Source organism: Streptomyces sp. NPDC025784 (genome assembly GCF_055558435.1).
Map to the genome: position 1 here is coordinate 57,672 of NZ_JBVHMN010000029.1, position 47,408 is coordinate 105,079.

The window sequence follows — 47,408 nt, forward strand, 5'->3', positions numbered from 1 at the left end:
GCGCGCAGGAGGAGCCGCCGCTGGTCCGCCTCTCCGGCAACGCCGAGGGCCACCTCACCGCCTGCCACTTCCCGGAGGAGCCCACCATCGAGGCGCGCGCCGAGGACATCGTGCTGGATCCGGCACTGGCGGCGCTGGAGGCCGAGGACGACTGAAGGGGTGCCGAACGGCACCCCCCGGCGCCCGTCCGCCGGACCGCCGCCCGGCCGTCCGGGCCCCGGCCGGAGCGGTCAGCGGAGTCCGGCCGGGCCGGCCATGGTGATGATCTCGGGGGAGGCGGGGGTCAGCGGCCCCCGCCCCCAGTCCCCGAACTGCTCGCGCACCACCAGCCCGGCCTCGTCCAGATAGCCGGACAGCGCCTCGGGGCCGAGAAAGCGCAGCGTGCTGCGGCTGGTCCGCGGCCGTTCCCACGCCGGATGCTCGAACGTCTGCGTGAACGTCACCCGCTCCCCGAGCACCGGCGTCTCCACCTCGTGCCACACGCGGACGACCGCTCCGTGCGCGTCGCTCACCTCGTGCACGTGCTCGGGGCTCCACGACTCCCAGGAGCGGGCGGCGGGATGGCGCGTCTCGAACACGAACTGCCCGCCGTCGCTCAGCGCTTCGCGCACGGTGCCGAGGGCGATCCGCAACTCCTCGTCACCGAGCAGGACCTGGAAGGCGTGCCCGGTCATCACCACGAGGTCGAACTCCCGCTCCCAGCGGGTGGAGGCGAGATCCCCGAGCACCCACTCGACCGCGTCCCACCGCCGCGCCTGCACCAGCATGGCCGCCGCCGGATCGAGCCCGCACAGTCTGCCGCGGTGCCCGGCCTCCCGGGCCCGGCCCAGCAACTGCCCCGTCCCGCACCCGACATCGAGCACCGACCGCGCGGACATCACCAGGCCCAGATAGAAGTCGTCGCTCGGGCCCCAGGGATTGAGCGCGTCGTACAGGGCGGCGAGGGTGACGTCACTGAACGAACGATCAGTCATCGCAGCAGTCTGTCAGCCCGCGAGGCCGCTCGAACCATGTTCGGAGAGTACCGGTGGTAAATCGCTCGACATCGAACGGCCGGGCCGGGGATGCTTCCCTTCGATGACGCGAACCGATACGCCGTCCTCCTGGGACGAGCGCACTCAGCTGGCCACCTTCCTCGACTATGCCCGGGCCACCGCCCGCGACAAGTGCGAGGGCGTCTCCGCGCAGGACGCCGTCAAGGCGCCGCTGCCGGGCTCCCCGCTGATGACCCTGTGCGGGCTGATCAGCCATCTGCGCTGGGTCGAGTACTTCTGGTTCCAGGTCGTCTTCCTCGGCGAGGAGGACGAGGGCCCCTGGACGGACGAGGACCCCGACCGCGAGATGCGCATCGCCGTCGACGTCCCGCTCGCCCAGCTCCTCGACGAGTACGAGGAGCAGAGCACCCGCTACCGGGAGCTGGTGGCCGGGCACGACCTGGACGCCGAGGCGAAGCGGGCCATCCGGGACGGCCGCCATGTGAACCTGCGCTGGATCATCCTGCATCTCGTCGAGGAGACGGCCCGCCACAACGGTCACCTCGACATCCTGCGCGAACTGGCCGACGGCCGCACCGGCTCCTAGGGAGAAGCCCTGTTGAACCCCACGATCCGCACCATCACCTTCGACTGCACCGGAGACCCGTACGATCTCGGGCTGTTCTGGAGCGAGTTGCTCGGACGGCCGCTCGCCGACGACGACAAGCCCGGTGACCCGGAGGCGGTGATCCAGGACCCGTCCGGGGGACCGGCCCTGCTGTTCGTGCGCGTTCCCGAAGGCAAGACGGCCAAGAACCGCATCCATCTGGACCTCCAGCCGCAGGACCGCACCCGGGGGGCGGAGGTCGAGCGCGCCGTCGGGCTCGGGGCCCGCCTGGTCGCGGACCACACCCGTCCCGACGGCCGGGGCTGGGTCACCCTCGCCGACCCGGAGGGCAACGAGTTCTGCATGGAGCGCGGCGAGGCGGGCTGAGCCCGGCACGCCGTGGGACGAACGCGCGAAGGCCCGCACCCAGCAGGGTGCGGGCCTTCTTCTTGCCCGGGAACCGGACGTTCGTGGGCTCGGGTCAATGGGCCGGCGAAGGTCGGTCCCGCAAGCCGCGGGCTGACGAAAAGGGGTGTGTCAGGCCGCGACGTCCTTGGAGAGGCGGGGCGCCGGGACGGTGTCGTGCGTCTCGGGGTAGTGGCAGGCCGTCAGGTGGCCTTCCTTGTTGCCCGCGACCTGGACCAGCGGCGGAGCCTCCGTCGCGCACTTCTCCGTCGCCTTCCAGCACCGGGTGCGGAAGCGGCAGCCCGACGGCGGGTTGAGCGGGGAGGGCACGTCACCCTTGAGGAGGATGCGCTCGCGGGCAGGCACCTCGTCCGCCGTGGCCTCGGGAACGGCGGACAGCAGCGCGCGCGTGTAGGGGTGGCGGGGGTTCTCGTACAGGTCCTCGCGGTTGGCGATCTCGACGATCTTGCCGAGGTACATGACCGCGACGCGCTCCGAGAAGTGGCGCACCACCGCGAGGTCGTGGGCGATGAAGACGAACGCGATGCCCAGGTCCCGCTGGAGGTCCTGGAGCAGGTTGACCACCTGCGCCTGGATGGAGACGTCGAGGGCGGAGACCGGCTCGTCCGCCACGATCAGCTTGGGCTCCAGCGCGAGCGCGCGGGCCACGCCGATGCGCTGGCGCTGGCCGCCGGAGAACTCGTGCGGGAAGCGGTTGTAGTGCTCGGGGTTGAGACCCACCGTCTCCAGCAGCTCACGCACGCGGTTCTCGTGGCCGCCGGGCGGGTTGATCCCGTTGATCTCCATGGGGCCGGAGATGATCTTGCCGACCGTCTGCCGCGGGTTCAGCGAGGCGTACGGGTCCTGGAAGATCATCTGGATCTCGGAGCGGACCGGGGCCAGCTGCTTGCGGCCCGCGTGCGTGATGTCCTGGCCGCGGTACTTGATGCTGCCGCCGGTGGGCTCCAGCAGACGCGTGATCAGCCGGCCGGTGGTCGACTTGCCGCAGCCGGACTCGCCGACCAGACCCAGGCTCTCGCCCTCGGCGACCTGGAAGTCCAGGCCGTCCACGGCCTGCACGGCGCCGATCTTCCGCTTGAAGGGGAAGCCGCCCATGACCGGGAAGTGCTTGGTCAGTCCGGTGACGTCCAGGAGGGGGTTCGTGTTGCTCATGATCGTGATTCCGTCTCGTGTCCGTCAGTGCGACCGGGTCGCGGCGTAGTCGGCGAAGAACTCACGGCGCTGGTCGTCCGTGAGGTGGCAGGCGGAGCCCCGCCCGTCCGTGATGTCCAGCAGCGGCTGCTCGGTGGAGCACAGGCCACCCTGGACCTTCTCCGCGAAGGTGCACCGCGGGTGGAAGCGGCAGCCCGACGGCGGGTTGAGCAGCGAGGGCGGCGATCCGGGGATGGGCGACAGCGGGACGTCGATCGGCCCGTCCAGGCTCGGCATCGAGCCGAGCAGACCCCAGGTGTACGGGTGCTGCGGGGCGCGCAGCACCTCCTTCTTGGTACCGCGCTCCACGCACCGGCCGCCGTACATCACCAGCACGTCGTCCGCGATGTCGGCGATGACACCGAGGTCGTGCGTGATGAAGATGATCGCCGTGCCGAACTCCTGCTGGAGGTCCTTCAGGAGGTCCATGATCTGGGCCTGCACGGTCACGTCGAGCGCGGTGGTCGGCTCGTCCGCGATCAGCAGCTCGGGGTCGCACACCAGGGCCATGGCGATCATCGCGCGCTGACGCATACCGCCGGAGAACTGGTGCGGGTAGTCGTCCACCCGGACGTCCGGCTGCGGGATGCCGACGCGCCTGAGCATCTCGATCGCCCGCTCCCGGGCCTCCTTCTTGGAGGCACCGGTGTGCTTGCGGTACGTCTCGCCGATCTGCTTGCCGATGGTGTGGTACGGCGAGAGCGAGGCCAGCGCGTCCTGGAAGATCATCGACATCTTGTTGCCGCGCAGCTGCTCCAGCTCACGCTCGCCGGCGGTCAGCAGCTCCTTGCCGTCGAGGAGGATCTCCCCGTCGATGGAGGTGCGGTCACGGTCGTGGAGCCCCAGGATCGTGAGGTTCGTGACGGACTTGCCCGAACCGGACTCGCCCACGATGCCGAGCGTCTTGCCCTTGGCCAGGTCGAAGGAGAGACCGTCGACGGCCTTGACGACGCCGTCTTCGGTGGAGAAGTGGACCTTCAGATCCCTGACGGACAGGAAGGGCTGCTGATCGGTGCTCGTCACGGGGACGCTCCTGAGGGGGTGATGCCGGGGTTGCTGTCGGGGGCGGGGTGCCCGAGGTCAGGCGAGCCGGATCCGCGGGTCGATGAGGGCGTAGACGGCGTCGACGATGATGTTGAAGAACACGATCGCGCCGGCCGACAGGACGGTGACGCCGAGCAGCATGGGCAGGTCGCTCTTGTTCACGGAGTCCACCGCGAGGCGGCCGATGCCCTGGATGCTGAAGGTCGATTCGGTGATGATCGCGCCACCGATCAGGGTGCCCAGGTCGATGCCGAAGACCGTGACGATGGGACCCATCGCACCGCGCCAGGCGAACCGGAAGAACACGTTCGTACGGGACAGGCCCTTGGCGCGGGCCGTGCGGACGTAGTCCTCACTGAGCTGCTCGACCAGCTGGGAGCGGGTCATGCGGGTGTAGTTGGCGGTGAAGATGATCGCCAGGGTCAGCCAGGGCAGCAGCAGTCCGGAGAACCAGGAGACCGGGTCCTCGCTGAGCGGCGTGTACGAGGGCTGAGCAAAGATGCCGAGCTTGGCGACGAAGAAGAACATCGCGATGTAGCCGACGAAGTAGATCTGCAGCGAGGAGCCGAAGAGCGAGGCCGAGCTGGCGAACTTGTCCAGGAACTTGCCCTGCTTGACGGCGGCCAGCATGCCGGCGCCGACACCGAAGACCAGGAAGACGGCGGCCGCGCCGAAGGCGAGCGAGAGGGTCGTCGGCAGACGGTCCAGGATGGTGCCGAGGACGGGCTCGCGGTTGGCGAAGGAGTAGCCGAGGCAGGGGGCGTTGCAGTTGCCGAAGCTGCCGTAGTCGCGCCCGACGAACACACCCTTGAGCCAGTCCCAGTACTGCACCGGGATCGGGTGGTCGATGCCCAGGTTGTGCCGGATCTGCGCGAGCATGTCGGGCGTGCAGTTCTTGCCGCAGGACATCATCGCCGGGTCACGCGGAATGGCGTAGAACAGGCCGAAGGTGATGGCACTGATGATCAGGAGGATGACCAGTGCGCCGAAGACTCGGCGGATGAGAAAGCGGGACATGGGGGCGTGACTTTCCGGACGGGGCGCCGTCGCCGGGGGCGTGGGTGTGGGAGGGCCGCAGGGTGGCGTTCAGGTGAACGACCGCCCTTGGGCCCTGTCGCCGGACCCGCTCTCTCCGCCTCACGGGCGGATCGGGCGGAGTCCGGCGACAGGACCCGGGTCGTACGGCTTACTTCATCGCGTACAGCTTGCAGAGCGCGACGCAGGTGTTGCCGCTGTCGTACGTGACGTTGCCGACCTTGGAACCGTGCATCCAGTTACGGATGGAGTGGTAGTCCGGGACCACCGCGGCGAGCTCCATGATCTGGCGGTCGACTTCGCCCCAGGCCTTGTTCGCGGCCTCGACGTCGGTGATCTTGGCGGCCGCGTCGATGGCCTTGTTGACGCTCGGGTCGTTCAGCTGGGCGTAGTTGCTGCGGCCGTCGCCGATGTTCTTGCCGCTCCAGCAGGGGAAGAAGACCGAGTAGCCGTTCGGCCAGTCCGGGCTCCAGCCGGCCGCGAACAGGTCGAAGTCGTTGTCGATCTTGCCGATCTGCGTGTAGAAGGTCGACTTGTCGACCTGCTTGTTGACGACCTGGAAGCCGGCGGCCTCCAGGGCGTTCTTGATCGCGACGGCCGACTTCACCGAGTTGTCCGAGGACTGGTAGGCGATGACCAGCTTCTGGCCGACCTTGCCGGCCTCCTTCAGCAGGGCCTTGGCCTTGGCCGCGTCGCCACCGGGCTTCTTGGTGACGCCGTAGAGGTCGAACTTCTGGTAACCCGGGGTCACCGGAGAGAGGATCGTGGTGGCGAGCTCGCTGGTGGAGGCGCCGCCGCGGATCGTCTGCAGCTGCTGGTGCGGCCAGGCCCAGTTGATGGCCTGACGGACCTTGACGTCCTTGATGCGGGTCATGTTGATCGGCCAGTAGTACGTGACCGTGTCGACCTCGGTGAGGACGCGCTGCTTGAGCTTCGCGTTGGTGAGGACCTGGGCGATGCGCTCCGGGGCGACCTCGTTGAAGATCGACATCGCGTACTGGTCGTTGCCCTTGTCCGCGATGTAGCGGTCGGTCGAGGCCAGCAGCTCGAAGCCGAACTGGAAGACGTACTTGTCCGGGTAGTTGTTGCGGATCGCGTCGGTCTTCGGGTCCCAGTGCTCGTTGCGCACGTAGGTGAGCGACTTGCCGATGCTGCGGGCGCCGATCTTGTACGGGCCGCAGGAGAAGGGCTTCTTGTCGTACTTCTCCTTGGTGTCGTGCTTCTTGTTCACCAGGGAGTAGCCGCGCATGGCGAGCGTGAAGTTGAAGTCCGTGCGGGCTTCGTTGAGGTGGAACGTGATGGTCTTGCCGTCGACCTCGATGGAGTCGAGCTTCTTGCCGCTGTAGGGGCCCTTGTACTTGTCGCCACCCTCCAGCCACTGCTGGACGTAGCGGGGACCCTCGGTGATGAAGGAGGCGAAGAGGCGCTCGAAGGTGTGGCGGAGGTCGTCGGAGGAGACGTCCGAGCCGTCCTCCCACTTGACGCCGTCCTTCAGGGTGAAGGTCCAGGTCTTGCCGCCGTCCTTCATGGTGCCGGCGTCGGTGGCCGCGTCGCCGACCAGCGTCGCGCCGCCCTTCTCGTCGATCTTGTAGCCGGTGAGACCACGCAGGATCGGGACGGTGATGGCGCCCTCGGTCGAGACGTAGATCTGCGCCGGGTCCATGTGGTCCATGTCGAACTGGTCGAGCGAGTAGATCGTGCCGCCCTTGACCGCTCCCTTGACCTCCGGCGCGGGGCCGACGGAGTCGGCCTTGGTGCCGACCGGGATCTCCTGGGTCTTGGAGCCGCTGACCGAGGGGACCTTGCTCTTCGACTTGCTGTCGCTTCCGCTGCCGCCACAGGCGGTCAGGACGGACGACGAGGCCGCGACCACGCCGGTGGCGATCAGGAAGTTTCTACGGGAGAAAGACATGGATGAGCCTGCCTTATAGGGACGATCGGGACGGGTGTTACCGGCCGCACGACACTGAACCGGCCGGGTGGATCTGGTGGCTACCGCTTGGACTTCGGGTCGAGCGCGTCGCGCACCGAATCGCCGAGCAGGTTGAAGGCGAGGACGAAGATCACCATCGACAGGCCCGGGAAGAGCATGAAGGTGAGGTCCTCGGTGTAGAACTGGGCGCCGCGCTGGATCATGACGCCCCAGTCCGGCGTGGGGTCGATGATGCCGACGCCGAGGAAGGCCAGACCGGCCTCCGCGGTCACGAACGCCGGGAGCATCAGCGTGGACTGGATGATGATCGGCGTCCACAGGTTGGGCAGCAGTTCCTTGAACACGATGCGCCGGGGCGACGCACCGGTGACCTTGGCCGCCTCGATGTACTCGCGCTCGCGCAGACCGAGGACCTGGCCGCGCAGCAGGCGGGCGATGGACGCCCAGCCGAAGGCGGAGAGGACCAGGATCAGGGAGATGGCCCGCAGCGAGGTGGGGATGTTCTCGTCGGGGGCGACGAAGAGGCCGTACACCACCGGCATGAAGGCGATGAAGAACAGCGTCGACGGGAACGACAGCAGGATGTCGATGATGCGGCCGACGAGGTAGTCGGTCTTGCCGCCCAGGTAGCCGGCCGTGACGCCGACGATCACACCGATGACGGTGGTCAGCAGCGTGGCGGCCACGGCGATGCCCAGGGAGGTGCGGATGCCGTACAGCAGGAAGGTGAAGACGTCACGGCCCAGCTGCGGCTCGATGCCGAACCAGAACTCCGAGCTGATACCGCCGTTGGGACCCGCGGGGTACGAGAAGGCGTCGAGGAGTTCCGGGCGCTGGCTGGCGTACGTGGTGTACGGGTCCTTGCCGTACAGCTTCGAGATCAGCGGCGCGAGGATCGCGATCGCAAAGAAGAAGATCACGATGTACGCGGATATGACGCCCGTGCGGTCACGCTTGAACCGCTTCCAGGCGAGTCGTCCCGGGGAGCGACTCTCCGAGCCCTTGGGGTTGGCGGACGAATCCGGGATCTGGCCGATCTCGTCGGTCACCTCAAGCGATGCGGCCGCGGAAGGAGTAGGGAGGGTCATGGTGCTCCAGGCCCGATGGGGTCAACGGCTCCGCAGGGCGCTCCCTACGGGCTACGCCGGACTTTTTCAACGCAATTCATTCAAGGTCAATAAATTCTCGGTCGCCTTGGGCTTCTCTTTACCTTCTTTGCCTTGGCTTGACCTCAGCGTAACTACGCGTGTAGCGCACCGTGGCCGTTCTGTGTCCGGAATCGGGCCAACTGCGCGAAACGGGCAAGAGGTTCGATAACCGGACGCCGGAGTCTCGGAATGCGTACATCTGGTGCACGTAAATCAACGGTTCTGCATCGAACGGCGAAGATCCATTGCATAGATCATCCGGAGCGACCGCTTCCGAAAGCATCCGGGTGACGGTGAGGTCCGGACGGGTGGGGTGAATATGCGATACGTCCTGTGTATGCCGATATTGGGCGCTACAGGCAGGGCGCACCGGGGCCGGACGCGAACACCCGGAGCCGGTGCCACAGCGCACTCTTGAGGAGGCACTCCATGCGTGGAGCCACGCACGCCAGATGGGCCGCTTGTGCGACGGCCGTCGCCCTCGCGACGGCCGGCTGCGGGGGCGGCGGCGGAGACAGTGGCGGTGGCGACGCCGGGGTCCTCAGTTCCTCCTGGGGCGACCCGCAGAACCCGCTGGAGCCGGCCAACACCAACGAGGTGCAGGGCGGCAAGGTCCTCGACATGATCTTCCGCGGGCTGAAGCGCTATGACGCCAAGACCGGAGCGGCCCAGGACATGCTCGCCGAGAAGATCGAGACCCCGGACTCGCAGAACTTCACGATCACCGTGAAGGACGGCTGGAAGTTCAGCAACGGCGAGGCCGTCACGGCGAAGTCCTTCGTCGACGCCTGGAACTACGGGGCGAGCCTGAAGAACAAGCAGAAGAACGCGTACTTCTTCGGCTACATCGAGGGCTACGACAAGGTCCACCCCTCCTCGGGCGCCCAGAGCGCCGACACGCTGTCCGGGCTCAAGGTGACCGGCACCGACACGTTCACCGTCAAGCTCAACCAGAAGTTCTCGACCTTCCCCGACACCCTCGGCTACGCGGCCTTCTCGCCGCTGCCCGGCGCGTTCTTCAGCGACCACGCGGCCTGGCTCCGGAAACCGGTCGGCAACGGGCCGTACACGGTGGACTCCTACACCAAGGGCTCGCAGCTGTCCCTGCGCAAGTGGGACGCCTACCCCGGGCAGGACAAGGCGCAGAACGGCGGAGTGGATCTCAAGGTCTACACCGACAACAACACCGCCTACACCGACCTGCTGGCCGGCAACCTCGACCTCGTCGACGACGTGCCCGCCGCCCAGCTCAAGAACGCGAAGAGCGACCTCGGCGGCCGGTACATCAACACGCCGGCCGGCATCATCCAGACGATCGCCTTCCCGTTCTACGACAAGAAGTGGGACTCCAGCGGAGCGCAGAAGGTCCGCCAGGGCCTGTCGATGGCGATCAACCGCAAGCAGATCACCGACACGATCTTCCAGAAGACCCGCACCCCGGCCACCGACTGGACCTCGCCGGTCCTCGGCAAGGACGGCGGCTTCCAGGACGGGCTGTGCGGTGCCTCCTGCGAGTACGACCCCGCCAAGGCCAAGCAGCTGGTGCAGGAGGGCGGCGGTCTGCCCGGCGGTCAGGTCAAGCTCACGTACAACGCGGACACCGGCTCCCACAAGGAGTGGATCGACGCCGTCTGCAACTCCATCAACAATGCGCTGGGCAACGACAAGGCCTGTGTCGGCAATCCGGTCGGCACCTTCGCGGACTTCCGCAAGCAGATCGACCAGCACCAGATGCCCGGTCCCTTCCGGGCCGGCTGGCAGATGGACTACCCGCTCATCCAGAACTTCCTCCAGCCGCTGTACTACACGAACGCCTCCTCCAACGACGGCAAGTGGTCGAACAAGGACTTCGACAAGCTCGTCGACCAGGCGAACGCCGAGACGGACCGTGCCAAGGCCGTCCAGCTCTTCCAGCAGGCCGAGGGGGTCGTGCGGGACAACATGGCCGCCATCCCGCTCTGGTACCAGAACGGCAGCGCCGGCTACTCGGAACGGCTCTCCGACGTGGCGCTCAACCAATTCAGCGTCCCCGTCTACAACGAGATCAAGGTCAGCTGAGCCGCCGGGACAGCCGGACCGTCCGCGGGCGGCCGGCTGTCCCACGACCCCCGGAGCCTCTCCATGGGACGGTATGTGATCCGGCGCCTGCTCCAGATGATCCCGGTCTTCATCGGCGCCACCCTGCTGATCTTCCTGATGGTCAACGTGATGGGCGACCCCATCGCCGGCCTGTGCGGCGACAAGCAGTGCGACCCCGCCACGGCCGCTCAGCTGCGCCAGGAGTACAACCTCGACAAGCCCGTATGGCAGCAATACCTGACATACATGGGCAAAGTCTTCACCGGTGACTTCGGGACGGCGTTCAACGGACAGCCGGTCACCGAGCTGATGGCCAGCTCCTTCCCGGTCACCATCCGGCTGACCATCGTCGCCATCCTCTTCGAGATCGTCATCGGCATCTCGCTCGGCGTCGTCACCGGCCTGCGCCGCGGCAGGCCCGTCGACACCGGCGTCCTGCTGCTCACCCTCGTCGTCATCTCGGTGCCGACCTTCGTGACCGGTCTGCTGCTCCAGCTGCTCCTCGGAGTCGAGTGGGGCTGGATCAGACCGTCCGTCTCCCCGGACGCCACGTTCGGCGAGCTGATCGTCCCCGGTCTGGTCCTCGCGTCCGTGTCACTCGCCTACGTGACCCGGCTGACCCGCACCTCCATCGCGGAGAACAGACGGTCCGACTACGTCCGCACCGCCGTCGCCAAGGGGCTGCCCCGGCGCAGGGTGATCACCCGGCACCTGCTGCGCAACTCGCTCATCCCCGTGATCACGTTCATCGGCACCGACATCGGCGCGCTGATGGGCGGGGCCATCGTCACCGAGCGGATCTTCAACATCCACGGCGTCGGCTTCCAGCTCTACCAGGGCATCGTCCGCCAGAACACCCAGACCGTGGTCGGCTTCGTGACCATCCTCGTCCTCGTCTTCCTGGTCGCCAACCTGCTCGTCGACCTCCTGTACGCCGTACTCGACCCGAGGATCCGCTATGCCTGAACCGCAGCGGCCGGAAGGCGCCATCGCCCCCACGGGAATGGGCGGCACCATGGACCTCGGCGCCGGCGAGGCCCTCACCCTGGAGAAGACGCCGGGCGGCCCGGAGGGCACCGGACCGCAGGAGAAGCCGCGCTCGCTGTGGTCCGACGCGTGGCGGGACCTGCGGCGCAACCCCGTCTTCATCGTCTCCGCGCTGGTCATCCTCTTCCTGGTCGTCATCTCCGTCTGGCCCTCGCTGATCACCTCCGGCAACCCGCTCCAGTGCGACCTCGCCAAGGCCCAGGAGGGTTCCCAGCCGGGACATCCCTTCGGCTTCGACGGCCAGGGCTGCGACGTCTACACACGCACCGTCTACGGGACCCGCATCTCGATCAGCGTCGGTGTCCTCGCCACCCTCGGTGTCGCCCTCCTCGGCTCACTGCTGGGCGGACTGGCCGGGTTCTACGGCGGGGTGTGGGACTCGATCCTGTCCCGCATCACCGACATCTTCTTCGCCATCCCCGTCGTGCTCGGCGGTCTGGTCCTGCTCTCCGTGGTGACCAGCAATACGGTCTGGCCGGTCATCGGGTTTATGGTGCTGCTCGGCTGGCCGCAGATCTCCCGCATCGCCCGCGGCTCCGTCATCACGACCCGGCAGAACGACTACGTGCAGGCCGCCCGCGCCCTCGGCGCCTCCGACTCCCGGCTGCTGCTGCGGCACATCACCCCGAACGCCGTCGCGCCGGTGATCGTCGTCGCCACCATCGCGCTCGGCACGTACATCGCCCTGGAGGCGACGCTCTCCTACCTCGGCGTCGGTCTGAAACCCCCGACCGTCTCCTGGGGCATCGACATCTCCTCCGCGTCGGCGTACATCCGCCAGGCCCCGCACATGCTGCTGTGGCCCGCCGGCGCGCTCGCGATCACCGTGCTCGCGTTCATCATGCTCGGCGACGCGGTGCGCGACGCCCTCGACCCGAAGCTGAGGTGACGGCCGTGCTGCTCGAAGTGCGTGATCTGCACGTGGAGTTCAGGACCAGGGACGGTGTCGCCAAAGCCGTCAACGGGGTCTCCTACGGCGTGGACGAGGGGGAGACCCTCGCCGTGCTCGGCGAGTCGGGCTCCGGCAAGTCGGTGACCGCGCAGGCCGTGATGGGCATTCTCGACACACCGCCCGCGCGCATCACGGGCGGCGAGATCCTCTTCCAGGGCAGGGACCTGCTCACGCTCAAGGAGGACGAGCGGCGCAAGGTCCGTGGCGCCGGGATGGCGATGATCTTCCAGGACGCGCTGTCCGCCCTGAACCCGGTGCTCAGCGTCGGCGAACAGCTCGGCGAGATGTTCGTGGTGCACCGCGGCATGTCCCGCAAGGACGCCCGCGCCAAGGCGGTCGAGCTGATGGACCGGGTCCGTATCCCGGCCGCCGCCGACCGGGTGCGCGACTATCCGCACCAGTTCTCCGGCGGCATGCGCCAGCGCATCATGATCGCCATGGCGCTGGCCCTGGAGCCCGCCCTGATCATCGCCGACGAGCCGACCACCGCGCTCGACGTCACCGTCCAGGCCCAGGTCATGGATCTGCTCGCCGAGTTGCGGCGCGAACTCGACATGGGGCTCATCCTCATCACCCACGACCTCGGCGTGGTCGCCGACGTCGCCGACCGGATCGCCGTGATGTACGCGGGACGGATCGTGGAGTCGGCACCCGTGCACGACATCTACAAGGCACCGGCCCACCCCTACACGAAGGGCCTCCTGGACTCGATCCCGCGGCTCGACCAGAAGGGCCACGAGCTCTACGCCATCAAGGGACTGCCGCCCAACCTCATGCGCATTCCGCCGGGTTGCGCCTTCCACCCGCGCTGCCCGATGGCCCGCGACGTCTGCCGGACCGACGTGCCGCCGCAGGCGGAGGTGGAGGGCAGCGGCGGGGCCCGCAGGAGCGCCTGCTTCTTCTGGAGGGAGTGCCTCGATGGCCGACACGACGGCTGAGACGATCCTGGAGGTCGACGGGCTGGTCAAGCACTACCCGCTCACCCGGGGGATCCTGTTCAAGAAGCAGATCGGCGAGGTCAAGGCCGTCGACGGGGTCGACTTCCGCCTCGGCCGCGGGGAGACCCTCGGCATCGTCGGCGAGTCCGGCTGCGGCAAGTCCACGGTGGCCAGGATGCTGGTCAACCTGGAGCGGCCCACGGCCGGGACCATCAAGTACAAGGGCGAGGACATCACCCGGCTGTCCGGCAGGGCGCTCAAGGCCGTGCGCCGCAACATCCAGATGGTCTTCCAGGACCCGTACACCTCGCTCAACCCGCGCATGACCGTCGGCGACATCATCGGGGAGCCGTACGAGATCCATCCCGAGGTCGCGCCGAAGGGCGACCGCCGCAGGAGGGTCCAGGATCTGCTCGACGTGGTCGGGCTCAACCCGGAGTACGTCAACCGCTATCCGCACCAGTTCTCCGGGGGCCAGCGCCAGCGCATCGGCATCGCGCGCGGGCTGGCGCTGCGGCCCGAGATCATCGTCGCCGACGAGCCGGTGTCCGCGCTCGACGTCTCCGTGCAGGCCCAGGTGGTCAACCTGCTGGAGCGACTGCAGGACGAGTTCGACCTGTCGTACGTCTTCATCGCGCACGACCTGTCGATCGTGCGGCACATCTCCGACCGGGTCGGGGTGATGTACCTCGGGCGGATCGTGGAGACCGGCAGGGACGCCGAGATCTACGACCATCCGACGCACCCCTACACCCAGGCCCTGCTGTCCGCCGTGCCGGTGCCCGACCCGGAGGCCCGGGAGCACCGGGAGCGGATCATCCTGACCGGCGACGTGCCGTCCCCGGCGAACGTGCCGTCCGGGTGCCGCTTCCGCACCCGCTGCTGGAAGGCACAGGAGCGGTGCGCGCTGGAAGTGCCGCTGCTCGCGGTGCCCGCGGAATTCCGGTTCACCGAGGGGCCGGCCGCGCACGACTCGGCATGTCACTTCGCGGAGGAGAAGCAGGTCGTTCCGCCGGAGGAGCCGGGTGATGAACCTCCGACGGAGGAACCGGAGTCGGCACCATAAGTGTGCACATCAGGATGAACTTCGTTAACACGCAGGCAACTTGGCGGAAGCGGTACCGATATACGGACGGGTCAAGGTGGACACCGTACGGCCGTGCGGGTGCCGTGAACGAGCCGGGGTGCGCCATGCACCCCGGCTCGTTGCCGTGCCGGCGCCTCGTGGCCCGCGGCCGGTAAAGATCTGTTGAAGTGATGGGTGCGCTGATAGGTTCCCGTGTGTCTCGTGGGGAACCGGCAACTGACCAGGCCGGGCACCCCTGTTGACGCCGACATCTGGGGGATGTTCACATGCGCGCGAGGACCGCGTTCCGCTCTGCCATGACCGTCGCCGCTCTGGCGCTGCTCGGCACGACCGTGCCGGGCCAGGCTCTGGCCGCCACCGACACACCGCCGCACCGCGCCTCGGCCGTCGACGCCGGCGGCCTCACCTTCGCGCCCCGGGCGTCGAAGGAGACCCGCTCCGTCGTGGCCGCGAACCCGTCCGTCGCCGCCCGGGCCGGGACGGTCTGCGGGGCCAATTACACGAAGGTCATCACCGCGGAGCGGCTGCCGAGCGACTCCGCCCGCTACGCGACCGTCTACGTGTACACCGACGGCACCACCACCGGGGACCGCATCTACGACGTGCCGACCTGCGGTGTGCTGTTCAACGAGACCGGCTCGGCCCAGTCGATGGGCATCCGGCTGAAGGACAACTACACCGCCACGCCGGACGACGAGGACTTCGGCACGTTCAGCACCTACGCCGGACCCGTGCGCCAGAAGAAGGGCTACTGCGGGAAGGTGTACTCGTACATGAAGATGGGCGGCAGGGTCGTCATCGACACCTACTCCGGCGTCGGCTCCTGCAACTGACGGCGCTCGCCGTCCCGCCCCGCACGCCGGACCTCTCCGGCGTGCGGGACCGCTTCCGCGTACCCCTCCGGCGCGCCGCGACCCTGCGCACCTGCAACCGCGGGCCCGGGCGTCAGGCGAGTCCGAGGGCGCGCTTGAGGAAGTCCACCTGGAGCAGGAGCAGGTTCTCGGCGACCTGCTCCTGCGGGGTCATGTGCGTGACCCCCGACAGGGGCAGCACCTCGTGCGGGCGTCCGGCGGCCAGCAGCGCGGAGGACAGCCGCAGGGCGTGCGCCACCACCACGTTGTCGTCGGCGAGGCCGTGGACGATCATCATCGGGGCGTGCCGGGCGGCGGGCTCGGAGAGCCCCTCATCGGTGATCAGCGAGCTGTGCGCGTACGTGTGAGGGTCCGCCGCGGGGTCACCGAGGTACCGCTCGGTGTAGTGGGTGTCGTAGAGCCGCCAGTCCGTGACGGGGGCGCCGGCGATGCCCGCGTGGAAGACGTCGGGCCGGCGCAGCACGGCGAGCCCCGCGAGCCACCCCCCGTACGACCAGCCGCGGATCGCCACCCGGGACAGGTCGAGCGGGAAGGTCTCCGCGAGGCCCTGGAGGGCGTCGATCTGGTCGTCGAGAGAGAGCGTGAAGTCGTCGCGGACCGCCTTCTCCCAGGCGGGGGAACGGCCGGGGGTGCCCCGCCCGTCGGCGACGATCACGGCGAATCCCTGGTCGGCGAACCACTGCGAGGTGAGGTGGGCGTTGTGCGCGGCGAGCACCCGGGGGCCGTGCGGACCGCCGTAGGGGTCCATGAGGACGGGGAGGGGAGTGACACCGTCGTAGTCAGTAGGCATAAGCACGGCGCATGGGATTTTCCGTGCGCCCCCCTGTGTGAGAGTCACGCGCGGGGACAGACCGGGACTTTCCGCAAGGGACGGTACGGTCGCGATCGTCTTCCCCTCGCGCAGGACATGGACCTGGACGCCCGGCTGGTCGAGCACCGAGGAAGCCAGCACGGTCACGCCGCCGGCGCGCACGGCCGAGTGCACGCCGGGTTCCTGCGAGACGCGCTCCACCCCGAGCTCGTTCACGCGGTACACATGCACTTCGCCGGTCTCCGGGGCGGGCGCCGCCTCGCCCGCGGACGCCGAGACCAGCACGTCGTCGTCCGACACGTCGAGCACCGCACGCACGTGCAACTGCGGCCCCGTCAGCGGGCGTTCACCGAAGGCGAGCACCCGGGCGCCACCCTCGTCGGCGATCCGAACGAGCTGTCCGGCGGGGCTCCAGCACGGAACGCCGGGGAAAAGATCCAGCCATTGTGGATCTTCGTCCGCGTGCACCATGCGGGTCGTCCCGGCGTCCGGGTCCACGGCCAGGAACAGCTGGCTGCGCTGGTCCCGCGCCTGCACCAGGATCAGCGGCGCACCCCCTGCTGACCAGTGCACATGCGCCAGATACGGGTAGCGTGCCCGGTCCCAGGAGACCTCCGTGCGCACCCCGTCGAGCGTGGTGACGAAGAGTCGTACGTCCGCGTTGGCGCTGCCCGCCACCGGATACGCGACCCGCTGCGGCTCGGCCCCGGGCTGCGCGGGATCGGCGATCCACCAGCGCTGTACGGGCGTGTCGTCGACCCGTGCGACGAGCAGCCGGTCACTCTCGGGCGACCACCAGAACCCGCGTGAACGCCCCATTTCCTCGGCCGCGATGAACTCGGCGAGTCCGTACGAGACCGACCCCTCGCCCGCGGCCGGCTCCGGCTCCGCCAGGGCCCGGTCGTTCTCGCCCTCGGCGCCGACGACCCGGAGGGCGCCCCCGGCCACGTACGCGACGAACCGGCCGTCGGGCGACGGACGCGGGTCGATCACCGGGCCCGGCACGGGGAGTTCACGCGCCGTCCCGGCCCGCAGTTCCGCCGTGAAAAGCCTCCCCGACAGGGCGAAAGAGGCCAGCTCGACCGCGGTGTCGGTGGCGTAGCCGACGATCCCGGCACCGCCCTCACGACTGCGCTCGCGGCGCGCCCGCTCCTCCGCGGACAACTCCTCGCCCGCGCCGCCGAGCAGTGCCGCCGGGTCGGCCGCGACCCGCTCCCCGCCACCGCCGGGCGAGGCTCCCGCCCCGTCCCGGGGCACATCGAGGACCCACAGGTGATGCGCCCGGTCCGTACCGGAGAGGGACCGCAGGAACACGACACGGGAACCGTCGGGAGACACCGTGAACGCCCGTGGTGCGCCGGAGGTGAACCGCTGCGTCCGGGCGTACCGACGCGGGAAGGAGAAAGGCTCGCTCGTCATGCCCCGACCATATTGGCCATGCGCCCCCTTGTGCGGCCGTGCGCCGATCGATGCGCGCGTACGGATAGTTATGATCACTAGCGCTGCGTGGGTATGAACCTGCTGGCTTCCGTATGTATTTACGACCCCCATGTCCGACCCCCCATGTCCCTGGGATCTTTGGAGGTGAACCGCCGTGGCACTCTCGATTTCGGCGGTGGTGCTGCTGGCGATCATCGTCTTCATCCTGGTGAAGAAGTCAGGACTGAAGGCCGCCCACGCCATCGTGTGTGTCCTGCTCGGTTTCTACCTCGCCTCCTCGACGGTCGCTCCCACGATCAACGAGCTGACCACGAACATCGCGGGGATGATCGGCAGCATCAAGTTCTGAGCCCGTCCGCCGACCGCGCCCGGCTCGGGACGAGGGCGGCCGCCTCGTAGGGTGGGTTCCATGACGGAACTGCCCGACCGGCGTCTGCTCCTGGTGCACGCGCACCCGGACGACGAGTCGATCAACAACGGCGCGACCATGGCCAAGTACGCGGCCGAGGGCGCCCAGGTGACGCTGGTGACCTGCACCCTCGGGGAGGAGGGCGAGGTCATCCCGCCCGGACTCGCCCACCTGGCGCCCGACCGCGAGGGCGGGCTCGGACCGTACCGGGCGGGCGAGCTGGCCGCCGCCATGAAGGAACTGGGCGTCACCGATCACCGGTTCCTGGGCGGCCAGGGGCGCCATCGCGACTCCGGGATGATGGGCGCCGAACAGAACCGTCGCGCCGGCGCCTTCTGGTCCGCCGACCTCGACGAGGCCGCCTGCGATCTCGTCGCCGTGATCCGCGAGGTGCGCCCCCAGGTGCTCGTCACCTACGACCCCGACGGCGGATACGGGCACCCCGACCACATCAAGGCCCATCGCGTGGCCGTGCGCGCCGCCGAGATCGCCGCGGACAGCGCCTTCCGCCGCGATCTCGGCGACCCCTGGGAGATCGCCAAGGTCTACTGGAACCGGGTGCCGCGCTCCGTGGGCGAGCAGGCGTTCGCGCGGCTGCGGGAAGCGCTCCCGGAGCTGCCGTTCACCCGGTCCGCGGACCTCGCCGACGTTCCGGGTGTCGTCGACGACAGGGCCATCACCACCGAGATCGACGGAACCGCGTACGCCGCCGCCAAAGCGGCCGCCATGCGGGCCCACGCCACCCAGATCGAGGTGTCCGAGCCCTGGTTCGTCCTCTCGAACCAGCTGGCGCAGCCGCTCTTCACCACCGAGTACTACGAGTTGGTGAGCGGGGAGCGGCCCGGGACGCGGGAGACCGACCTGTTCGCGGGGATCGACCGAGAGGAAGCGGACGCGCGATGAGTACGACCGGACAGCGCGGGAGCATGCTCGCGCAGCCGCTGACACGGCCCTCCGCCGGCCGGATCGCCGCTTACCTGGGGCTCTTTCTGCTCGGCGTCGTCGTGGGCGCCGCCGGGGCGCTGGTGCAGTCCGGCTGGTTCCCCCTCGGACTGCTGCTCGCGCTCGCGGGTGCGGCCGGACTCTTCCTCGGAGGCAGCCGGGCGACCGGCACACGTGCCGGGGCCGTCGCTCCCGCGGCCGGCTGGCTGGTGGCCGTCATCCTGCTCACCGCCAGCCGCCCCGAGGGCGACTTCCTGTTCGGCGCGGGACTTGTCTCCTACCTCTTCCTGCTCGGTGGCATGGCTGTCGCTGTGATGTGCGCCACCCTCGGTCAGGGGCGGCAACCGGACGCCTCCGACGTCCGACTTGGCAAGTGACGTACCACTTCGCCGCATCGGACAGGTGCGGGTCCCGTGCGGGTTTCCTGCGCGGGCGAGGTTTGCGCGCCGGACACGGCCAGTATGGTGGTGCGCGCCGCCGAGCTGCCCGAGATGAGGTCGAGTAAACGGGCGGTGGAGCCAACCGGGAGAACCTGCCTTGAGTCGTGAAACTGACAGTTCGTCCTCCGGGCCCAACGGGCGCGGTGGAGCCGCGTACCCGTCGGGGACGCCGCCGTACGGGACCCCCACGGCTTCCCAGAGCGGTGCCGACGCCGGCAACCCGCCGGAGGAGCGCAAGACCGAGACAACGCTGACGACGCGCATCCGGATCAACATCCCCGGATCGCGGCCCATCCCGCCCGTCGTCGTGCGCACACCCGTCGCGGACGCGGACACGTCCGCCGGCGCCGCCGACAGCGGCGGGAACCCGTCGGAGCCGCCACGGAACGCCGGTTCGCCGGCGCCGGCCGCCGGCTCCGCCCCCGCGCCCGCCGACCAATCCGGCGCCGCGCCCGCAGCGGCCGAGGAGAAGGCGAGCGACTGGTTCGCGCCCCGCAAGTCCGGTGCGCCCAAGGGCGGGCCGGGCGGCGGATCCACCAACGGAGCGGGCGTCACCGGCGGTTCGGCCGCCGCGCCCGCGCAGGGCGGACGCCCCGGCGGCCAGAACGGTGCGCGGCCGGGTCTCCCGGGCGGAGCCCGGCCCGGCGGCGGGGCGAACCCTCCCCGTCCCGGCGGCACGAACGGTGCCGGGCTGCCCGGCGCCACCGGCGCCGGACCCGTGGCCCCCGGCCACGGCGGCGGCACCGGTTCCTTCGACGTCTCCGGAGCGCTCGGCAGCACCGGCTCCTTCCCCGCCGTCGGCGCGGGCGACTCCGAGCCGCGCCGCGACGACCTCCCGTACTTCGCGGAGAACGGCCAGGGCGGACCCGCGGGGCCGACCGGCGGTCCGGTCACCGGGGACGGCCCGATGATGCCGCCCGCCGGTCCCGGCGTGGCGCCCGGCAGCCTGGCCGCGAGGCAGGGTCCGGGCGGTCCCGGCGCTCCCCGCGGCTCCGGTGCACCCGGTGCCGTGCCCGGCGGCCTCAGCGGCGGCCTGAGCGACGACACCGCGATCCTCACGCCGCAGAAGCCGGCCCCCGAGCCGGGCCCCGGCGGTTACGGCGCCCCCGGGGACAACGTCTCCGGTCACACCCTGACCAGCGGCATCCCCGTCGTGCCGTCCCCGCAGAACGCTCCGTTCGCGCCGGGCGCGCACACCGACGGACCGCTGCCGCACACCCCGCCGAAGCTGCCCGAGCCGGTCCAGCAACCCCCGGCCTCGTCCAAGCCGGCCAAGAAGAAGGGCCGCAACAAGCCGGCCCTCCTGGGTGTCCTCGTGGTGGTCCTCGGCGGCGGTGCGTACGGCGCCGGCCTCCTGATGAACCACTCGGACGTGCCCAAGGGCACCACCGTGCTCGGCGTCGACATCGGCGGCGGCACCCGCGACGACGCCGTCAGGAAGCTCGACGACGCCCTCGGCGACCGCACGAACACGGCGCTCAAGCTGTCGGTCGACGGCGACACCGTCGCCCTCAAGCCGGACCAGGCCGGGCTCCAGCTCGACAGCCAGGCCACGGTCCGAGCCGCGGCGGGCAGCGACTACAACCCCGTCTCGGTGATCGGGTCGTTGTTCGGCCAGCAGCGCGTGGTCGAGCCCGTGATGCCGGTCGACGAGGAGAAGCTCCAGGCCGCGCTGGAGGGCGCCGCGGGCGGCTCCGGGTCGATGCAGGACGGCACGATCAAGTTCGTGTCCGGCAAGGCCGTCCCCGTGTACGGCAAGGCGGGCAAGGGCATCGACGTGGCCTCCTCGACCCAGGCCGTGCAGGACGCGTACCGCGCCCAGGTGGAGACCGGCACGACCACTCCGGTGAAGGTCGCCACCACGACGCGTCAGCCGAAGGTCGCGAACGCCGAAGTCGACCGGATGATGGCGAAGTTCGCCAAGCCGGCGATGTCGGCCAACGTGACCGTGCAGACGGACGCCGCGCACTCGATCCCGCTGAGCCCGCAGAACTCGCTGTGGAAGTTCCTCCGGGTGGAAGCGACCCCCGACGGCAAACTGACCGACAAGCCGGACCTGAACGCCCTGAAGGCGCTGTACGGTCAGACGTTCGACGGGGTGCTCATCACCCGGGCCAACGGCAAGAAGACGCCCGTCACGCCGCAGGACGTCTACGTCGCCCTCCGACAGGCGCTGACGAGCAAGACCAACCGGGTCGCGGTCATCGAGACCAACCCGAATTAGTCCCGAGGCGGTTGGAAGGGGGGCCCGGTCACGACCGGGCCCCCCTTCCGCACGACCGGGACCTCGGCGCGAAGTGGCGTGCCACCCGCCGCACATGACATCTGTCATCTCCGAGAGACGACAAGCTGCACTGCCCCGGGCACCCCGTCCGTCGCCACGATGGATGGCATGACAACGACTGCGGCGACCGCCACCTCGGTGGTCGGCTTCGAATCGGTGACCAAGACCTACGGCAGCGTGCGGGCCGTGGACGGGCTGACCCTCGATCTGCATCCGGGCGAGACCGTCGCCCTGCTGGGCCCCAACGGCGCGGGCAAGTCCACGACCCTCGACCTTCTCCTCGGCCTCAAGCAGGCCGACAGCGGCGCGGTCCGGGTCTTCGGCACCAGCCCGCGCGAGGCCATCGTCGGCGGCCGGGTGGGCGCCATGCTGCAGAGCGGCGGGCTGATGGACGAGGTCACGGTGGGCGAGCTGGTGAAGCTCGCGTGCGACCTGCATCCGAAGCCCTTCCGCGTCCAGGACGTCCTCGCCCGGGCCGGGATCTCCCCGATCGCCGACCGCAAGGTCAACAAGCTCTCCGGCGGCCAGGCACAGCGCGTCCGCTTCGCCCTCGCCACCGCGGGCGACAGCGACCTGATCGTGCTCGACGAGCCCACCACCGGCATGGACGTCTCCGCCCGCCAGTCCTTCTGGGCGACCATGCGCGAACAGGCCGACCAGGGGCGCACGGTCCTGTTCGCCACGCACTACCTGGAGGAGGCCGACGCGATAGCCGACCGGGTGCTCGTCCTGCACCGGGGCCGGCTGCTGGCCGACGGCACCGCGGCCGAGATCAAGGCGAAGGCCGGCGCACGTCGGATCTCCTTCGACCTGGAGGGTCCGATCGACGAGGGCCCGCTGTGCGCGCTGCCCTTCCTGACGTCCGTCGACGTGTCCGGGCAGACCGTCCGCATCCAGTCCTCCGACGCCGACGCGACCGTGCACGCGCTGTACGGGCTCGGCGTCTACCCCCGCAACCTCGAAGTGTCCGGGCTCGGTCTCGAGCAGGCCTTCGTCGCCATCACGGCCGCCGAGGAGGCGAAGGCGAAGTGAACAGCCTGATCAAACTGGAGATCACCCGAGCCCTGCGCAACCGCAAGTTCCTGTTCTTCTCGGTGATCTACCCCTCGGCCCTGTTCCTGCTGATCGCGGGCAGCGCCGACAGCACGACCGAGGTCGACGGGACGGGTCTGAACCTGCCGACCTTCTTCATGGTCTCCATGGCGTCCTTCGGCGCCCTGACCGCCGTCCTGATGGGCAACAGCGAGCGCATCGCCAAGGAGCGCGAGAGCGGCTGGGTACGGCAGTTGAGGCTCACCACGCTCCCGGGCCGCGGCTATGTGTTCGCGAAGACGGCGAGCGCCGCCGTGATCAGCCTGCCCTCGATCGTGATCGTCTTCGTGGTCGCCGCGGCCGTGAAGGACGTACGGCTGGACGCCTGGCAGTGGATCGCCCTCACCCTCGCCATCTGGGCCGGGAGCCTCGTCTTCGCCGCGCTCGGCGTCGCCATCGGCTACCTCGCCAGCGGTGACGCGGTCCGCCCGATCACGATGATCACCTACTTCGGCCTGTCGATGCTCGGTGGCCTGTGGATGCCCACCACGACCTTCCCCGACTGGCTGCAGAACATCGCCGAGTGGCTGCCCACGCACGCGTACGCTGCCCTCGGGCAGGCCATCGAACTCGGCGACGCCCCGCACGCGAAGGACCTCGCCATCCTCGCCGTCTCCTTCGCCCTGTTCGTGGGCGGCGCGGCCTGGCTGTACCGGAAGGACACGCTGAAGGCGTGAGCAGCGTCGGCATCGGGCAGCGCCCGCAGAACCGCAAGCAGCAGATCGTCAAGGTCGTGTGGACCGGCATCTGGCTCGTCTACCTGAGCGCGCCGGTCAGCGACCTCGTGCACGGCGGGCACAGCACCGGTGTGGTGGTGCTCGGCTGGATCGGCCTGATCGCCTTCGTGCTCTGGTACGGCGCCCTCGTCTTCCGTACGGGGCGCGGGGAGCACAACAGGCTGGTGCTCGGCTCGCTGGGCGTCCTCGCGTCGCAGGCGGCCGTCCTCTCCCTCACGCTGGGACGGGAATGGCTCGTCCTGTTCGTGTACGTGGCCATCGCGGCCGGCGCGGCCCTCCCGCTGCGCTGGGCGCGGCTGGCCATCCCGGCCGTGGCGGCCGTGCTGACGACCATCGCCCTGATCGTCCCGGGCGGCAAGGCCTATCTGGCGGGACTGCTCATCCCCGCCTTCCTCGGCGGGTTCGCCATGACCGGCGTGCGCGAGCTCCTGCGGACGACCATCGCGCTGCGTGAGGCCCGCGCCACGGTGGCCCAACTCGCCGCCAACGAGGAGCGGTTGCGGCTCGCCAGAGACCTGCACGACCTGCTCGGGCACTCGCTGTCGCTGATCACGCTGAAGAGCGAACTGGCCGGGCGGATGCTTCCCGACCACCCGGAGAAGGCGGCCCAGCAGGTCGCCGACATCGAACAGGTCAGCCGCCAGGCCCTCGTCGACGTGCGCGAGGCGGTCACCGGCTATCGCCGGCCCCGGCTCGCCGGTGAACTCGCCGGCACCCAGGTCGCGCTGACCGCGGCGGGCGTGCGGGCCGACCTGCCGGTCGAACCCGATCTCACCGGCGTGCCCGAGGAGAGCGAGTCGGCACTCGCCTGGGCGCTGCGCGAGGCGGTCACCAACGTCGTCCGGCACAGCGGGGCCCGACGCTGCACCGTGGAGCTCCTGCGCCGTCAGACGCTGGACGGACCGGTCCTCGAACTGTCCGTGGAGGACGACGGTTCCGGCGGTTCCGGCGGCTCGTACGGCAATGGTCTGACCGGGCTGACCGAACGCCTGGAGAAGGCGGGCGGAACACTGGAGGCCGGCCGGGTGCGGCACGGGTTCCGGTTGGTCGCACGCGTGCCGCTGACGGGGGCGGAGGCAGGCGCGAACGCCGCGGACGACCCCGTAGGATCCGGGGCATGAGCCGCACGATCAAGGTCCTGCTCGCCGAGGACCAGTCGATGGTCCGCGAGGCGCTGGCAGCCCTGCTGGGCCTGGAGCCGGACATCGAGGTGGTCGCCCAGGTGGCGCGCGGCGACGAGGTGCTGGCCGCCGCCCGCGAGCACGACGTCGACGTCGCGCTCCTCGACATCGAGATGCCGGGCAGGACGGGCATCGAGGCCGCGGCCGAGGTCCACGCGGCCCTCCCGGACGTCAAGCTGCTCATCCTGACGACGTTCGGCCGACCCGGCTATCTGCGCAGCGCCATGGAGTCCGGCGCGGACGCCTTCCTGGTCAAGGACGCCCCTGCGGCCCAACTCGCCGCGGCGGTACGGAAGGTGCTGGACGGAGAGCGGGTCATCGACCCGACCCTCGCCGCCGCGGCGCTCGCCGAGGGAGCCAACCCGCTGACCGACCGGGAGCGTGAGGTGCTGCGCGCCGCGGCCGACGGCTCCACCAACGCCGAGCTGGCCGCCGCCCTCCACCTCTCCCAGGGCACCGTCCGCAACTACCTGTCCACGGCCATCCAGAAGCTGGCGGTCCGCAACAGGGCGGAAGCGGTGCGGATCGCCCGCGAGAAGGGCTGGCTGTAGCCCGGGTCAGTTGAGCATCGCCCGTGCCGCGTCGGCCTGGTGGCGTACCCGGACCGCGGCCGGCTCGTCGACGGCGGCCACCACGTCGGCGTACGCGTCGAGTTCGGTGGCCCCACCCAGGAAGTCGCCGCGCTTGACGAGGAGCTGGGCCCGCTCGTAGCGCAGCCGCGCCGGGTGCGCGGGCAGCAGGAGGGACAGCTCGACGGCCCACAGCGACACGTCGGAGCGCTCCGGACGGGGGGCCGCCCAGGCCCGGATGTTGTTCAGGACGCGCAGGACGACGTCGAGCGGGTCGGCGGGGGAGAGCATCGACGGGTCCAGGGGCGCGCCGGTCGCCCCCGCGACGAGCAGTTCGGCGTCCGGGCCGGTCAGCACCCGCCCGCCGTCGAAGGGGTCGGCGAGCACCTGCTGCTCGGCCGGTCCGAAGCCCACGACGAAGTGCCCGGGCAGGGCGACCCCGTACACCGGCGCGCCGGCCCGTCGCGCCACCTCCATCCACACCACGGAGAGCAGGATGGGCAGCCCGCGGTGCCGCATCAGCACCTCGTGCAGCAGTGAGGACTCCAGCCGCTGGTAGTCGGCCGGCGAGCCGTGGAACCCGCAGCGCCCGCCGAGCAGTTCGGCGAGGGCGGCGGCCCAGGACCGGGGCCCGCCCGGGCGGAACGGCAGCAGTCCCGCCAGCCGGTCCAGCTCGATCTGCGCCGCGTCCGTCCCGGCCTCGTCGAGCGTCCCGTCGGCCGCCGCACCGATCAGCAGGCTCAGCATCGACAGGTCCGGCCGTTCGGTCCGGGCCTCCTCGGCGAAGAGCCGTCGCACCTCGGCGGCCCGCTCCGGTTCCGGTGGCTGTGGAGAGCAACGCATGCCGGACTCGTGCCCCTTCACGCCGATCGATACGGCTCGGCGGCGCCGAAACCGTGCCCGCCCGCTCCGGCGTCCGCGACCCGGCGGTAGTGGTGGTAGGAGTGGTGGGGCGCGAAGCCCATCCCGGTGTACAGCGCACGTGCGGCCGCGTTGTCGTCCTCCACCTGGAGCCAGGCGGCCGAGGCGCCCTCGTCCAGGGCCCGGCGGGCCAGGGCGGCCATCACTGCGGTACCGAGGCCCCTGCGCCGGTGCGCCGGGCCGACCTCGACGGCGGCGAATCCGGCCCAGCGGCCGTCCACCACGCAGCGGCCGATCGCGGCGGGCGCCCCGCCCTCCTCGCCCGGCACGGTCGCGAACCACACGGAGGGCCCGCTGCCCAGCACCTTCAGCGCCACCTCGCCGAGCCCCTTGCGCTGGTAGCGGCCCAGCCAGGCATCGTCGGCCGTACGCGAGAGCGTGACCCCGGGCGCGTCCCGGTCCGCGATCGGCGCGAGCGAACCGATCCACAGGCCTGCCGTCACCTCACGGACCCAGCCGCGCTCCTCCAGCTCCGCGCACAGCAGCTCCTGCGTGCCCTCGGCCCCGGTCGCGGTCTGGACGTAGGCGGGCAGGTCACGGGCTGCGTACCAGGCGCCCGCGTACGCCAGCGCGTCGTCCAGCGGCATGCCGGGGTCCCCGAGGGGCAGCACGGAGTTGGCCCGCCGGGTGAACCCGGCGGCGGCCCGCAGCTCCCATCCGCCGAGCCGCTCGCTCTCCACGGGCCGCCAGGCCCGCGCGGCGACCCGCGCCAGCTCCTCGTACGAGGCCGCGGGGCCCCGCCGACGCGCCGGGGCGGCCGGCACGACCTTGCCCGCGACCAGCGAGGATTCCGCGATCCGGACACGTTCGCCGGTCCGCCGTGTGATCAGCAGCACACCGTTGTCCCATGATGTGAGAACACCGACCGTGTCGGTGAACTTCTCTCCCGTGTCTCCATCGTCGCTCAAGCGTCGTACTGAGACACGTTTTCCCACGTCAGCAGCGGTGATACGGACCTCAAGGCGGCCGGACGGCGAGATTTCCACAGGTCAGTTCACCCCTCCTGTTCGGATCATGCCCAAGAACGGAGATACTAGGGGCGGGCATCGACGACGCCGCGCTCCCGCGCGCCAGGCGGCGGAGCCTACGGAGGCCCGCCAGCGCCCTATCGAGGAGGAACGACAGCGTGACCTACGTCATCGCGCAGCCTTGTGTCGACGTCAAGGACAAGGCGTGCATCGAGGAGTGCCCGGTCGACTGCATCTACGAGGGCTCCCGGTCCTTGTACATCCACCCGGACGAATGCGTCGACTGTGGAGCCTGTGAGCCGGTGTGCCCGGTCGAGGCGATCTTCTACGAGGACGACACTCCCGAAGAGTGGAAGGACTACTACAAGGCGAACGTCGAGTTCTTCGACGAGCTCGGCTCGCCCGGCGGTGCCAGCAAGCTCGGTCTGATCGAGCGCGACCACCCCTTCGTCGCAGCGCTGCCGCCGCAGAACCAGTAAGCGGCTCGCACACGCACCGCCTCGGTCCCGTACGGCCGGATCGTTCCGGTCGCCGTACGGGACCGAGGCGTTTGCCGTACCGGGCGCGTGCGCCCCGTGCGACGGGTACGGCCCGCGGCGAGCACAGCGAGTACCAGCGATACGTACGGGTCGTACGTACGAGAAAGTGAGCCCGATCCCGTGTCCGCAGTCTCCGACCGGCTTCCCACCTTCCCCTGGGACAAGCTGGAGCCCTACAAGGCGACGGCCGCCGCTCACCCGGGCGGCATCGTCGACCTGTCCGTCGGCACCCCGGTCGACCCGGTGCCCGAGCTGATCCAGAAGGCTCTGGTCGCCGCCGCGGACTCGCCCGGCTATCCCACCGTGTGGGGCACGCCCGAGCTGCGGGACGCGCTCACGGGCTGGGTGGAGCGGCGCCTCGGGGCGCGGGACGTCACCCACCGCCATGTGCTGCCCGTCGTCGGCTCCAAGGAGCTCGTGGCCTGGCTGCCGACGCAGCTGGGCCTCGGCCCCGGTGACAAGGTCGCCCACCCGCGCCTCGCGTACCCGACGTACGAGGTCGGAGCGCGGCTGGCCCGGGCCGAGCACGTCGTCTACGACGACCCCACCGAACTGGACCCGGCGGGTCTGAAGCTGCTGTGGCTCAACTCGCCGTCGAACCCCACCGGCCGGGTCCTGTCCAAGGCGGAGCTGACCCGGATCGTCGCCTGGGCCCGCGAGCACGGTGTGCTGGTCTTCTCCGACGAGTGCTACATCGAGCTGGGCTGGGAGGCGGACCCGGTCTCGGTGCTGCACCCGGACGTGTGCGGCGGTTCCTACGAGGGGATCGTCTCGGTGCACTCCCTCTCGAAGCGCTCCAACCTGGCCGGCTACCGTGCCGCCTTCCTCGCGGGTGACCCCGCCGTCCTCGGCGAGCTCCTCCAGATCCGCAAGCACGGCGGCATGATGACGTCCGCGCCGACCCAGGCCGCGGTGGTCGCCGCCCTCTCGGACGACACCCACGTCCGCGAGCAGCGCGAGCGCTACGCCGCCCGGCGCACCGCGCTGCGTGACGCGCTGCTCGGCCACGGCTTCCGCATCGAGCACAGCGAGGCGAGCCTCTACCTCTGGGCCACCCGCGACGAGTCCTGCTGGGACACGGTGGCCCACCTGGCCGAGCTGGGCATCCTGGTCGCCCCCGGCGACTTCTACGGCACGGCGGGCGAGACGTTCGTGCGGGTCGCCCTGACGGCTTCGGACGAGCGGGTCGCCGCAGCGGTCGAGCGGCTGTCCCGCCAGGCCTGAACCCGCCGCAGAGCAGCGCGGAGGGGTCCGGGGACAGCTCCCCGGACCCCTCCGTCGTACCGGCCCTGTGATCGGGCGTACCGGCCCTGTGGTCAGCCGAGCGGCAGCCCCTTCAGCGGCAGCCGGCCGGTCGGCAGCCCGCCCTTGGTCACCGCGTCCGTCGGCAGGCCGCCACCGGTCGCCGTCTTCGTGGTGTCGCCGAGCAGGCCGCCGGCCTGCCCCGCCGCGTCGCCGGCCACCTTCTGCGCGGCCGGCGTCGCCTTCTTGGCGACCTTCCCACTGGTCTTGCCCGCGGCGGGCACGGCCTTCTCGACCGTCTTGCTGCCGGTGTCGCCCGCGAGCCCGGTGACCTTCTGTGCCGCACCGTCGACGGTGTTGCCGACGCTCGCCCCGTCCAGGGCGGTCAGCCCACCGAGGTCGGGGGTGGCCGGGAGTTCGGCCGCTGCGCTGGCGGAGCCGGCCGCACCGACCACGGGAGCCGCTCCCGCTGCGATGAGCAGCGCGGCACGGGCGATCCGGCGGGTCAGGGGGAGGGACATGATGCTCCTTAGACGGGAGAGAACGTGGAAGTGTCCACCCGAGCCCGGCAGTTGACCGGCTGGCTGCCGGTGATCGTCTTGGGCGTCGGACGCAGTGACTACCGCTCGAAACCCGCGAAGGTTGCGGTGGCCCGACGTAAAGAGTTGGCAATGCGTCGCATTATCGGCTGCGGATAAAAGCGGGCAAAGGGCACCCGGTCGGAAAGTCTGCCGAATCCTTACCGCCCTTTGTTCTCAAGGGATTCGACGGTAGCGGGGGTGACCGCGCGAAAACCTGCGCACATCGGCGGAGTGACGTGGGGCGAGTCCCTCGGACGGGTGAGGCGCCGTACTACTGCGCAGTGACGATCCGGACCTCGGCGGCGGCCTTCCCCGCGGCCGGGCTTCCCTGCGCACCCGTCGTGCGCCATTCGCCCTCGGTACCGCCGGCGGTCCATTCGCGCCCGGCGTACGACACCCGGTCGATGTGCAGTGCCGAGGAGTTCGCCACGGCCCAGTGCGCCAGCTCCCAGCCGCGCCGGGCGGCGTCCGTGTCGGAGGCCGCCGCGTCGCGCACGGGGACGGTCACGGTCCGGCTGCCGCCCGTCGCCGGAGCCGACGCGGCGGTCGACGGCACGGCCGAGGCGCCCCCGGCGCCCACGTCGGCACCCGCCTCCTGGAACACCTCGCGTCCGAAGTCCCGTACGAGCGCGGTCCGTACCGAGTCCGAGCCGCCCGCCTCGGTCGCGTCCGGGCGTCCCTCGCAGGTCAGCGTGGCCGCCGCGCGGCCGGTCAGGGCCGCGGCGAGCAGGATGGCGTCCGGCTCGTGCTTCGCGTACGCCTGGGGATAGCCGCTGCGCTGCACCCGCTGCGCTGCGACGGTGAGCGGCAGCCGCGAATAGCCCGGCACCTTCGCCAGGTGCTCGTAGAAGATCCCCGCCGAATACGTCGGGTCCATGATCTGCTTCGTCGTGCCCCAGCCCTGTGAGGGCCGCTGCTGGAACAGGCCGAGCGAGTCCCGGTCGCCGTGGGTGATGTTGCGCAGGCCGGACTCCTGGAGCGCCGTCGCCAGGGCGATCGTCACCGCGCGCTCGGGCATGCCCCGGGAGGTGCCCACCGCGGAGATCGTCGCCGCGTTCGCCGCCTGCTCCGGGGTGAACTCGTACGACGCGCCGTCGCCCTTGCCCGAGACGACCTTGCATCTCGGCGCTCCGGTGCCTCCCGTGAGGTACTGCACGGCGAGATAGCCCGCGAGCGCGAGCAGGACCACGACGGCCGCCCCGGAACGGAGGAGGCGGCCGCGCCGGACGGGTGCGGGGGACGGCTCTGACACGACGTACAAGGTACTGGAGGGTCCTGTCGGTGGTACCTGGGATTGTGGACGACTTCTGAGCCGCCCGGGGCGACCGGCCCCCTCCGGCCGGAAGAGCGGAGCCGGCGGCCGGAAACGCTAGGGTCGACGCCATGGCCGACACCCCGCTTGACCTCACCCTCGACGCCGCCCGGCTCACCGCTCAGCTCGTCGACTTCCCCTCGGAGAGCGGCAGCGAGAAGCCGCTCGCCGACGCCGTCGAGGCCGCCCTGCGCGCCCTGCCGCACCTGACGGTCGACCGGTACGGCAACAACGTCGTCGCGCGGACGAACCTGGGCCGCGCCGAGCGCGTGATCCTCGCCGGCCACATCGACACCGTGCCCATCGCCGACAACGTCCCCTCCCGCCTGGACGAGGACGGCGTGCTGTGGGGCTGCGGCACCTGCGACATGAAGTCGGGCGTGGCCGTCCAGCTCCGCATCGCGGCCACCGTGCCCGCCCCCAACCGCGATCTCACCTTCGTCTTCTACGACAACGAAGAGGTCGCGGCGGACCTGAACGGTCTGAAGCACGTGGCGGAGGCCCACCCCGACTGGCTGGAGGGCGACTTCGCCGTCCTCCTGGAGCCCTCGGACGGTCAGGTCGAGGGCGGCTGCCAGGGCACGCTGCGGGTGCTGCTCAGGACGACGGGCGAGCGCGCCCACTCCGCCCGCAGCTGGATGGGCTCGAACGCCATCCACTCGGCCGCCCCGATCCTGGCCCGGCTCGCCGAGTACCAGCCCCGCTACCCCGTCATCGACGGCCTCGAGTACCGCGAGGGCCTGAACGCGGTGGCGGTCTCCGGCGGCGTCGCCGGCAACGTCATCCCCGACGAGTGCGTGGTGACCGTCAATTTCCGCTACGCGCCCGACCGCACCGAGGAGGAGGCCGTCGCCCACGTCCGCGAGGTCTTCGCGGACTGCGGGGTCGAGGAGTTCGTCGTGGACGACCACAGCGGTGCCGCCCTCCCCGGGCTCTCCCACCCGGCCGCCGCCGCGTTCATCGAGGCGGTCGGCGGCACCCCGCAGCCGAAGTACGGCTGGACGGATGTCTCCCGCTTCAGCGCCCTAGGCGTCCCCGCGGTGAACTACGGTCCGGGCAACCCGCACTTGGCGCACAAGCGTGACGAAAGGGTCGAAACGGCCAAGATCCTCGCGGGCGAGGAGCGGTTGAGGGCCTGGCTCACCGCCTGAGCCGTACCCGACGGCGGTTCATGGCGGACATGCTCGCGTCCCCCCTCCGTAACCGGCGTGGATCTACGCTGGGGCGGAACGGCCTTCCCCGGTCCCCGGCTTGGACCGGGCCGGGTAAGACCCCGACGCGGAGGGAGCGGACATGGCTACTGGCAACCCCGAGGGCAAGAAGCGGCCACCGGAGGAGCAGCGGCTGGGACCGGTGCTGCGCAGGCGGGACCAGGTGCAGGCGAGCACCACGGACCAGCGGCTGCTCGACGCGGGCGGTCCGTCCGACTGGGTGCACACCGACCCTTGGCGAGTGCTGCGCATCCAGTCGGAGTTCATCGAAGGCTTCGGCACGCTGGCGGAACTCCCGCCCGCGATCAGCGTGTTCGGTTCGGCCCGCACAGCGGTGGACTCGCCCGAGTACGAGACGGGCGTCGCCCTCGGCCGCGGCCTGGTCGAGGCCGGCTTCGCCGTGATCACGGGCGGCGGCCCCGGCGCCATGGAGGCCGCGAACAAGGGTGCCTGCGAGGCGAAGGGCATCTCCGTCGGCCTCGGCATCGAGCTCCCCTTCGAACAGGGCCTCAACCCCTACGTGGACATCGGCCTCAACTTCCGGTACTTCTTCGTCCGCAAGATGATGTTCGTCAAGTACGCCCAGGGGTTCGTGGTGCTGCCCGGCGGCCTCGGCACCCTCGACGAACTCTTCGAGGCGCTCACCCTCGTCCAGACCCAGAAGGTCACCCGCTTCCCGATCGTCCTGTTCGGCACGGCCTACTGGGGCGGCCTCGTCGACTGGCTCAAGAACACCCTCATCGCCCAGGGCAAGGCCTCGGAGAAGGACCTGATGCTCTTCCATCTGACGGACGAGGTGGAAGAGGCGGTGGCCCTGGTGTCGAAGGAGGCCGGCAGGTAGCTCCCGCGGGTGGCGTGGGGGCGAGCGCCCCTACGCCAGCCCCCGCCGGGCGACCGCCGGGGCCCGGTGCCCCGCGATCGACGCCACCATGTCCAGCACCTGCCGGGTCTCCGCGACCTCGTGGACGCGGTACACCTGGGCACCCAGCCACGCCGACACGGCGGTGGTCGCCAGCGTCCCGAGCACCCGCTCCTTCACCGGCTTGTCGAGCGTCTCCCCGACGAAGTCCTTGTTGGACAGGGAGACCAGCACCGGCCACCCCGTAGCGGTCATCTCGCCCAGCCGTCGCGTCGCCTCCAGGCTGTGCCGGGTGTTCTTGCCGAAGTCGTGCCCCGGGTCGATGAGGACGGACTCCCGCGGCACCCCCAGCTCCACCGCCCGCTCGGCGAGCCCCACGGTCACCCGCAGGATGTCGGCCATGACGTCGTCGTACGCGACCCGGTGCGGGCGCGTACGCGGCTCGGCCCCGCCGGCGTGGGTGCACACCAACCCGACCCCGTACCGTGCGGCCACCTCCGCCAGCCGCGGGTCGACCCCGCCCCACGCGTCGTTCAGCAGGTCGGCCCCCGCCTCGCAGACCGCCTCGCCCACCTCGTGCCGCCAGGTGTCGACGCTGATGACCACGTCCGGGAAGCCCCGGCGGACCTCGGCCACGAAACCGACCGTGCGTCGCGCCTCCTCCTCGGCCGTGACCTCCTCGCCCGGCCCGGCCTTGACCCCGCCGATGTCGATGATCGCGGCGCCCTCGGCCACCGCCTGCTCCACGCGCGCGAGCGCCGGTTCGTCGCGGAAGGTGGCTCCCTGGTCGTAGAAGGAGTCCGGGGTCCGGTTCACGATCGCCATGATCACCGGCTCGTGCGTGCCGAATTCACGCCTGCCCAGCCTGAGCATCCCCTGTGACCTCTCCCAGTAAGTTCCGCCGATGAGCCGCCTGCGACCCTAACTGTCAGACTCGCATGGCACGATCTGACCCTGACAGTTTCAGCTTCCGTACTTCCGCGTCGGCGCGTCCGTGCCGACACCAGAGCGTGGGGACCTCAGCGATGTACATGTTCTTGTTCCTGGTCGTCGCGCTCGCCGTCGTGGTCGCCGCGGTGACCCTGTCCGTCGTGGGTGGCGGCGAGAGCGCGCCCCTGCCCGAGGCCACGCCCGAACTGCTCGCGGACCCGCTGCCCCAGGACCGGCCGGTGAACCGCACCGACGTGGACGCGCTGCGCTTCCCCGTCGCCCTGCGCGGCTACCGCATGGCCGACGTCGACGACGCGCTCGTCCGCCTCGGCGCCGAGATCTCCGAGCGGGACTCCCGCATCGCGGACCTGGAGTCCGCGCTCGCCGGCGCCCGCGCGACGCCCGGCCCCTCGCTGCGCAAGGACACCGAGGAGGACTCCCGGTGAGCGACGCACTCGCGGGCCCCGACGGAGCCCTGCGCTGCCCCTGGGCCCTGTCGACCGAGGACTACGTCGCCTATCACGACGACGAGTGGGGCCGGCCCGTCCACGGCGACGACGCGCTGTACGAGCGGCTGTGCCTGGAGGCCTTCCAGTCCGGCCTGTCCTGGATCACCATCCTGCGCCGCCGCCCCGGCTTCCGGGCCGCCTTCGCCGGTTTCGAGATCGCCAAGGTCGCGACGTTCACGGACGCCGACAAGGAGCGCCTCCTCGCCGACCCCGGCATCATCCGCAACCGCGCCAAGATCGAGGCGACCGTGGCCAACGCACGCGTGCTGGCCGACTGGGCGGCGGGCGAGCTGGACGAGCTGATCTGGTCGTTCGCCCCGGATCCGGCTGCCCGCCCCGCCCCGAGGACCCTGGCCGACGTGCCGGCCGTCACCGACGAGTCGACCGCCCTGTCCAAGGCACTCAAGAAGCGCGGCATACGGTTCGTCGGCCCGACCACGGCCTACGCGCTGATGCAGGCCTGCGGCCTGGTCAACGACCACCTGGCGGACTGCGCCGCCCGCTAGCGCCGCGGCACCAGGCAGGGCCCGGTCCCGTCCGGCACCCCGTGGATCCGGGAAGAAGCGCCGGGCGGACGGCGGGTGTGCGGGCACCGCGGCCGGCCCGTGCCGGCCGGCGGCCCCGCGCACGGTCACCGGCCCAGGTACTTGGGCTTCTCCTTGTTCACGAAGGCCTGCACGGCGATCGTGTGGTCCTCCGAGGCACCGGCCCGGCCCTGGAGCTCGTCCTCCTTCTCCAGCGCCTCGTCGAGGGAGTGGGTCAGGCCGAAGGCGAGGGACTCCTTGAGCGCGGCATAGGCGAGGGTCGGGCCCTCGGCCAGCGCGCGGGCCACCTTCTCCGCCTCGGCCCGCAGGTCCGCCGCGGGCACGACGCGGTTCGCGATGCCCAGCTCGTACGCCTCCTGCGCGGTGATGCTGCGGGGGAAGAGCAGCAGGTCGGCGGCGCGGCTCGGGCCGATGACCCGGGGCAGCGTCCAGGACATGCCCGAGTCGGCGGTCAGCGCGACCCCGGCGAAGGACGTGTTGAAGGCCGCGGTGTCGGCGACGACCCGGTAGTCCGCGGCCAGCGCGAAGCCGAAGCCGGCCCCGGCCGCGACGCCGTTCACGCCGGCGACCACGGGCTTCGCGGCACCCGTCAGGGCCCGCACGATGGGGTTGTAGTGCTCGCGCACGGTGCTCATCGTCTGCCCCGACCCCGACTGTTTGTCGGCGGCCAGCAGACCGATGTGCTCCTTGAGGTCCTGCCCGACGCAGAACGCCCGGTCACCGGCGGCGGTCAGCAGGATCGCCCGCACACCCGCGTCCGCCGCCGCGGCCTGCGCCGCGTCCCGGAGGGCGACCTTGGTCTCGACGTTCATGGCGTTCATCGCCTCGGGGCGGTTCAGCGTGATCGTCGCGAGTCCGTCGCTCACCTCGTAGAGCACGGTGTCGGCCATGGTGGGTCCTCTCCGGTGTCGCGGCTCGGTCGTACCGGTCGGTACGTCATGTGTCCGATGACAGCATGGCGGAGATCATCGACGGTGGCGCGGACCGGACATGTGACCTGCGTCAAAGAATTCCGAGCGGCGGAAGTCCATGCGGCGGCGCAGTATCGCAGGCACATCCCCGAATTGAGTGGTTTTGGTCGAGCGCGTTGCGCAAGCGATGCCGACTGATGTTGGTCATCGGGTCCTGAGATGCGGGATAATGGCCTGGAAGCAATGTGTTCGATGCCGGTGACGTGTGTCCGATGAGGGGACGTGCGTGCCCTCCATGGGGCCGTCGGCGACGATGAGCTGGTTTCAGGAAGGGGAACGAGCATGGCGGCCATGAAGCCGCGGACGGGCGATGGCCCGCTCGAGGTGACCAAGGAGGGGCGGGGCATCGTCATGCGCGTTCCGCTCGAAGGCGGCGGTCGGCTCGTCGTCGAGCTGACCCCTGACGAGGCCGACGCGCTCGGCGACGCCCTCAAGAAGGTCGTCGGCTGACGCGGAACGCGACCATACCTGTTCGTCTTCCCCGGCATCGTACGCGGTGCCGGGGAAGACGTTTTTCAGGAGCGCGGGGCCGACGTGTCGCGCCCGCTGGACGGGTGTCCTGCCAGGTCGGCGGGGTGACGAGTGGTGCATGAGCCGGTCCCGCGCGCCGGCGGGTCCTGGTGGTCCGCTCCGTCGGGAGGATCCGGCCCGGCTCCCGCCCCGGCTCTGGGCCGGGCCTCGCTTGCCGGGCCGACGCTGCGCCGTGCGTGATGGTCCGGCCGGTGGCCCGGTGGCCCGGTGGCCCGGTGGCCCGGTGGCCCGGTGGCCCGGTGGCACCGGTCCGGTCAGCGCTTGACCGCGCAGAGGAGCCCGTCGCCCACCGGCAGCAGCGACGGCACCAGGTCCTGGCTCTCGCGCACCGCGCGCAGCAGCTCACGCAGCCTGCCGACCTCCGCGGGCTGCGGCCCCGAGTCCACCGTGCGGCCGTCCGCGAAGACGCCCTCGAAGGCGACCAGCCCGCCCGGCCGCAGCAGGCGCAACGATTCAGCGAGATAGTCCAGGCACTCCAGACGGTCCCCGTCGCAGAAGACGAGGTCGTACCCGGAGTCCGCCAGCCGGGGCAGCACGTCCAGCGCGCGGCCCGGGATGAAGCGGGCGCGGTTGCTCGCGAAACCGGCGGCGCGGAAGGCCTGCCGGGCGAACTGCTGGCGCTCCGGCTCCGGGTCCACCGTGGTCAGTACCCCGTCCGGCCGCATGCCGTGCAGCAGATGAATTCCGGAGACACCGGTCCCGGTCCCGATCTCCGCCACCGCTTTCGCGTCCACGGTGGCGGCGAGCAGACGCAGCGCGGCGCCGGTGCCGGGCGACACCGAGCGCAGCCCTGCCTCCCGAGCCCGGTCCCGGGCCCAGCGCAGCGCTTCGTCCTCGGCGACAAAGGCGTCGGCGAACGCCCAGCTCGTCTGCCGGTTGCCGGTAATGACCCTCTCCTGTCCCCGTGATTGCCTCGGCGTGACTGTATCCGTTGGTGCCGGGAACCCGCAGATGGGACCAGGCGTTTAAAGGGGTGGGGAAAAAGAGCGGGGGGAAACGTGGACCAGGACGCGGAGTGGGACGACGAGCAAGTGCTGACGCAGTCGTATGAGCGCGCATCAAATTCTCGTAAAACCGCTTATCCGGAGCTAACGGGCGAGGTGGCTATGGTAGGGGCTCCACTGGACACCACCAGAGCCGACAGGGGAGGTGCGGCTGCGCCCGTGGATCGGGGAGGGGTGCTGCGGCGCCTACTCAGATCGGCGGGTGAGCCGAAATCCGTGACCGACATCGCTGACACGTTCCATGCTGCCCCGGCGCAGACCGCGACGTTCACCACCGACGCGGAGTCGCAGGCGTGGACTCCGCCCACCTGGGAGGAGATCGTCAGCACGCACAGCGGCCGGGTCTACCGCCTCGCCTACCGTCTGACGGGCAACCAGCACGACGCCGAGGACCTCACCCAGGAAGTCTTCGTCCGCGTCTTCCGCTCGCTGTCCACGTACACGCCCGGCACCTTCGAGGGCTGGCTGCACCGCATCACCACGAACCTCTTCCTGGACATGGTGCGCCGCAAGCAGCGCATCCGCTTCGACGCCCTCGGCGACGACGCGGCCGAGCGCCTGCCCAGCCGCGAGCCGTCCCCGCAGCAGGTCTTCAACGACGCGCACTTCGACGCCGACGTCCAGCAGGCGCTGGACACCCTCGCGCCCGAGTTCCGCGCCGCCGTCGTCCTGTGCGACATCGAGGGCCTGTCGTACGAGGAGATCGCCGCGACCCTGGGCGTCAAGCTCGGCACGGTCCGCAGCCGGATCCACCGCGGCCGCTCGCAGCTGCGCAAGGCCCTGGCCCACCGCTCTCCCGAGGCCCGCGCCGAGCGCCGCTCGTTCGCCGTGGCCGGAGTACCCGTGCTGGGAGGAGGGGGCGCGACCGCGTGAATGGAACCCGGCCGAATTCAGCCGAGAGGCCCGTGGCTGAGCAGCATCTGGGAGACCGCCTCTCCGCCCTGGTGGACGGAGAGCTCGGTCATGAGTCGCGTGAGCGCGTCCTCGCCCACCTCGCCACCTGCGCGAAGTGCAAGGCGGAGGCGGACGCCCAGCGTCGACTGAAGAACGTGTTCGCGGAAGTCGCCCCACCGCCGCCCTCCGAGAGCTTCCTCGCGCGCCTCCAGGGGCTTCCCGGGGGCGGCGACTCCGACAGCGGGTCACCGCTGGGCGGAGCCGGATTCGGCAGCGGCGGGCTGGCCGGAGGCGCCGGCGTCACCGGACTGTTCGGAGTGCGGGGCGAGCCCTTCGGATACGTCCCCGCCGCACCCCACGCCGATGTCCTGCCCCCCTCCCCGGGGCGTGGCTTCCGCATCCATGACGTCAGCCGCCATGAGGCCGAGCGGTCGTCCTCGCGCAGCCGCCGGTTCGCCTTCGCCGCCGCCGGCGCGGTGTCGCTGGCCGCGGTCGCGCTCGGCGGGGTGACCACCGGCATGCCCGGGGACACCACGGACGCCCGGGGCGGGTCCGGGGCCGGTAGCAATGTGACGCCGTCCCGTTCGCAGACCGCGGGAGCCGCGACGACCCCCGAGTCGCAGCGCCGCCGGTCCGTAGGTCCCCTGCTCGCGCAGGGCCAGCGGATGTCCGGCGAGAGCCCCCTGGCGCCGACCGAGGTGTCCGCACCGCTGCTGCCCGGAGTCCCCGCTCCGGACCGCGGCCAGGACGCCGTGCACACGTTGACGACACCGGTGATGGCCGGCGCCGCGGCGATGTCCCCGCTCATACGTCCGCTGACAGATGTCCAGCCGCTCGCGCTGACCACATGGTCCGCGGTCCAGGAGCTCGCCACTCCTGGCCTGCTCGCCGCCCCCGCCGCCACGTCGTCCCCGTCTTTCTCCCCGTCCCCCGCTTCCCCCTCCTCTCGTACCGCCCGCTGACCCCGCCCTCTGCGCGGCAGCCCGTGAACCTGGTTGAATCCAGGGTGAGCCGCGCCCGCACGGGAGATCCCGGGCGCGGAGTCGGCAATCTGTGGTGGCCGTGGGCGAGTTGTGCCGCGGGTCAGGTGTGGGGAGAGCATGGACGAGGGGAAGCCCACGAAGGCGAAGTGGTGGAGCAGGCCCCGGCCGTATGACGCTGGGCCCGCCGCCACCACGGATCACCACCCGGAGTCGAGCCCTTCGGACGCCATGCCCGCGCCCACGGCCCTCGATGCGAGCCTGTCCGGCGACACCGCGTCGACGGGTCCGGATGACGTCCGCGCGGCGGTTCCGCCCGGCCTCGCTGCGGGGGCCGCTGCGCCTGCCGCTGCTGCCGGTTCCGCAGCACCCGGACCGGTCGGGGACTCGGCCGTGCCCGGACCGGACGCGGGTTCCGCCGCGCCGGTACCGGTGGCGGACGGTGCCTTGGCCGGACCGGCGTCGGACGACCGTGCGCCGGATGCCGTCGCGGGTGTTCCCGCTCGGCCCGGGGCGCCGGGCGCGGCCGCGGCGGGCCGGGACGACGCCCCGGTGGACACCGCCGACGACTATGAGCTGGACCGTCCCAAGCCGCTGCACGACCCCGATCCGTACAGCACTCCGCCCTACGGCAGGCCCGGTCCCTGGGCGCCCGCTCCGCCGGTCCAGCACCCGGTGACCACGCCCGCTCACGGCACGCGCTTCCCCGCGGCGGCGCCCGTCCCGCAGGGAACGCCGGACCGAGGGGTGCCCGCACAGGCCGGTGCTCCCGCTCCGGGCGCGCAAGTCCCGGCCCAGATGCCCGCGCCCGGCCCGCAGGTCCCGGCCGGAACGCCCGCGCACGGCACACATCTGCCCGCGGGGGCACCCGTCCCGCACGGAGCGCAGGGCCCCTCCGCGCAGCCGGCCCCGCCCATGGCCCCGTACGCGGGTGGTGGCCCTCAGGACGCCGCCCAGCCGGGTCAGGCGGCCGCCCCGCACGTCCCCTGGCGGAACTACGACCCCTGGGCCGCCGCCGGAGCCCTCCAGCAGAACGGGGCCGCCGTGGCGACCGTGACGCAGCGGCGCAGGCGGGTCAGGAAGGTGCTGGTGGTCGCGGCCGTGGCGATCGCCCTCGCCTCCGGGGGCTTCGGAGGCGCCGTAGGGGCGTATCTGGAGCGCAACGGCGGCCTGGGTGGCGTCGAGCTGCCACAGGCGTCCAAGGAGGCGCCGGGGCGGGCTCCGGACAGCGTGGCGGGGATCGCCGCGCGCGCCCTGCCCAGCGTCGTCACCCTGCATGTGCGCGGTTCCGACGAGGAGGGCACCGGAACCGGCTTCGTACTGGACGGCCAGGGCCACATCCTCACCAACAACCACGTGATCGAACCGGCGGGCAGCAGCGGCGAGATATCCGTGACGTTCAGCGGGGGCGAGAGCGCCGAGGCGGAGGTCGTCGGTCACGACAGCGGCTACGACCTCGCGGTCGTCAAGGTCTCCGGCGTCAGCGGACTCGACCCCATGCCCCTGGGCAACTCCGACAACGTCCAGGTCGGGGACCCCGTCGTCGCCATCGGAGCGCCCTTCGACCTCGCCAACACCGTCACCTCCGGCATCATCAGCGCCAAGGAACGGCCCATCACCGCGGGCGGCGAGAAGGGCGACGGGAGCGACGTCTCGTACGTGAACGCCCTGCAGACCGACGCGCCGATCAACCCCGGCAACTCCGGAGGGCCTCTTCTCGACTCCAAGGCCCGCGTCATCGGCATCAACAGCGCCATCCGCTCCGCCGACAGCGGTTCCGATCTGGAGGGCGGCCAGGCCGGCTCGATCGGACTGGGCTTCGCCATCCCCATCAACCAGGGCAAGCGCGTCGCCGAGGAGCTGATCAACACCGGCAGGGCCACGCATCCCGTGATCGGAGTCACGCTCGACATGAACTACACGGGCGACGGCGCCCGGGTCGGCACGAAGGGCAACGGTGGTGGCCCGCCGGTCACCGCGGGCGGCCCCGGAGCGAAGGCCGGCATCGAGCCGGGCGACGTGATCACCGAGGTCGACGGCCGGCGTGTGCACTCCGGCGAGGAGCTCATCGTGAAGACACGGGCCCACCGGCCGGGCGACCGGCTCCGGCTGACCCTGCGGCGCGACGGCACCGAGAAGAAGGTCACCCTGGTGCTCGGTTCCGCCGGCGGGGACTGACACGAACGTCACAGCCGGAGGCAATTTCCCAGCTCCGAAGGGCAAACATCACGGAAAACCCGCCGTGTACATGAACTCGGAAGCCCCGGGACAGTTCCGGACGGACGGGGTCGACAGGTACCGTGGACCCGGCCCGGACCACGGAAGACCTGCCGAGGGCCGAGGACCGAGGACATCGCAAGGAGCATCAGGTGTTCAATGACATAGGACCGCTGGAGCTGGTGACGCTCGTCGTCCTCGCCGTGCTCGTCTTCGGTCCGGACAAGCTCCCGAAGATGATCCAGGACGTCACTCGGACGATCCGCAAGATCCGCGACTTCTCCGAGAGCGCCAAGGCGGACATCCGCGACGAACTCGGCCCGGAGTTCAAGGACTTCGAGTTCGAGGACCTCAACCCCAAGACGTTCATCCGCAAGCAGCTGGACAATGACGAGCTGGGGCTCAAGGAGATCCGTAACGGCTTCGACCTGAAGAAGGAGATGGCCGAGGTCACGGACGCTGTGCACGGCCGCGACTCCGACCACTCCTCGTCGTCCTCCGGTGGCGCGAGCGGTGGCTCCGTCGACATGACCAAGAAGCGCGAGAAGCTCGACCCGGACGAGCGCCCGCCCTACGACGCGGACGCCACCTGAGCCGTCACGGCGCCGCTTGACGGGCCGTACGGCCCTTCGGTGGATCCGCGGCCCCGCGGCACCGCGACCGGGCCGTACGGCCCCCGTGACCGGGCCCCTGAGGCCCGGTACCCGCGCTCGGCACCCGGCCACCCTTGCGTGGGCGTGCCCCGCGCGCCTGAATCAGGCGCGTAAGCGGCCCACGCGCCGGGCGGTTTCCCTGCTGCTCCGATCGGGGTGGCTATGCTGCCGAGTTGTTGTGCGGACCGACAAGGACGCCCGAGGGGGGCGGGCCGCCCGGTCCGACGAGAGCGAGGAGGCGTCCGGCAGATGGAGACGACAAGTCGGGTAGGCGCGCAGGCGTCGGCCGCGGAGGGCGGACAACACGTCCCCTCCGCCCGGCGTACGGTCGACGGCTACCTGCTGGCGCCCTTCCCTTGGTACGGCCTAGACGAGGCGTTCACGGGCTCGCGCTGGCTGATGCAGGTCGGTACGTCGGCGGACGGTGCCGTCGAGTACGGTTCCATCGGGCACGGCGACGAGCCCACGGTGCGCAGTGAGGCGACGGAGGACAAGGAGCGGTTCGCCGTCGTCGTCACCGTCGCGGCCAGCCCCGACCGTCGCAGCGCGGACGGCACGGGGCTGCTGGAGGCCACCTCGGTGTCCTCCGCGGCCTGGCTGGCCGGTGTGGGGCTGCTGTCCTTCACCTGGCCCGGCCAGATGGACCACAGCCTGCGCGACAACTGGCTGGACCAGCAGACCGAGACCGCGTGGGTCCTGGCCGACGACCTGAACGGGTCCGACTGGTCCACGCTGTCCCTTCCCGTGGACGGCGTGCCGACGTCCTTCCACTACCGCGAGTCCGAGTTCGGCTGGGTGCTCGCGGGATCCACCCGGGAAGGCGTCCACGTGGGCGCGTACGGGCGGGGGATGAGTGCGTACGGGCTGGGGTTCGCGATGATCAAGGACATCGGCGCGTACGCCTAGCCGGCGGTTCTACGAAGAAGGGGGCGCCGTCCTGGTGGGCGGCGCCCCCTTCTTCGTGTTCCTGGGGTGCTCTCGGTGCGGGTGTCGTCCGCGGGGCGGTGGGGGCTGGGCGCGCAGTTCCTCGCGCCCCTTGCGGGGTGCTTCCGTGGGCGTGTTGTCCGCCGGTGGGTGGGGGTTGCGCACGCAGTTCCTCGCGCCCCTTGCGGGGCGCTCGGGCTGGATCAGAACTTGTTTCGGGGGGTGATGCCCAGGGACATGCCCGACAGGCCGCGCTGGCGGCCCCCGAGCTTGCCGGCGATGGAACGCAGGGCGGAGCCGGCCGGGGAGTCGGGATCGGAGAGGACCACCGGCCTGCCCTCGTCGCCGCCCTCGCGCAGGCGGACGTCGATCGGGATGGAGCCGAGGACCGGGACCGTGGCGCCGGTCGTGCGGGTCAGGCCGTCGGCGACCGTCTGGCCGCCGCCCGTGCCGAACACGTCGACCATCTCGCCGCAGTGCGGGCAGGGCAGTCCGGACATGTTCTCGACGACGCCGACGATCTTCTGGTGGGTCTGGACGGCGATCGAGCCCGCCCGCTCGGCCACCTCGGCGGCGGCCTGCTGCGGGGTGGTGACGACCAGGATCTCCGCGTTCGGGACCAGCTGGGCGACGGAGATCGCGATGTCGCCCGTGCCCGGCGGGAGGTCCAGGAGCAGGACGTCCAGGTCGCCCCAGAACACGTCCGCCAGGAACTGCTGGAGGGCGCGGTGGAGCATCGGACCGCGCCAGACCACCGGCGCGTTGCCCGGGGTGAACATGCCGATCGAGATGACCTTCACGCCGTTCGCCGACGGCGGCATGATCATGTTCTCGACCTGGGTGGGACGGCCGTCCGCGCCGAGCATGCGGGGCACCGAGTGGCCGTAGATGTCGGCGTCGACGACACCGACCTTGAGCCCGTCGGCCGCCATCGCCGCCGCCAGGTTCACGGTCACCGAGGACTTGCCGACGCCGCCCTTGCCGGAGGCGACCGCGTACACACGGGTCAGCGAGCCCGGCTTGGCGAACGGCACCTCCCGCTCGGCCTGGCCGCCGCGCAGCGCGGACGCCAGCTCGCGGCGCTGCTCGTCACTCATCACGTCCAGGGTCACGTCGACACGCGTGACGCCCTCGACGGCCGAGACCGCGTCCGTCACGCTCTTCGTGATGGTCTCGCGCATCGGGCACCCGGAGACCGTCAGGTACACGGTGACCGCGACCGCGCCATCCGCGCCGATCTCCACCGATTTGACCATCCCCAGCTCGGTGATGGGTCGCTGGATCTCGGGGTCGTTCACCGTCGCCAGTGCTTCGCGCACCGCGTCTTCCGTAGCCATAGACAAGATGGTACGGCGACGGGCCCGGGGCCCGGAAAGCCCCGTCACCGGTCGTCTACGTCACGTCCGCCGGACCGTTCTGCCGGGAATACGACCTGCCCGTCGCCGTGATGGTCCTCCAGGTCCTTCATCAGGTCCTGGAGTTCCGAGCGGATCCAGTCGCGGGTGGCGACCTCGCCGAGGCCCACACGCAGCGAGGCGATCTCCCGTGTGAGGTATTCGGTGTCCGCGATGGACCGCTCGTTCTGCTTGCGGTCCTGTTCGAGGTTGACCCGGTCGCGGTCGTCCTGCCGGTTCTGGGCGAGCAGGATCAGCGGGGCGGCGTAGGAGGCCTGGAGCGACAGCATGAGCGTCAGGAAGATGAACGGGTAGGTGTCGAAGCGCAGGTCGGTCGGTGCGAGGACGTTCCACGCCACCCACATGATGATGACGACGGTCATCCAGACGATGAACCGTCCGGTGCCGAGGAAGCGGGCGATCCGCTCCGAGAGGCGTCCGAAGGCCTCCGGGTCCCATTCGGGCACCAGCCGACGGCGCGGCGGCTTCGGCTGGTCGAGCCGCGTGCGGGGCCGGGTGGTGGCGGTGGCCCCGGAGACGACCCGCTCGCGGTTCTCGCGCTCAGGCGCCATGGGGGGTCCCCTCGTCGGTGAGGTGGAACTCCGTCTCCCGCCAGTCGTCCGGCAGCATGTGGTCCAGCACGTCGTCCACGGTCACCGCGCCGAGGAGCGAGCCGCTCTCGTCGACGACGGGCGCCGCGACCATGTCGTACGTCGCGAAGAAGCCGGCGACGACGGGCAGCGCCGCGTCCGGGTCCAGCGGCTGGAGGCCGTCGTCGACGAGCGAGCCGACGAGGGTGAACGGCGGGTCGCGCAGCAGCCGCTGGAAGTGGACGGTGCCCAGGTACTTGCCGGTGGGGGTCTCGTCCGGCGGGCGGCACACGTAGACCTGGGCCGCGAGCGCGGGGGAGAGGTCGGGGTTGCGGACCCGGGCGAGCGCGTCGGCGACCGTCGCGTCGGGCCGCAGCACGATGGGCTCGGTCGTCATGAGGCCGCCCGCCGTCCGCTCGGCGTAGGCCATCAGGCGCCGTACGTCGGCCGCGTCGCCGGGCCGCATCAGCGTGAGCAGCCGTTCCACGTCAGCCGCGGGCAGCTCGGCGAGCAGGTCGGCGGCGTCGTCCGGATCCATCGCCTCCAGCACGTCGGCCGCGCGCTCCTCCTTGAGCTTGCCGAGGATCTCGATCTGGTCGTCCTCGGGGAGCTCCTCCAGCACGTCGGCGAGCCGGTCGTCGTCCAGCGCGGCGGCGACCTCGCCGCGCCGCTTCGGGGACAGGTGGTGCAGCACGTTGGCCAGGTCGGCGGGGCGCAGCTGTTCGAAGGTGGCGAGCAGACTCTCGGCGCCCTGCCCGTGCTCCTCCAGGGAGAAGCCGGTGACGGCGGACCACTCGACGGTCATCGTCTCGCCCTTGCTGCGCCGGAAGGCGCCGACGCGGCCCCTGCGCACGAAGACCCGGTCGATCTGCCATTCCCGCCGGGCGGGCAGCTGCTGGATCGACACGTCGAGCACGGTCACCTCCTCGCCGGTCTCCTCCAGGCGTACGCGCCGGTCGAGCAGTTCGCCGAAGATGAGCCGTTCGGTGGGCCGCTGCTCGAAGCGCCGTACGTTGAGGACGCCGGTGGTGATGACCTGGCCGGACTCGATACCGGTCACCCGGGTCATGGGCAGGAAGATGCGGCGGCGGGTGGACAGCTCGACGACGAGGCCCAGCAGCCTGGGCGGGCGCCGCCCGACGCGCAGCATGGCGACGATTTCCCGCACCCGGCCCACCTGGTCGCCGTTCGGGTCGAAGACGGCGACGCCGGCGAGGTGCGAGACGAAGATCCGCGGGGCGCCTGCGGCCATGCCCGCGCCTCCTTGTCTGCGTACGGGGGCGTACGCGATCTCCGGCCGACTCCTTCGCGCGGCGGACCCGGGGCGGCCGGGTGGGCGGTGTGCGCGCAGGTACCAGGTCTCCATGCGCCCGCGTACGCCCGTTCCGTCCCGTTGTGTCCCTGCTGGTGGGCTTCAGGCTAGCCCGTCCAGGTCGGATACGCCCTGGTGAGCGGTCCGGACGGACTGCCTCCGCCCGTGGTGCACGGCACCGGTACGCTGCCGTACGCCGCGAAGGACCCCGCACGAGAGGCACCCCACCTGTGACTGCAATTCCCCAGGGCCGCACCCGCAGGGCCGCACTGGTGAGCGCCGCGTGCGCACTGGCCGTGTCGGGCATGGGGCTGACGGGGTGCGGCGGCGGCGAGGACCCGGACGCGGGCACGAACGGGGTCGGCAAGCTGCCCGCCGCCACCATTCAGGCGAAGACGCGGAAGGCTGCCGAGGCGGCGGACACCGTGCGGCTCTCGGGAAGCGTGGTGTCGGGCGGGACGACGTACACGCTCGACATGCGCCTCAAGTCCGACGGCGGCACCGGCTCGGTGACCGCGAAGGGCGCGACGTTCCGGCTGCTGCGTGTGGGCGCGCACCTGTTCCTGAAGGCCGACGCCGAGTTCTGGACCCAGCAGGACGCCAAGGGCGGCAAGTCCTCGGCGGACAGCGCGGCCGCCAAGAAGCTGGAGGGCATGTACGTCAAGGTGCCGACCGGCGACCCCGCCTACAAGCGCTTCAGCGGCTTCACCGACAAGGACGTCCTCCTCGAAGGCCTGCTCACCCTGCACGGCAAGCTCGCCACCGACGGACACTACGAGCAGTCGGGCATCCGTACCATCCGCATCACCGGCGACAAGGGTGCGGGCGGCACGCTCGACGTCTCCTTGAAGGGCACCCCGTACCCGGTCCGCCTGGTCCGTGCCGGCAACGCCGGCACCCTCAGGCTGACCGACTGGGGCAAGGACTTCGCGCTCGAGGAGCCGACGAAGAAGGAGACGGTGGACTACGGGCAGCAGCTGCCCACGTCCTAGACGAGTAGTTCCAATTGCGGGGTTCACGAACGGAGGGAGGGTGTCCAACATCGGGTTGTGACGACCGATTTAGACACCCTCTTGACGGCAC

General features: G+C 70.8%; 47 protein-coding genes (1 of these 47 only partly in view). 30 read left to right on the plus strand and 17 right to left on the minus strand.

Features of this window, described 5'->3' with window-relative positions:
• Positions 1 to 155: the 3' end of an ABC transporter ATP-binding protein gene (locus tag ACZ4IF_RS41745; RefSeq protein WP_359489764.1), read on the plus strand. 889 nt of this gene lie to the left of the window's left edge; the window shows 155 of its 1,044 coding nt (coding positions 890-1,044); its start codon lies beyond the left edge, outside the window; its stop codon occupies positions 153 to 155.
• A 75-nt stretch (positions 156 to 230) separates the two neighbouring features.
• On the opposite strand, the gene ACZ4IF_RS41750 is transcribed toward ACZ4IF_RS41745, so the two are convergent.
• Positions 231 to 974, minus strand: a complete 744-nt coding sequence (locus ACZ4IF_RS41750; RefSeq protein ID WP_467573590.1) for a class I SAM-dependent methyltransferase — start codon at positions 972 to 974, stop codon at positions 231 to 233.
• A gap of 103 nt (positions 975 to 1,077) precedes the next feature.
• Here ACZ4IF_RS41750 and ACZ4IF_RS41755 point away from each other — a divergent pair, with 103 nt between their 5' ends.
• Together ACZ4IF_RS41755 and ACZ4IF_RS41760 are read left to right on the plus strand one after the other, a co-directional pair.
• On the plus strand, positions 1,078 to 1,581 hold the full coding sequence (locus tag ACZ4IF_RS41755) for a DinB family protein (RefSeq protein WP_467573593.1): 504 nt from the start codon (positions 1,078 to 1,080) through the stop codon (positions 1,579 to 1,581).
• A 9-nt stretch (positions 1,582 to 1,590) separates the two neighbouring features.
• Complete coding sequence (locus ACZ4IF_RS41760) at positions 1,591 to 1,968, plus strand: VOC family protein (RefSeq protein ID WP_467573698.1); 378 nt, start codon at positions 1,591 to 1,593, stop codon at positions 1,966 to 1,968.
• Between the two features lie 150 nt (positions 1,969 to 2,118).
• Here ACZ4IF_RS41760 and ACZ4IF_RS41765 read toward each other — a convergent pair whose 3' ends face one another.
• The 5 genes from ACZ4IF_RS41765 to ACZ4IF_RS41785 form a co-directional block, all read right to left on the minus strand.
• Positions 2,119 to 3,159 carry an ABC transporter ATP-binding protein gene (locus ACZ4IF_RS41765; RefSeq protein ID WP_467573597.1) on the minus strand — a complete coding sequence of 347 codons (1,041 nt, stop codon included), beginning with the start codon at positions 3,157 to 3,159 and terminating at the stop codon, positions 2,119 to 2,121.
• 24 nt (positions 3,160 to 3,183) lie between these two features.
• Positions 3,184 to 4,221, minus strand: coding sequence for an ABC transporter ATP-binding protein (locus tag ACZ4IF_RS41770; RefSeq protein ID WP_467573602.1), 1,038 nt, complete (start codon positions 4,219 to 4,221; stop codon positions 3,184 to 3,186).
• A gap of 57 nt (positions 4,222 to 4,278) precedes the next feature.
• Positions 4,279 to 5,259, minus strand: a complete 981-nt coding sequence (locus ACZ4IF_RS41775; RefSeq protein WP_345652901.1) for an ABC transporter permease — start codon at positions 5,257 to 5,259, stop codon at positions 4,279 to 4,281.
• Positions 5,260 to 5,428: 169 nt separating this feature from the next.
• Complete coding sequence (locus ACZ4IF_RS41780) at positions 5,429 to 7,189, minus strand: ABC transporter substrate-binding protein (RefSeq protein WP_467573606.1); 1,761 nt, start codon at positions 7,187 to 7,189, stop codon at positions 5,429 to 5,431.
• Between the two features lie 80 nt (positions 7,190 to 7,269).
• The gene (locus ACZ4IF_RS41785; protein ID WP_467573608.1) at positions 7,270 to 8,298 is read right to left on the minus strand and encodes an ABC transporter permease; all 1,029 of its coding nucleotides are present in this window, start codon (positions 8,296 to 8,298) and stop codon (positions 7,270 to 7,272) included.
• Between the two features lie 489 nt (positions 8,299 to 8,787).
• On the opposite strand from ACZ4IF_RS41785, the gene ACZ4IF_RS41790 reads away from it, so the two are divergent.
• The 6 genes from ACZ4IF_RS41790 to ACZ4IF_RS41815 all read left to right on the plus strand — a co-directional run bounded on the left by ACZ4IF_RS41790 (position 8,788) and on the right by ACZ4IF_RS41815 (position 15,294).
• The gene (locus ACZ4IF_RS41790) at positions 8,788 to 10,416 is read left to right on the plus strand and encodes a peptide ABC transporter substrate-binding protein (RefSeq protein ID WP_467573611.1); all 1,629 of its coding nucleotides are present in this window, start codon (positions 8,788 to 8,790) and stop codon (positions 10,414 to 10,416) included.
• Positions 10,417 to 10,479: 63 nt separating this feature from the next.
• Entirely contained in the window at positions 10,480 to 11,403 is a 924-nt protein-coding gene (locus ACZ4IF_RS41795) for an ABC transporter permease (RefSeq protein ID WP_028801948.1), read from the plus strand.
• A complete protein-coding gene (locus ACZ4IF_RS41800) occupies positions 11,396 to 12,373 on the plus strand; it encodes an ABC transporter permease (protein WP_359489451.1) in 978 nt (325 codons plus the stop codon). The genes ACZ4IF_RS41795 and ACZ4IF_RS41800 overlap by 8 nt, the downstream gene beginning before the upstream one ends.
• 5 nt (positions 12,374 to 12,378) lie before the next feature.
• Positions 12,379 to 13,374 (plus strand): ABC transporter ATP-binding protein, encoded by a 996-nt coding sequence (locus ACZ4IF_RS41805; RefSeq protein ID WP_359489453.1) that lies wholly within the window; start codon positions 12,379 to 12,381, stop codon positions 13,372 to 13,374.
• The gene (locus tag ACZ4IF_RS41810) at positions 13,355 to 14,440 is read left to right on the plus strand and encodes an ABC transporter ATP-binding protein (protein WP_359489455.1); all 1,086 of its coding nucleotides are present in this window, start codon (positions 13,355 to 13,357) and stop codon (positions 14,438 to 14,440) included. Before ACZ4IF_RS41805 ends, ACZ4IF_RS41810 begins: the two co-directional genes overlap by 20 nt.
• 287 nt (positions 14,441 to 14,727) lie before the next feature.
• Complete coding sequence (locus tag ACZ4IF_RS41815; protein WP_467573619.1) at positions 14,728 to 15,294, plus strand: hypothetical protein; 567 nt, start codon at positions 14,728 to 14,730, stop codon at positions 15,292 to 15,294.
• A gap of 112 nt (positions 15,295 to 15,406) precedes the next feature.
• On the opposite strand, the gene ACZ4IF_RS41820 is transcribed toward ACZ4IF_RS41815, so the two are convergent.
• Positions 15,407 to 17,563 carry a S9 family peptidase gene (locus ACZ4IF_RS41820; protein WP_467573622.1) on the minus strand — a complete coding sequence of 719 codons (2,157 nt, stop codon included), beginning with the start codon at positions 17,561 to 17,563 and terminating at the stop codon, positions 15,407 to 15,409.
• A 175-nt stretch (positions 17,564 to 17,738) separates the two neighbouring features.
• Between ACZ4IF_RS41820 and ACZ4IF_RS41825 the strand changes: the two genes are divergently transcribed.
• The 8 genes from ACZ4IF_RS41825 (at position 17,739) to ACZ4IF_RS41860 (ending at position 25,220) form a co-directional block, all read left to right on the plus strand.
• Complete coding sequence (locus ACZ4IF_RS41825; RefSeq protein WP_028801953.1) at positions 17,739 to 17,933, plus strand: hypothetical protein; 195 nt, start codon at positions 17,739 to 17,741, stop codon at positions 17,931 to 17,933.
• A 60-nt stretch (positions 17,934 to 17,993) separates the two neighbouring features.
• Positions 17,994 to 18,896: an N-acetyl-1-D-myo-inositol-2-amino-2-deoxy-alpha-D-glucopyranoside deacetylase gene (gene mshB, locus ACZ4IF_RS41830; protein WP_467573625.1), complete on the plus strand. Its 903-nt coding sequence runs from the start codon at positions 17,994 to 17,996 to the stop codon at positions 18,894 to 18,896.
• Positions 18,893 to 19,312, plus strand: coding sequence for a DUF6113 family protein (locus ACZ4IF_RS41835; protein ID WP_467573627.1), 420 nt, complete (start codon positions 18,893 to 18,895; stop codon positions 19,310 to 19,312). The genes mshB and ACZ4IF_RS41835 overlap by 4 nt, the downstream gene beginning before the upstream one ends.
• Positions 19,313 to 19,472: 160 nt before the next feature.
• Positions 19,473 to 21,599 carry a hypothetical protein gene (locus ACZ4IF_RS41840; RefSeq protein ID WP_467573630.1) on the plus strand — a complete coding sequence of 709 codons (2,127 nt, stop codon included), beginning with the start codon at positions 19,473 to 19,475 and terminating at the stop codon, positions 21,597 to 21,599.
• A gap of 168 nt (positions 21,600 to 21,767) precedes the next feature.
• The gene (locus tag ACZ4IF_RS41845; protein ID WP_467573634.1) at positions 21,768 to 22,691 is read left to right on the plus strand and encodes an ABC transporter ATP-binding protein; all 924 of its coding nucleotides are present in this window, start codon (positions 21,768 to 21,770) and stop codon (positions 22,689 to 22,691) included.
• Complete coding sequence (locus tag ACZ4IF_RS41850; RefSeq protein ID WP_467573636.1) at positions 22,688 to 23,428, plus strand: ABC transporter permease; 741 nt, start codon at positions 22,688 to 22,690, stop codon at positions 23,426 to 23,428. The genes ACZ4IF_RS41845 and ACZ4IF_RS41850 overlap by 4 nt, the downstream gene beginning before the upstream one ends.
• Complete coding sequence (locus ACZ4IF_RS41855; protein ID WP_467573638.1) at positions 23,425 to 24,609, plus strand: sensor histidine kinase; 1,185 nt, start codon at positions 23,425 to 23,427, stop codon at positions 24,607 to 24,609. The genes ACZ4IF_RS41850 and ACZ4IF_RS41855 overlap by 4 nt, the downstream gene beginning before the upstream one ends.
• On the plus strand, positions 24,606 to 25,220 hold the full coding sequence (locus ACZ4IF_RS41860; RefSeq protein WP_028801960.1) for a response regulator transcription factor: 615 nt from the start codon (positions 24,606 to 24,608) through the stop codon (positions 25,218 to 25,220). The genes ACZ4IF_RS41855 and ACZ4IF_RS41860 overlap by 4 nt, the downstream gene beginning before the upstream one ends.
• A 6-nt stretch (positions 25,221 to 25,226) precedes the next feature.
• Here ACZ4IF_RS41860 and ACZ4IF_RS41865 read toward each other — a convergent pair whose 3' ends face one another.
• Positions 25,227 to 26,081, minus strand: a complete 855-nt coding sequence (locus tag ACZ4IF_RS41865; RefSeq protein WP_467573642.1) for a transglutaminase family protein — start codon at positions 26,079 to 26,081, stop codon at positions 25,227 to 25,229.
• A 17-nt stretch (positions 26,082 to 26,098) separates the two neighbouring features.
• Positions 26,099 to 27,145, minus strand: coding sequence for a GNAT family N-acetyltransferase (locus ACZ4IF_RS41870; RefSeq protein ID WP_467573646.1), 1,047 nt, complete (start codon positions 27,143 to 27,145; stop codon positions 26,099 to 26,101).
• Positions 27,146 to 27,285: 140 nt separating this feature from the next.
• Here ACZ4IF_RS41870 and fdxA point away from each other — a divergent pair, with 140 nt between their 5' ends.
• Positions 27,286 to 27,606 carry a ferredoxin gene (gene fdxA / locus ACZ4IF_RS41875; protein WP_019058397.1) on the plus strand — a complete coding sequence of 107 codons (321 nt, stop codon included), beginning with the start codon at positions 27,286 to 27,288 and terminating at the stop codon, positions 27,604 to 27,606.
• 180 nt (positions 27,607 to 27,786) lie between these two features.
• Complete coding sequence (locus ACZ4IF_RS41880; protein WP_467573650.1) at positions 27,787 to 28,890, plus strand: bifunctional succinyldiaminopimelate transaminase/glutamate-prephenate aminotransferase; 1,104 nt, start codon at positions 27,787 to 27,789, stop codon at positions 28,888 to 28,890.
• Between the two features lie 92 nt (positions 28,891 to 28,982).
• On the opposite strand, the gene ACZ4IF_RS41885 is transcribed toward ACZ4IF_RS41880, so the two are convergent.
• Together ACZ4IF_RS41885 and ACZ4IF_RS41890 are read right to left on the minus strand one after the other, a co-directional pair.
• On the minus strand, positions 28,983 to 29,429 hold the full coding sequence (locus ACZ4IF_RS41885) for an ATP-binding protein (RefSeq protein WP_467573653.1): 447 nt from the start codon (positions 29,427 to 29,429) through the stop codon (positions 28,983 to 28,985).
• A gap of 331 nt (positions 29,430 to 29,760) precedes the next feature.
• The gene (locus ACZ4IF_RS41890; RefSeq protein WP_467573656.1) at positions 29,761 to 30,741 is read right to left on the minus strand and encodes a VldE C-terminal domain-containing protein; all 981 of its coding nucleotides are present in this window, start codon (positions 30,739 to 30,741) and stop codon (positions 29,761 to 29,763) included.
• 131 nt (positions 30,742 to 30,872) lie between these two features.
• Between ACZ4IF_RS41890 and dapE the strand changes: the two genes are divergently transcribed.
• A complete protein-coding gene (dapE, locus tag ACZ4IF_RS41895; RefSeq protein WP_432188305.1) occupies positions 30,873 to 31,952 on the plus strand; it encodes a succinyl-diaminopimelate desuccinylase in 1,080 nt (359 codons plus the stop codon).
• Between the two features lie 142 nt (positions 31,953 to 32,094).
• Entirely contained in the window at positions 32,095 to 32,853 is a 759-nt protein-coding gene (locus ACZ4IF_RS41900; protein ID WP_095936458.1) for an LOG family protein, read from the plus strand.
• A gap of 30 nt (positions 32,854 to 32,883) precedes the next feature.
• Here ACZ4IF_RS41900 and folP read toward each other — a convergent pair whose 3' ends face one another.
• Entirely contained in the window at positions 32,884 to 33,744 is an 861-nt protein-coding gene (gene folP / locus ACZ4IF_RS41905) for a dihydropteroate synthase (protein ID WP_467573662.1), read from the minus strand.
• 152 nt (positions 33,745 to 33,896) lie between these two features.
• Between folP and ACZ4IF_RS41910 the strand changes: the two genes are divergently transcribed.
• The gene (locus ACZ4IF_RS41910; protein ID WP_432174183.1) at positions 33,897 to 34,247 is read left to right on the plus strand and encodes a DivIVA domain-containing protein; all 351 of its coding nucleotides are present in this window, start codon (positions 33,897 to 33,899) and stop codon (positions 34,245 to 34,247) included.
• Entirely contained in the window at positions 34,244 to 34,816 is a 573-nt protein-coding gene (locus ACZ4IF_RS41915; RefSeq protein WP_467573666.1) for a DNA-3-methyladenine glycosylase I, read from the plus strand. Before ACZ4IF_RS41910 ends, ACZ4IF_RS41915 begins: the two co-directional genes overlap by 4 nt.
• 125 nt (positions 34,817 to 34,941) lie before the next feature.
• Here ACZ4IF_RS41915 and chcB read toward each other — a convergent pair whose 3' ends face one another.
• The gene (chcB, locus tag ACZ4IF_RS41920) at positions 34,942 to 35,745 is read right to left on the minus strand and encodes a 2-cyclohexenylcarbonyl CoA isomerase (RefSeq protein ID WP_095936462.1); all 804 of its coding nucleotides are present in this window, start codon (positions 35,743 to 35,745) and stop codon (positions 34,942 to 34,944) included.
• 363 nt (positions 35,746 to 36,108) lie between these two features.
• Here chcB and ACZ4IF_RS41925 point away from each other — a divergent pair, with 363 nt between their 5' ends.
• Entirely contained in the window at positions 36,109 to 36,276 is a 168-nt protein-coding gene (locus ACZ4IF_RS41925; protein ID WP_003966491.1) for a DUF3117 domain-containing protein, read from the plus strand.
• 335 nt (positions 36,277 to 36,611) lie between these two features.
• On the opposite strand, the gene ACZ4IF_RS41930 is transcribed toward ACZ4IF_RS41925, so the two are convergent.
• Complete coding sequence (locus ACZ4IF_RS41930; protein WP_467573701.1) at positions 36,612 to 37,310, minus strand: O-methyltransferase; 699 nt, start codon at positions 37,308 to 37,310, stop codon at positions 36,612 to 36,614.
• Positions 37,311 to 37,535: 225 nt separating this feature from the next.
• Here ACZ4IF_RS41930 and sigE point away from each other — a divergent pair, with 225 nt between their 5' ends.
• From sigE to ACZ4IF_RS41955, 5 genes are all read left to right on the plus strand, one after another.
• Positions 37,536 to 38,234 carry an RNA polymerase sigma factor SigE gene (gene sigE / locus ACZ4IF_RS41935; RefSeq protein ID WP_095936463.1) on the plus strand — a complete coding sequence of 233 codons (699 nt, stop codon included), beginning with the start codon at positions 37,536 to 37,538 and terminating at the stop codon, positions 38,232 to 38,234.
• On the plus strand, positions 38,231 to 39,217 hold the full coding sequence (locus ACZ4IF_RS41940; RefSeq protein WP_467573671.1) for an anti-sigma factor family protein: 987 nt from the start codon (positions 38,231 to 38,233) through the stop codon (positions 39,215 to 39,217). Before sigE ends, ACZ4IF_RS41940 begins: the two co-directional genes overlap by 4 nt.
• Before the next feature lie 138 nt (positions 39,218 to 39,355).
• The gene (locus tag ACZ4IF_RS41945) at positions 39,356 to 41,413 is read left to right on the plus strand and encodes a S1C family serine protease (RefSeq protein ID WP_467573676.1); all 2,058 of its coding nucleotides are present in this window, start codon (positions 39,356 to 39,358) and stop codon (positions 41,411 to 41,413) included.
• Positions 41,414 to 41,604: 191 nt separating this feature from the next.
• Positions 41,605 to 42,045: a sec-independent translocase gene (locus ACZ4IF_RS41950; RefSeq protein WP_028801975.1), complete on the plus strand. Its 441-nt coding sequence runs from the start codon at positions 41,605 to 41,607 to the stop codon at positions 42,043 to 42,045.
• Positions 42,046 to 42,354: 309 nt separating this feature from the next.
• Positions 42,355 to 43,011, plus strand: coding sequence for a hypothetical protein (locus tag ACZ4IF_RS41955; RefSeq protein ID WP_467573680.1), 657 nt, complete (start codon positions 42,355 to 42,357; stop codon positions 43,009 to 43,011).
• A gap of 221 nt (positions 43,012 to 43,232) precedes the next feature.
• Here ACZ4IF_RS41955 and ACZ4IF_RS41960 read toward each other — a convergent pair whose 3' ends face one another.
• From ACZ4IF_RS41960 to ACZ4IF_RS41970, 3 genes are read right to left on the minus strand one after another with little or no spacing between them, the layout of a single operon-like run.
• Complete coding sequence (locus tag ACZ4IF_RS41960; protein WP_467573684.1) at positions 43,233 to 44,366, minus strand: Mrp/NBP35 family ATP-binding protein; 1,134 nt, start codon at positions 44,364 to 44,366, stop codon at positions 43,233 to 43,235.
• A gap of 44 nt (positions 44,367 to 44,410) precedes the next feature.
• Positions 44,411 to 44,995 (minus strand): DUF1003 domain-containing protein, encoded by a 585-nt coding sequence (locus ACZ4IF_RS41965; protein WP_467573687.1) that lies wholly within the window; start codon positions 44,993 to 44,995, stop codon positions 44,411 to 44,413.
• Positions 44,985 to 46,265 carry a magnesium transporter MgtE N-terminal domain-containing protein gene (locus ACZ4IF_RS41970; RefSeq protein ID WP_467573690.1) on the minus strand — a complete coding sequence of 427 codons (1,281 nt, stop codon included), beginning with the start codon at positions 46,263 to 46,265 and terminating at the stop codon, positions 44,985 to 44,987. Before ACZ4IF_RS41970 ends, ACZ4IF_RS41965 begins: the two co-directional genes overlap by 11 nt.
• 290 nt (positions 46,266 to 46,555) lie before the next feature.
• On the opposite strand from ACZ4IF_RS41970, the gene ACZ4IF_RS41975 reads away from it, so the two are divergent.
• On the plus strand, positions 46,556 to 47,317 hold the full coding sequence (locus ACZ4IF_RS41975; protein WP_467573693.1) for a hypothetical protein: 762 nt from the start codon (positions 46,556 to 46,558) through the stop codon (positions 47,315 to 47,317).
• The last annotated feature ends 91 nt before the right edge of the window (positions 47,318 to 47,408 follow it).

Bases quoted from the DNA above. Each gene is read 5' to 3' on its own strand.
- ACZ4IF_RS41750 (WP_467573590.1), bottom strand. From the start codon at position 974: ATGACTGATCGTTCGTTCAGTGACGTCACCCTCGCCGCCCTGTACGAC.
- ACZ4IF_RS41755 (WP_467573593.1), top strand. From the start codon at position 1,078: ATGACGCGAACCGATACGCCGTCCTCCTGGGACGAGCGCACTCAGCTG.
- ACZ4IF_RS41765 (WP_467573597.1), bottom strand. From the start codon at position 3,159: ATGAGCAACACGAACCCCCTCCTGGACGTCACCGGACTGACCAAGCAC.
- ACZ4IF_RS41775 (WP_345652901.1), bottom strand. From the start codon at position 5,259: ATGTCCCGCTTTCTCATCCGCCGAGTCTTCGGCGCACTGGTCATCCTC.
- ACZ4IF_RS41780 (WP_467573606.1), bottom strand. From the start codon at position 7,189: ATGTCTTTCTCCCGTAGAAACTTCCTGATCGCCACCGGCGTGGTCGCG.
- ACZ4IF_RS41785 (WP_467573608.1), bottom strand. From the start codon at position 8,298: ATGACCCTCCCTACTCCTTCCGCGGCCGCATCGCTTGAGGTGACCGAC.
- ACZ4IF_RS41790 (WP_467573611.1), top strand. From the start codon at position 8,788: ATGCGTGGAGCCACGCACGCCAGATGGGCCGCTTGTGCGACGGCCGTC.
- ACZ4IF_RS41795 (WP_028801948.1), top strand. From the start codon at position 10,480: ATGGGACGGTATGTGATCCGGCGCCTGCTCCAGATGATCCCGGTCTTC.
- ACZ4IF_RS41800 (WP_359489451.1), top strand. From the start codon at position 11,396: ATGCCTGAACCGCAGCGGCCGGAAGGCGCCATCGCCCCCACGGGAATG.
- ACZ4IF_RS41810 (WP_359489455.1), top strand. From the start codon at position 13,355: ATGGCCGACACGACGGCTGAGACGATCCTGGAGGTCGACGGGCTGGTC.
- ACZ4IF_RS41815 (WP_467573619.1), top strand. From the start codon at position 14,728: ATGCGCGCGAGGACCGCGTTCCGCTCTGCCATGACCGTCGCCGCTCTG.
- ACZ4IF_RS41820 (WP_467573622.1), bottom strand. From the start codon at position 17,563: ATGACGAGCGAGCCTTTCTCCTTCCCGCGTCGGTACGCCCGGACGCAG.
- mshB (WP_467573625.1), top strand. From the start codon at position 17,994: ATGACGGAACTGCCCGACCGGCGTCTGCTCCTGGTGCACGCGCACCCG.
- ACZ4IF_RS41835 (WP_467573627.1), top strand. From the start codon at position 18,893: ATGAGTACGACCGGACAGCGCGGGAGCATGCTCGCGCAGCCGCTGACA.
- ACZ4IF_RS41845 (WP_467573634.1), top strand. From the start codon at position 21,768: ATGACAACGACTGCGGCGACCGCCACCTCGGTGGTCGGCTTCGAATCG.
- ACZ4IF_RS41860 (WP_028801960.1), top strand. From the start codon at position 24,606: ATGAGCCGCACGATCAAGGTCCTGCTCGCCGAGGACCAGTCGATGGTC.
- ACZ4IF_RS41865 (WP_467573642.1), bottom strand. From the start codon at position 26,081: ATGCGTTGCTCTCCACAGCCACCGGAACCGGAGCGGGCCGCCGAGGTG.
- ACZ4IF_RS41885 (WP_467573653.1), bottom strand. From the start codon at position 29,429: ATGTCCCTCCCCCTGACCCGCCGGATCGCCCGTGCCGCGCTGCTCATC.
- dapE (WP_432188305.1), top strand. From the start codon at position 30,873: ATGGCCGACACCCCGCTTGACCTCACCCTCGACGCCGCCCGGCTCACC.
- ACZ4IF_RS41900 (WP_095936458.1), top strand. From the start codon at position 32,095: ATGGCTACTGGCAACCCCGAGGGCAAGAAGCGGCCACCGGAGGAGCAG.
- folP (WP_467573662.1), bottom strand. From the start codon at position 33,744: ATGCTCAGGCTGGGCAGGCGTGAATTCGGCACGCACGAGCCGGTGATC.
- ACZ4IF_RS41910 (WP_432174183.1), top strand. From the start codon at position 33,897: ATGTACATGTTCTTGTTCCTGGTCGTCGCGCTCGCCGTCGTGGTCGCC.
- chcB (WP_095936462.1), bottom strand. From the start codon at position 35,745: ATGGCCGACACCGTGCTCTACGAGGTGAGCGACGGACTCGCGACGATC.
- ACZ4IF_RS41925 (WP_003966491.1), top strand. From the start codon at position 36,109: ATGGCGGCCATGAAGCCGCGGACGGGCGATGGCCCGCTCGAGGTGACC.
- ACZ4IF_RS41945 (WP_467573676.1), top strand. From the start codon at position 39,356: ATGGACGAGGGGAAGCCCACGAAGGCGAAGTGGTGGAGCAGGCCCCGG.
- ACZ4IF_RS41955 (WP_467573680.1), top strand. From the start codon at position 42,355: ATGGAGACGACAAGTCGGGTAGGCGCGCAGGCGTCGGCCGCGGAGGGC.
- ACZ4IF_RS41960 (WP_467573684.1), bottom strand. From the start codon at position 44,366: ATGGCTACGGAAGACGCGGTGCGCGAAGCACTGGCGACGGTGAACGAC.
- ACZ4IF_RS41965 (WP_467573687.1), bottom strand. From the start codon at position 44,995: ATGGCGCCTGAGCGCGAGAACCGCGAGCGGGTCGTCTCCGGGGCCACC.
- ACZ4IF_RS41970 (WP_467573690.1), bottom strand. From the start codon at position 46,265: ATGGCCGCAGGCGCCCCGCGGATCTTCGTCTCGCACCTCGCCGGCGTC.